Origin of the sequence: Jeotgalibacillus sp. JSM ZJ347 (assembly GCF_044383825.1) — a bacterium.
GTDB lineage: Bacteria > Bacillota > Bacilli > Bacillales > Jeotgalibacillaceae > Jeotgalibacillus.
In genome coordinates this window covers 1-57,671 of record NZ_JBISEN010000009.1, presented here as the reverse complement: position 1 = coordinate 57,671, position 57,671 = coordinate 1, and the positions used below count along the sequence as shown (strand labels likewise).

Below are 57,671 nucleotides of genomic sequence, written 5' to 3'. Positions count from 1 at the left end.
CGAAGTGTTGAAGATCAGCTCACGAACGTTGAACAGCACGAATTAAGTGTCAAACAGTCTTGCTCAAACGCCAAACCGGACCTCACAAAGCGCGAACACCGTCATACAAACGTCGAACCACCCCGCGCCACCAAATACCTCACCCTTTCTCCAAATATGCCAACCCCTCATTTACAAAACTGTTAATCAGCACCGCCATCTCCTGAACCGGCTGATCCAGGTCGTTGGCGATCCACTCCTTGATCACGTGGATCGCACCGCTCACAACGAATGTACTTAAATATTTGGATTCCGCCTGACGGATCCCGTTATCGTTCATCAAATTATTCATCATATAAAGGCGTGTGAGCTCCATCACTTTTTTCTCAAATGCTGAAGAGCCGTTTGGACTGAGCAGCGCCTGGATGATGTCTTTGTGGTCAATCATATATTCGAGGATTTTTTCAGTCAGCTGAAGCGCTTCTTCATCAATTTCTGTACTGTAGCCCTGAAGATAGCGATCCATATCCTCAACAATTTCTTCTTCAATTTTATGCAGCAGGTCAAAATGATCCTGATAATGTGTGTAAAAGGTGGAGCGGTTAATATCAGCAATTTCACAGATTTCTTTTACAGTCACTGAAGAAATCGGCTTTGAACCAAGCAGTTGAATTAAACTTTCTTTTAATACTTTGCGCGTATATTTTTTACGGTGATCGAGTTTTTCAGACATTCATGTGACACTCCTTATGTTAAAGGTTTGTGAAAATCCAACACTTATTAGACGTTGTGTTGGAAAACTGACATTCTGAAACAGACTGTCTGTTGAATACCCAACACTGTGTCAATATAATATTAGAGTGTATGAAAGTGCTGTGCAAGAGAGGATGACGCTTTATCGACTGGACGTCACAGGTAATAAAACATAAAAAAAGTATCGTAATCATCTTTTTTATCCTTACGATGATTAGTGCGGCAGCCCAGTTTGCTGTCTCAGTGAATTATAATATGGCAGATTATCTCCCGAATGATGCCCCGTCAATTGAGGCGGTTGACATCATGCAGGAAGAATTCGATGAACCGATGCCGAATGCAAATGTGTTGATTAAAGATGTCACCATTGCTGAGGCACTGGATGTAAAACAACAGCTGGCAGCGATTGATGGCGTTTCAGACGTCACCTGGCTTGATGATGTAATGGATTTGACGGTTCCGCTTGAAATGGCCGATGATGAGATGTTGTCATCCTACTACAAGGATGGGGCAGCCCTAATTTCCATTACCATTGAAGAAGAGCAGGAGGTAGCTGTTACCAATGAAATTTATGATCTGATCGGCGAAGAAAATGCGCTGACGGGTGAAGCGGTAACGACAGCTGTGTCCCAGCAGATGGCCGGAGATGAGTCCATGTATGCCGCACTGCTGCTTGTTCCAATTATCATTATCATTTTAATATTATCGACGAATTCATGGGTTGAACCGGTTTTCTTTTTAACCGCAATCGGTGTATCAATCCTGATTAATCTGGGAACAAATATTTTTCTCGGGGAAGTTTCATTTATCACACAATCAGTTGCCCCGATTCTCCAGCTTGCTGTATCGCTGGATTATGCGATCTTTTTACTCCACAGTTTTTCAGACTACCGGAAAAAAGTTGATGATCCGACCACTGCGATGAAGCTTGCAATGAAGCGGTCTTTCCCGGCGATTATCGCCAGTGCCTCAACGACATTCTTCGGGTTTATGGCGCTTACTTTTATGGAGTTTGGCATTGGATCGGATCTCGGGATTAACCTTGTAAAAGGGATCCTGCTCAGCTTTATCAGTGTCATTATTTTCTTACCGGCGCTGACTTTAATGTTTTATAAATGGATTGATAAAACGCAGCACCGCCAGTTTATCCCTGACTTTAAGGGTGTCGGTAAACGCGTGATCAAGCTGCGTGTACCAAGCTTGATTTTAGTGCTGCTGTTAATTGTGCCGGCATTTCTCGCGCAAAGCAATACGACGTTCATTTACGGAGCGGGTGAACATCCTGAGAATACGCGTGCAGGACAGGATGCGATTGCGACAGAAGAAATTTTTGGGCAGGAAACACCAATGGTTCTGCTGGTACCTGCTGAAGACCGCGGGACTGAAGAGGAGCTTGTCCGTGAGATTGAAGCGCTGGACAATATTTCAGGCGTGATGTCTTACGTAAATGTAGCGGGTGCAGCGGTTCCGCCTGAATATCTGGATGAATCAGTTACAGATCAGTTCTACTCAGAGAACTATGCGAGAATTACGATCTTTGCAGAGACGGAAACTGAAGGTGATCCAGCCTTTACGCTCATTGAAGACGTGAAGGAAACAGCAGACAGCTACTATGATGATGTGCACCTTCTTGGTGAAAGTGTCACGCTGTATGATATGAGGGAGATCGTTCAAAAGGATAATACGTTCGTTAATATCATGACGGTCGTGACAGTGGGACTTGTCCTGCTGCTGACATTCCGTTCGATTTCCATTCCGGTTGTCCTGTTAATCACGATTCAGGCTTCTGTCTGGATCAACTTGGCGATTCCGTACTTTACTGATGCGCCGCTCGTTTATATCGGCTATTTGCTGATCAGTACAATTCAGCTTGCGGCAACGGTTGATTACGGCATTCTTTTCACCGAAAACTACTACAAGCTCAGACAGGAAATGACTGCGCTTGAAGCGATTAAAAAGACGATTGATGATAAGCTGTTTGCCATTTTTGTATCAGCTTCCATTCTCTCAAGTGTCGGCTTTATTCTGTGGATCACCTCAACAAACCCGGTTGTCTCATCAATCGGATTACTGCTTGGACGCGGGGCATTATTAGCCTTTATCATGGTCGTCTTTGTACTGCCGGCACTGCTAGTGATTTTCGATAAAGTCATTGAGAAAACAACGTGGAAAGCAAACTTTTTTAAGGGGAAATGACAATGAAATTTAAACGCACAAGCGCAGGATTTGCAGCATTTCTACTTGCCATGCCAACCCTCCTCGTCTCAGCGGAAACACAGAATACAGCTGAAGACAACACTGTGACGGGAGAAGGCACTTTTGATAAAAAGACAGAAGTGGTCTATGCGACGTTGGATGCAGCAGGGGATCAAAAAGATCTTTATGTCGTTAATAACTTCACCGTAAGTGAATTCGGTGAAATTACGGACTACGGTGATTATACGAACGTTCAGAATCTGACTGATCTAACACCAATTGAGCAGCAGGAGCGCGAGATTACACTGAATGCACAGGAAGAAGAATTTTATTATCAGGGTAATCTTGAAAATAGAGCGCTCCCGTGGAATTTTGATATCAGTTACTCGTTAAACGGTGAAGCAGCTGATGCCAAATCGCTGATTGGTCAGGACGGAGCGCTTACGATTCAAATCGATTCTTCTAAAAATACTGAGGGTGAAGAACTTTTTTTCAACAACTATATGATCCAGATCACAATGACATTTGATGCTGAGCGCTTTAAAAATATTGAAGCACCGGACGGAACAATTGCCACTGCCGGTAAAAACAGACAGGTAACATTTACCGTGCTGCCTGAAAAAGAAGAGAGCTATCAGGTGAATGCAGATGTCACGGACCTTGAGATGGAGGCGATTCAAATCGCTGCCGTACCATCATCCATGTCTATTGAGGCACCTGATACAGCTGAAGTGAAACAGGAAATGACGTCACTGTCAGATGCCACTGCTGAAGTGAATAACGGGGTTGGCGAATTGCAGGCCGGAATCGCTGAACTGAATAACGGAACAGCAAATCTGTATGACGGTTCAGCACAATTCCGCGACGGCATCAGTCAGCTCTCACAAAATGCAGGTGGACTGATTGAAGGATCTTCTTCGATTCAGGATGCATTGAATCAGATGAGTGAATCAGTTGGAGCAGGTGTCGGTGAAGTAAATACGGGTGAATTCAGTGAACTCCCGGCAGCATTCAGACAAATTGCCGGCGGACTTGATGAAGTCGGAAGCGGACTGACAAGCTTAAGTGGAAGCTATGAGCAGGCTTACCATGCGCTTGATCAGGCAATCGCGGCTGTTCCGGAACATCAGATCAGTGAAGCTGACATCGCAGCGCTTTATGAGAGTGGAGCGGATGAAGCAACAGTCAATAAGCTTGTTGAAAGCTACAAGTCATCACTTGCTGTAAAAGAAACTTACAGACAAACAGAGGAAGCTTTTGCAGCCGTTCCGGGTGCACTTTCAGAAAGCAAGGGTGCACTGGCTGAAATGAGCAGCAGCCTGCATACCATTGCTGACCAGCTTGAAAACGGTCTTGCAGCAACCAATATGGATGAATCTTTAGGTCAGCTGCAGCAGGGGTTAGCTACGCTTGCTGCAAACTTCGCAGAGTTCCATTCAGGTCTTGCTTCATATACTGGCGGTGTCAGTGAGCTTGCAGGTTCGTATGGAGAACTTCATAGCGGACTTGGCGGTCTGACAGGTGGCACAGATGAGCTTGAGGACGGTGCAGGCGCTTTATATAGTGGCACTTCAGAGCTGGCTTCAGCAACAAGTGAGCTGCCTGACCAGCTCCAGGAAGAAATTGATGCCATGCTGAGCGAATTCGATAAATCCGATTTTGAGCCGGTTTCATTTGTATCTGACCAGAATGAGGGCGTTGAATCAGTTCAATTTGTGATTAAGACAGACAGCCTGAAAAAGGAAGATGCAGAAGAAGCAGAAGAGGAAGCTGCAGAAGAGAAGAGCTTCTGGGATCGTTTGATGGATTTGTTCAGGTAAGTGGTGTGTGCGATGAGGTTCGCGGGTTAACGGGTGATGTTCGGCGTTCAGCCAGGGATGTTCGAAGGTTATCCCCGGATGTTCGAATGTAAACACACCATGTTCAGCATTCAATCACCAACCTTCGACGTTTCATGTCTAAATACCTATAAGGAAAAAATCTCATTCAACCACTTAAATCAAACTGACAGGCGGATATCCGTCTGTCAGTTTTTTAAATTTATATCCTTCTGCAGCAGCTTTTCAGTTTACTTTCAGAACGTTTGTTCGTATAATAAAGGTACGAGGAGGAATGATCATGAAAGAGAAATTATTCCGCTACTGGCAGCAGGGTCTCACAGTCAAAATGATCTATATGAAACATGATGGTGTCTGTTCTGAGAGAAGAGTGCTGATCAGAAAGCTCGGGGAAAATTCTTTCACAGCCTACTGTCTGAAAAGAAGAGCTGTCCGTACTTTTCAATATGACCGAATCCTGTCAATCAAACCAATGATCAAAAAAGAAAAGCTGATTATCTGACCAGATAAAAGAGTCCTCCAGGAAGCAGCTGCTTCAAAAAGGACTCTGCACTTACATACCATTTTATTATTCTTCCTCTTCCATCATTTCTCTGATCTCGTCATATCTTTGCCGCTGCCTGTAGCCATATGTGGAAGATAAGACGACTTCCTCATCTTCGAGTGCTGAACCAAGTGCACCAATAATAGTGGCGATACTTGTTGCGGTCCAGGCAATATAAAAATAGTTCACATATCCAACATCCGGTGATACCTCAGACTGCAGCAGACCCATCGGTATAAATAAAACGACTGCAAATGAAAACAGGATAAACAGTAACATATAATATAATAATACTGAGGTCAAAAGGGTCAGGAATGTTGTTGCATTATAAAGCTTTCTAAGATGTGGTGCTGTTTGGGTTACCTGCTTCTTTTCCCATAACTGATGGGCTGAAATGATCCAGAAAACCATTGCAAGTATTGAAATATTGGATAGCAAAAACATTCTCCAAATACTATATTCATGACTCAGCATCCAAAGTGTGGGAAACACCAGTGCATAAGCACCGGTTGTAAAAGCAAGCATGATGACTTTTTTAAAGGACGAAAACATAACCCACGGTTTATTCGCACGCACCATACCGGTTAACAGGCGCAATGCGCTGCCTGCATAGGAATTGACTTTGAATCTTACATCAATATTTTCCGTATCCTCAGGGGTTTCTCTTTGGATTGGTGAAATTTTATCAAATCCTTTTTTACCAACCAGCCTTTTGGGATTTCTGGTTTTTAAATCTTTATTCTCTGTTTTATCTTTTTGCTCAAGTCTTTTTTCTGCTTTTTCCCGTCCCTCTTCAGAAGTCGTGTAGAACATTTCATTCACCAGCTGGAGAATTGAGTCCCTGACTCTGCGTGAGAGGGAAACCGCTCCAAGCCCCGGCAGGCTGATCAATGCAATGTTTTCTTCTTCATAGGCTTCAGCAATGATTGCTTTTTTTCCAAAAAGTAAAGGAAGGTCTGTAAGGGCAACTGTAAAATCCCACTCATTTTCTTTTCTTTTGGACAGAATCGCTTTCATCACTTCATCTGATTGGTCAGTGCCACCGGTTAGAGAATCAATTGAACAATCAATTTTCCAATCCCGGTTATCATCCACATAATAATCCAGCAGTTCAGGAAGTTCAGCCTTCAGCGAATCAATTAATTCTTTCGGATATCCCGGCGCTGCGATTAAACCCAGTGTATAATTCGATCCGCTCATATTTTCACCCCATCATTTCTTTATCGTTCTTACTCTTTTAACCTAAATTAATCATGTTAAAAACTTTCATTTTGAAAAAATCGACTATATATTAAAAAAAGATGATTAAAACATATTGACCTTCACGTAACGTAAAGCCTTATGCTGTATTTGTCAGGAGGGGTGTAAATGGAATATACAGTTCAGCAGCTGGCAAAGCTGTCCGGTGTAAGCGGCCGCACACTGAGGTATTATGATGAGATTGATCTGTTGAAGCCCGCGAGAATCAGTTCATCAGGATACCGTATCTACAGTCAGAAGGAAGTGGACCTGCTGCAGCAGATTCTCTTTTACCGGGAACTTGACGTAAGTCTGGAGGAAATCACCAGGATCATTCATCACCCGGACTTTGATCTGGTCCAAGCTTTGGAGCAGCATATTCAGAAACTGCGGGAAAAACATGCCCGTCTTGAACAAATTATTTCAAACGTTCAGAAAACGATTGAAAGCAAAGAAGGAGGCACTCCAATGTCAGATCAGGAGAAGTTTGAAGGCTTTAAGAAAAAACTGATTGATGAAAACGAAGAGAAGTATGGGAAAGAAGTACGTGAACAATATGGGGATCAGATCGTTAATGACAGCAATGCAAAAATGATGGGACTGTCAGAAGATGATTTCAAGCAGATGAATGATGTGGAAAAAGCTCTTCTTGCAGCACTTGAAAACGCCTATAAAACAGGCGACCCGGCTTCAGCTGAGGCACAAAAAGCAGCTGAATTGCATAAAGAATGGTTGAGCTTTACTTGGCCAAAGTACTCCAAAGAGGCACATGCAGGACTTGGTGACATGTATGTGAGTGATGAGAGTTTTACTGCCTATTATGACAAGCATTTTGAAGGTGCAACTGTATTTTTGCGGGATGCGATTCATGTGTTCACAGCAAAATAAAGTTAGTCAAAAGTCATTTGCGGATCTGAAAAAGTTCCTGCAAATGACTTTTTCTTTTTTGTTGACCATGTTGTGCGCCCCATCATTTAAAATGAGTATAAGGGGCTGATGCATATGTACAAAGTCAGTGAATTTGCTGAGGTTACAGGTTTAAGTAAAGAAACGCTCCGCTATTATGCAGAGGTGGGCCTGCTTGAGCCTGCTTATATTGATCCTGAAAATCGTTACCGCTACTATGATGACGGAAGCTATTTTTTAGCCATTCTTTTAATAAAGCTGAGACATTTCGGTTTCACGATCCAGGAGATGTCTGAAGTGATGAGAGATGAATCATTCGAAAATCTGGAAGCATTACTTCAGCAAAAGCGGAGAAAAATAGTAAATGAAATAGAAAACATGAGAAGCAAAATCGAAGAAATTGACCAGTTTATCGAATCAGGAAAGGGTGAGTGAGTGTGATCACATGGAAAGAAGATGTACTGATTGACGCAAATATTGAAGAGGTATGGGAATTATTCAGGGATAAGAATATCAAAAGAATTATGCCAAAAGTGATTTCACATGAGTTGCTGGAAGGGGAGGAAACTGTTTCAGGAGCGAAGCATCAACAAACCTATAGTGAGGGAAAACGTGTTGAAACTTATGTAGTTCATACATTGGTCTATAAAGATGAACCAAATGAGAAATATAAACAACTTAACTTTATCCTGGCAAAGGCTTTTAATACAACCTTCTCCTTCAATCTAATTAAAGAAAATGATCAGCAGACCCGACTCATTTATGAAGGGGAGAATAAAGGAGCAAACTTTGTCGGGAAAGCCATGCTGAAGCTTGCTGGCGGGAAACAGGATAATAAAGTGGTCCTCGAATTTCTTGAAAGAGTGAAAAAAGAAGCTGAAGACACCTGAACAATGATTGAATATTCTCAATTTAAATGATTGTATTGACTTATCCGAGTGAATCACTTATATTTCAACAATCAATAAAAACTTCATAACCATCTTCTTATGATGAGAGGCGGAGGGACTGGCCCTTTGAAGCCTCGGCAGCGGACTCGGAGTTTGAGTACTGTGCCAATTCCAGCAGGCATTTGCCTGAGAAATAAGAAAAGTTGTTTGCTTATATAAGCCTCTTCTTTTTCTTATTGGAGAGGTTTTTTTTGTGTCCTGAAAAAACTTCTTCAAGCGTTTAGTTCCACCCGAAATGGGTACATTTTTGAAGGTCAGGGCAAGATTAAATTTCAGGAGGCTATGACAGATGAATCAGGAGAATATTCAAAGTAATCCGCTGGCACTTGTTCCATTCGGCGTATTCATTTTACTTTTTATCGGGTCAGGTATTTTAACAGGCGACTTTTATTTCATGCCTGTATTAGTGGCATTGTTCACAGCGATTTTAGTGGCAATGCTGATGAATAGAAAAACAGATTTTCAGACGAAGACCATGCAGCTCGCGAAAGGTGGCGGGCATCCGAACATTATCTTAATGGTTGTCATTTTCCTTTTAGCCGGCGCATTTGCTTCTGTTGCTGAAGGAGCCGGTGCTGTAGATTCAACCGTTAATCTTGGATTGTCACTGCTGCCCCAGAATCTGCTCATCGTTGGTCTTTTCGTGATCGCATGCTTTATATCGATCTCAATGGGAACGTCAGTCGGAACAATCGTAGCGCTGGCACCAATTGGTCTTGGGCTGTCAGAGCAGACAGATATCGGTGTGGCACTCGCGATGGGTGCAATCGTCAGTGGTGCAATGTTTGGTGATAACTTGTCAATCATCTCTGATACAACGATTGCAGCGGTTCGTACTCAAGGGACAAAAATGAAGGATAAATTCAAGGCGAATATCTTTATTGTATTACCGGCAGCGATTATTACAGCCATTATTTTTGGCGTGCTGACGACGGGTAACAGTGCTTCTATTGATGGGGATAACCCATATCATTTAGTGCAGGTACTGCCTTATCTTGGCGTGTTGATTTTTGCAGTAGCTGGTGCAAATGTGATTTTGGTATTGCTTGGCGGAATCATTTTTGCAGGCATTGTTGGACTGGTACTTGGACAATACAGCTTTATGGACTTAATCGGGCTGATTGGTGATGGATTTACAAATATGCAGGAGCTTGCGATGATCGCGATTCTGCTCGGCGGACTTGTAGAGCTGATCCGGTTAAATGGCGGAATTGAATTCCTGCTTCAGGCAGTGACGAACCGTGTGAAAACGAAAAAAGGTGGAGAAGCCGGTATTGCCGGGCTTGTTGGTACAGTGAACCTTGCGACGGCTAACAACACGATTTCGATTATCACTGCAGGACCACTTGCGAAGCAGATCGCTGATGAATACGGTATTGATAAGCGGAGATCAGCGAGTTTGCTTGATATCTTCTCAAGTTCAGTACAGGGCGTGATCCCTTACGGCGCACAGCTTCTTGCAGTTGCGGGAGTCGCGGGAATCTCACCGGCTGAAATTGTACCGTATTGTATTTACCCGATTCTGATTGCATTATCAGGTGCCATTGCGATCGCGATACAGTATCCGAGGTTTAAAGAGAAGCGTGTATAAATTTTGAAGATAGAAAAGCCGCAGCAGTTCATCCTGCTGCGGCTTTTGGTATTATAAAGCTTCTTTAATCTTTGTTTCCATATCCAGCGGTTCTGATGTTGATTCAAAGCGTTCAATGACCTGTCCATCCCGGTCAATTAAAAATTTCGTGAAGTTCCATTTAATAGAGTTTCCGTCCATATAGTGGGGAAATCGTTCATTAATAATAGAAACCAGCAGCTTAGAAGTAGGATGAGTCATATCAAAGCCCTGAAAAGACTTCTGTTCTGAAAGGTAGTTGAAAAGCGGAGACGCGTCCTGGTCTCTTACATTGATCTTTTGGAAAATAGGAAAATTCACACCATAGTTCATTGCGCAAAACTCTGTAATTTCTCCATCCCCTAGAGGCTCCTGTTCAGCAAACTGATTAGAAGGAAAACCTAATATCTGCAGCCCCTGATCTTCATAGCGTTCCTGCAGTTTTTGCAGATCTTCTAATTGAGGTGTGAAGCCGCATTTCGTTGCGGTATTAACAATTAACAATAGCTTTCCTTTATAAGTATCAAGACTTTTAGTGAATCCACTGGATGTTTTTACTTTGAAATCATAGACGGTCATAAGTTGATATCTCCTTAGTGAAGAATTCATATTTTTATATGAACTTCGTTAGTTATTTAATCTTTTATACCTATAACCTTTGTTTGGTATCGATAAACCAAAGTGCCTATATTTTTTATCCGGAGTACATCTCCAGTTTGATTGCAAAGGCATATATCTCTCAGAGCATCATAAAATAAGAAATAAATTTCATATTGAAAGGGGTCATATGCTTTTAAAAAAGAGCATGGCAATCATTTTAGGAAGTCTCATGCTGGCTTTAGGGATTAATGGCTTCTTAGTCCCGCACCATTTGCTTGACGGAGGAATGATTGGTCTTGCGCTGATTGCTCATTATTATTTCGGCATACAGGCGGGGCTGGCAATGATTTTTTTCAGTGTTCCACTTTTTGTTTATTCATGGTTCACGAAAAGAGCTTACTTTTATAGTAGTCTCCATGGTTTATTCGTTTCGTCACTGTTCATTGACTGGCTGTCGCCGCTAAGACAGGTGTTTCAAATGCCGGTTGTTCCAAGTGTCATAGCAGGCGGCTTGTTCATTGGTCTTGGGATTGGTCTAATGCTGCGTTTTGAGACGAGTACTGGGGGCACAGATCTTCTGGCTCATATCATCTCAAAAGCTGTCTCCATCAACGCAGGAATCGTCATTTTTATCATTGATGGCATCGTGATCCTGCTTGGATATCAGGTGCTTGGTCTATATACATTTATCTATTCCTGTTGCGTGATCACCATCGTCGGAGCTGTCACAGCGCTTATCGTACACAGGAAAGCTGAAGGGTAACTTGCGTAAATGAATTACAATATAATAAAATGAACTCTTCCTTGCCAAAAGTAAATCTTTCAGGTAAGATGTCATTATTCAATATATAGTGTTTTTGTTTTTGATGATAACTACATATAGTGTTGCCGAAAAATAAGATGCGAAACATCGCTTAAAAGGGAATCCGGTGAGAATCCGGTACTGCCCCCGCAACTGTATGTGCTGACGAAATGAACAATCCACTGTGTAAGAGAGCTCTAAATCAGGGTGCTTATATGGGAAGGGTTCAGAGTAGAATGACGCACAAGTCAGGAGACCTGTCTTATTTTTTGTTTTCATTTCTTCGGGGTGTGAGGAAAGAAACGATGGCTTTATAAGACAGGTCCCGTGTGTGAACTCTGCTCTTATAATGCAAATCGTTTATCTGACCGCCTATTCCGATAGGCGGTTTTTGTTTTGTCTTTTACTATTTTTTATGCAATAAGGCCATTTTATTAAAACAAAGCTGATCCTTGGAGTGGAGGACGGAGACTCCCGCCCCGGGAAAGGCCCGGTGAGATCCCGCAAGGCGAAGCCTGAGGAAGCTCACCGGCCGGGGGCAGGAAAGCGTAGTCCTCCACGGAAAGGATCAGCGGTTACGGGAAGTACACTACATTATTTCAGACGGAGGTACACAAGCATGACCACACAAAAAACAACCAATCTCCAGCAGACGTTGCAAACCATTAAAGAAACAGCAGTCAAACACAGGCTCGATGCAACTGAACTGATGGAGCAGCTTGCAAAAAGAGAAGATACCGCACGTGACTTTGCCATGCACTATGCACTGAACCGTGTAGCAATGGACGCACCGGACTGGACTTTCCTTGCAGCAGGACTATACCTGAACGAACTGTATGAGCAGGCAGCATCAAATCGGAATTATGACCCTTCACAAAAGTACGGCAGCTTCCATGAGCTGATCCAGACGCTGATACATAAAGATATTTACACTGAAGAACTCAATGCTTATTCAAAAGCTGATTTGGAAGAACTCGGCCGGGAGATTGAACCGGAGCGGGATCATCTTTTTAACTATATCGGTCTGTTTTTGCTTGCTGATCGCTATCTTGCGCGTGATCATGACCGCAACCTTTACGAGCTGCCGCAGGAGCGCTTTATGATCATTGCGATGCTGCTGATGAAAAATGAAGCACCTGAAAAGAGACTGTCACTTGTCAAAGAAGCATACTGGGCAATGAGTAACTTATTTATGACTGTTGCCACGCCAACTTTATCAAATGCCGGGAAAAAGACCGGACAGCTTGCATCGTGCTTTATTGATACGGTGGAGGATTCGCTGGATGGCATTTACACAAACAACTGGGATATTGCGCGGCTCAGTAAAGACGGCGGGGGAATCGGCGTATATTACGGAAAAGTAAGGGCGCTTGGGTCTGATATTAAAAAGTTTAAAGGGAATTCTTCTGGTGTGATTCCGTGGATTCGATTATTGAACAACACAGCGGTCAGTGTGGATCAGCTTGGTCAGAGACAAGGCGCTGTTGCAGTCTATCTGGATGTATTTCATAAAGATATGATGAACGGCTTTCTAGATTTGAAAACAAACAATGGGGATGAGAGAAGAAAAGCGCATGATATTTTTACAGGCGTATCGATTCCGGATTTATTTATGCAAAAGCTACAGGAAACAGATGAGTCGGGCCGCAGCATTGGAGAGTGGCATACGTTTTGTCCTCATGAAGTGAAAACAGTAATGGGGTGGAAGGATGAACATGGAAATCCACTCGGTCTGGAGGACTTTTATGATGAGGCTGACCACAAATATTTTACTGAGAAATACGAAGAGGCTATGAATCATCCGCTTTTACCGAGAAAGACGTATCGCGCGATGGATATGATGGCGCGCATGATGGTGTCACAGCTTGAGACCGGGACGCCGTATATGTTTTACCGTGATGAGGTGAACCGTCAGAATCCGAATAAGATTGCTGAAGGGCGGACGTCAATTTACTGCAGCAATCTGTGTACTGAAATTGCACAGAATATGTCTGCAACAACAATTACAAAAGAATATGAGGATGAGGATGGAAACATTGTGATTGTCCGCAAGCCGGGTGATTTTGTTGTCTGCAATCTCTCGTCTATTAATCTTGCACGCGCTGTAAAAGGTGAGGTGTTGAAGCGGCTCATTCCAATTCAGGTCAGAATGCTTGATAACGTTATTGATCTGAACAATATTACGGTTGGTCAGGCGCAGCGGACAAATAAGAAATACCGTGCGATTGGACTTGGTACATTTGGGTGGCATCACCTGCTCGCACTTGAAAACATTCAGTGGGAGTCTGAAGAAGCAGTAGATTATGCAGACAAACTTTATGAAACCATTGCACTTGAAACCATCAAAGCTTCAAATGCACTTGCTGAGGAAAAAGGTGTGTACAGTCAGTTTGAAGGATCAGAATGGCAGACTGGCCGTTATTTTAAGAGAAAAGGATACCATTCAGAAGAATGGCAGGCACTTCAAAAGAGTGTACAGGACAAAGGCATCCGCAACGGCTGGCTGATGGCAGTTGCACCGAATTCATCCACGGCAAAAATCGGGGGCTCGACAGATGGTATTGATCCAATCTATGCAGTGGAATATGCGGAAGAGAAGAAGAACTTTAAGTTCAAAGTAACCGTGCCTGACCTTAATCACAGGACTTACAGCTACTACAGAAAAAGCCGTCATGAGCTTGATCAGCTGTGGAGTATCAGGCAGAATGCTGCGCGTCAGAAGCATGTGGATCAGGGGATCAGCTTTAACTTTTACGTGAAGCATACGATTAAGGCGAAGGAATTACTCAATATGCATATGGAAGCCTGGAAAAACGGGCTGAAGACGACTTATTACGTCAGAAGTACATCACAGGCTGAAATTGAAGAATGCGAAGCGTGCCACAGCTAAGGAGGAAGAATGATGACACAGACACTGAAGAAAATGAAGCTATTAAATCCGGATCATCCGAATAAATCGACAGGCATTATCAATGGGAAGAACTCAGGCCTATTAAACTGGAACGATATTGCGCACCCGCAGATGTATGATCTGTATCAGACGCTGCTCTCAAACTTCTGGAAAGCACAGGAGATCAATATGCAGGATGATATTAAGCAGTGGGATCAGCTGAGTGAAAAAGAAAAGGATATTTTTCTGCGGATCAACACGCAGCTTGCTTCACTCGACAGTCTGCAGACGCCGACGATGAATCAGGTCATGGATTATGTAACGGACTCAAGCTTTAAAGCAATTTTTGCAGTGGTTTCACAGCAGGAAGCTGTTCATAATGAGTCATACTCTTATATTCTGAGTTCGCTTGTTCCTCTCAGCGAGCAGAATGCACGCTTTAATCAGGCAAAGTCAGATCCGATTGTGAGAAAGCGCAATGAGTATATTTTAGAAGCGTATGAGCAGTTCAGAGAAGATCCGACGCCGCAAAACCTATTTAAACTCGCAGTCAACTCTATTAATCTTGAAGGCATTTATTTCTATGCGGGGTTCGCATTCTTCTATCACCTCGCACGTAATCAGAAGATGCTGAAGACGAGTACGATGATCAGCTATATTCAGCGGGATGAGATGCAGCATGCTTATTTCATGTCGCAGTTTATCAGGATTCTTTTAGCGGAGAATCCTGAGCTGAATACCGCTGAAAACATTGACTATATCTATCAGTCGATTGGCAGGGCTGTTGAGCTTGAGAAGGAATGGTCACGTGATATTTTAGCTGAAATTGAGGGAATTGACCTTGAGGAATTTGAACAATACGTTGAGTATCTGGCGAATAAACGCCTCAGACAGCTCGGGCTTGAAAATTCATTTGAGGAAATCAAAAATCCAATGCCTTGGATTCAGGTGTTTAGTGATGAAATGATGAATGAAACGAAGTCGGATTTCTTTGAGCAGAAGTCGAGAGCGTATACAAAGGTGTCGTCTTCAAACGGATTTGATGAGCTGTGAAGGCGCTGGTGGTATATGCGAGCAGGACAGGGAATACGAAGCAGCTGGCGTATCTATTAAAAGGTGAGCTTGAGAAAGTGACATCAAAAACGGATGTTGTGAGAGTGGAAGATTTTCATACAGACCGGTTATGTGACTATCAGCTATGTGTGATTGTCACTTATTCCTGGGGAAATGGAGAGCTGCCAAGGGAAATGAACGGGTTGTTTGAAGCAATTGAGCGACAGCCGCTGTCATCACTCGTGACGGGGATCGCAGGCACTGGTGATCAGTGCTATCCATATTTCTGCGGAGCAGTGGACCGGTTCCGGGATATGCTATATGTGCATACCAAGCTTGCGGTTACGCTAAAAGTAGAGCTTGCACCGCAACAGTCAGATGCAGAGAAATGTAAAAAGTTCGCTGATAAATTGATGGGAAAAGTATATGAAATGACAGCAGTATGCTGATCATAAATGGCCGGACGATCGTTAGTCGTTCGGCCACTTGCTTGCATTCTCCTTAACCAATCCGAATAATTGTTTTCTGCGCTCCGTTTCCTCTTTAAATGCTTGCTCATATTTATCTTTGTTCAGGATTGGAATCCCTTTCTTACCGAGTATTTCAGGGTCGGGAACAGGTGGTTCATCTGCTGTAGGGATATGTGTACCTTGTAAGGTTTTCAGATAATCATCAATAGCAGATCTGTTTTCTTTCAACAGAAGGGTGTTCGGCCAGTATTTTACCGGAATACTTGCATAGATCAGCGTAATCGCTTCATCCAGTGCTGCTACCGCAACAACTCCTTCAGTCTGAGGACTAATACTGTGATAGTGGTGAAGAATAGGGTAGGCCTTATGCTGCGCAGTCAACTTGCTTAATTCCGTCGAAAAAGAATTCAACAGAAGGTCCAGGTTATGCAGATTCTGTCCATTCCACGCTGACTTGACGATATCTGTTCCGCTTTTACCAATTCCACTCACACTCTGGGCAAAAGCTCTTTTCTGTGTAACGGCACTTAAAACAGATAAGAGATAGGTGACTGCAAATGTAATAGAAAACATGCCAGTACCAGTTGCAATGATCGTCATGACCTTCCAATTATCTCCGTTTGGAATGATTTCACCATTACCGAGTGTAAAAAAGATATATCCGGTGAAATAAATGTGATCCATAAAGTCAGCCGGCAGTCCATTATCGGTATTAAACAGTGCACCATAATGGCTGGCAAAAACGAACGTCCATCCTGTCCAGAATAGACTAACCCAGACAATGATGGTTAACACTAAAATGAGTGGTCCTGCAAGACTCAGCATCTTGGAGTTTCCTCTGCTAATTTTCTTCATTAACCGCCAGATACCGTTGGATAATTGATTAGTTATCGGACCGGCACCACCTTCAATCCACAAGGTTGTCCAGATGAAATCTATCAGGGTAACCACTAATAGAATGATGCCAATCCACATCGTCCATTCATTCAAGGGAAGACCCTCCTTCATAAAATCTTATAGTGTGCTATTACCTTAATCGTTCATTTTAAACGGAAAATAGTAACACTGTACTCTATATGTTAAAGCGCTTTGAAACCGGGAAGGATATTCATACGTAAAGAATCTAAAGGATGGTGCATAACCAATGGAATCAAGAGCTTATCTGGAAAGTGAATTAGCGCGAATCGGAAAATGGGAGAAGGATCAGGGTGGCGGATGGTTTTGGGATAAACTAATGCGACTGCCTTTTAAAGTATTGGACAGACTGACGCCAAAGTTTATTCAAAAAAAAATCGGCGTGCTGCTGGATGAGATCGGAAGCTTTATTCAGACAGGCGGGCGCTACCTGGCCAGTGAAAAGAGAGTGTACCGGTTTTTTGAGAAAACCACGGGACATCGTATTCAATCGAAAGATGACTTTCAGACTGTTCCGGTCGAGGATATGAAAAAGGCATCACAAAAGGTTGCCGCCCGAATGAAAAATACGGCCACCGCACAGGGTGCAAGCACTGGCGTCGGCGGCATCTTCACACTGGCGATTGATATTCCGGCAATTCTGACGCTGTCACTGACCACTTTGCAGGAAATTGCCCTGATGCACGGATACGATCCTGATGACAAAATGGAGCGTGTCTTCATCATTAAATGCCTTCAATTTTCTACAGCAGACGTTGTTGGGAAGGAGTCTATTCTGAAGGAACTGTCAAATTATCATTCTGGTGAAAAATCAAATGATGTCATTTCACAAATTCAGGGCTGGCGTGAGGTAACACTTACATTTACGGAACAGTTCGGTTTGAAAAAACTGCTTCAGATTGTGCCGATTGCTGGAATTTTAATCGGGGCATTAATTAATAGAACGATGATTGACGAATTGGCAGAAACGGGTACGATGCTCTATCAGAAACGGAAGATTATGGAGCGGTTGGAGAAAGCGGCGTAGTGCGCCCGATTCGGTGAACAGTGCACTCGGCTGGTTGTGTGAGGACACTCGATTGATGAAATACGACGTTCGATCCGGAGTATACAGCACTCAACCCGGGTGTATCGCACCGTCAGCAACCACAATGCAGCACCCGCTGACACTCATGCAACTTTCAGCGCATCCCGGTACAAAACTCCAACCATCTACCTTTTGCATTCCGCTGAAATCTCTTTTACACTGAATGCATAACCAGATACTGGAGGCAAAACGATGAAATCTGTGCACAGTGATATTCTGCAGTTTAGAGGGACTCATTACGATTTTGGTATGTTTCAGGGGGAGAAGCTGAAAGACTCGCTCACCGTTAAAAATAGAGAAAAGCAGTGGAAGGTAAGGATTCCGCGCTTTACAGTGAAGGAAGCGGAAGTGAAAGATGCAATTACAAAAGTGGCGCCGGGAATATGGGATGAGTTGATCGGACTTCGTGATGCGCTGGAATGGCCGATGGAACGCGTTATGATGGAGTTCGGTGGATACCGGACGGATTATAAGCGCTCTGGCTGCTCCATTTTAACCGGTGATAATTATTTGATCAGAAACTATGATTATATGCCAAAAACCTATGAAGGACGCTACAGCTTTTATCAGCCAACTGATACAGGCTACGCGATTGCAGGACCAACTCAGAGGATTACCGGGCGCATGGACGGCATGAATGAACACGGACTGACGATGGGTTATAACTTTATGCACCGTAAAAAGCCTGGAGACGGGTTCATCTGCTGTATGATCGGAAGGCTGATTTTAGAGGCGTGTGCGAATGTAGATGAGGCGGTTGCGATGCTAAAAGAGATCCCGCACCGCCACTCATTCAGTTATACAGTTCATGACCGGAGCAACCGGACTTATGTAATCGAAACATCCCCGCGTGGAGTAGCAGTGCGGGAGTCAAATGTATGTACGAATCATTTTGAAATTATGAAGGAAGAAAACAGAAACCATCTGGTAGATTCAATGAAGCGGCTTGATGCCATGAACAATCACCGCGGAGAACTGAAAACGGCGTATGATGCGTTCCGGCTAATGAATGATTCTGATAAAGGGGTGTTTTCAGATCTGTACAGTCAATGGGCGGGCACGATTCACACGGCCGGCTATCTGCCTACAGAAATGAAAACCTGGTTCGCACTCGGCGGTGACCGGGAACCTGTTGAATTCGATTTTGCGAATTGGCTGGAGGGCGAAGATGTCCTGTTTGAAAAGATTACTGGTGAAGTAGAAACAGATATTCCTTTTGTGCATATGGATGAAGGAGCGTATTGGAGTGCCGGGAAAAAGAAAGCTATGAAATAAATGGAAGGAGAAGCCTGCTGGAGAGGTTTCTCCTTTTTTGATGTGACGCGGCTTGGGTGATACGACGTTCAATCTTGTCAACATGACAGTCAGCAGGTGCAATACAACAGTCAATCCGGGTGTATCGCGACTTCACCAGCCATTATAACGACGTCGATAGTAGAAATATGACAGTGGCCGGCACCAGCCCCTGCAGACCAGCTGCCCTTAACGAAGTGACTTCTTAAGTCCAGCGAGTCCCCATCTCAGCACGTCCTCATCCTGAGTATTCTTCGCATACCGCACCAAAACTGTCATGATAAAAACAGCTTTAAACCGCGCCAACTCTTTTGTACGTTCATCAATTTCACCGTAGTTCTCAAAAAACACTGACCTTACTGCAGGTGTCATGCAAGCATAACCAATCGAAAGATCGACTGCAGGGTGACCAATATGCGCGTCTCCCCAGTCGATGATGCCAGTCAGGCGACCACCCTGTACAATCATATTTTTCGGATGAAGATCTCCGTGAAGTGGAACGTTACCGGTCGGATTCTCCCATTCTTCCAGCTGTTCAATATAGTGAAGCAGCTTTTCAAATAATGGTTCCGGGATGGCTGCGGATGATTCCTGTGCAATATCGTAAAAATGCTTCTTCCTGCGTTTTGATGATAAGCGGTGCAGATGATCGGTGTCTGCGTCTATCTGATCAGCAGGCAGTGCGTGAAGTTGCTTGAGAAAAACACCAAGCTCTCCGGCATGCTGATGCAGCAGGTCAGTATCAGTTTCTTCCGTTAACACGTTTCCTTTAATCGTTGTAAAACCTACATAAGGGTAATCATCGCCTTCTGCCTCTTTGTAAAAAACGGGCTTTGGATACTGAAAACCTCCATCAAAATTAAGTTTAACCAGACTCCCGAGCATCCGGTTCTCATATTGCATGGCTTCATAGCCGAGCTGTCTGCGCGGGAATCTGAAGACATATGCGCTATTTACTTCATAGACCGTATGATCAAAGCCGGTCCCGCACGCCTGAATCCGGATCGGTTTCAAATGTGGAAACGCGCGTTCAATTTTATCCTTCGCTTTCTCCAGTGAGACTGGATGTGTTGCTTCCCATGGATTCACATCAATCACTCATTTCTGTTAACAGAATATATGTTTTTCATCATACATGGATCAGCTACAAATCAGAAGAGCTTAACAATTATTTCTAAAATCAAGTGTACGCCAATCTGCTGAAGGGAATAACAATCTTTAACCATACATAGAAGGGAAGAAGATCATGAGCGCAACAAAAACTAAAAACATTCAGCAGATGTTTCAGGACATTCGTGTCTATAGTGAAAAGCTTACGTCAGGAATGGAAATTGAGGATTTTATTTTACAGGCAGACACATTTGTGAGTCCGACGAAATGGCACCTGGCCCATACGACCTGGTTTTTTGAAAAGTTTATTCTGACTGAGTTCGTGGATGGATACAAACCTTTTAATGAACAATTCTTTTATCTTTTTAACTCGTATTACGAGACAGTGGGAGAGTTTCATCCACAGTCAAAACGTGGTCTCATTTCACGCCCAACGGTAAAAGAGACGGTCAGCTACCGGAACCACGTAAATGAGCAGATTAACAAGCTGCTTGATACGGCAGAAATAACGGATCATCTCTATGAGTTAATCGAGATGGGGCTTCAGCATGAACAGCAGCATCAGGAGCTGATTCTGATGGACATCAAATATAATCTTTCATTTAACCCGCTCTATCCGGCGCTATTTGAGCACAAAGCAACTAAGGGAGACAAGGCGCCTGAGCTGACATTCACTTCTTTTGATAAAGGAATGACCAAAATTGGTACTGATGCGCAGGAATTTGCTTTTGATAATGAAACGCCATGTCATGATGCCTATCTGAATGGCTGTCAGATTGCCAATCGGCCGGTTACAAATCGTGAGTACCTGAAGTTTATTGAGGACGGAGGGTATGACAGAGCGGAATTATGGCTGTCAGATGGCTGGCAGATTGTGAAAAGAGAGAAGTGGAACGCACCGCTTTACTGGGTTAAAAAAGATGATAAATGGTCAAACTTCACATTGAGTGGATTACAGCCCATTGACTGGGAAGCGCCTGTTACACACGTCAGTTTTTATGAAGCAGATGCTTACGCAAGATGGTCCGGCAAGCGCCTGCCGACTGAACAGGAATGGGAGCATGCGATGAAGGGTGAAGAAGTAAAAGGGAACTTTATGGATGATGACCGTTATCAGCCTGATGATACTTACAGCGGATCCGGATTTGAAAAAGCATTTGGTGACGTATGGGAATGGACGCAGAGTCCCTATACGCCATACCCGCGCAGTAAACCCCTTGATGGTGCGCTGGGTGAGTATAATGCCAAGTTTATGTCGAATCAGATTGTGCTGAAAGGCGGTTCGTGCGTGACGCCACTTTCTCATATCAGGCTGACTTACCGTAATTTCTTTTACCCTCATATGAGGTGGCAATTCAGCGGAATCAGATTGGCAGATGATCCTGTAGAAAACTAACATAACAGTGCCCTGAGGATTTCTCCGTCAGGGTACTTAGTCTTTTGTCCCAAATCCCACATCTTTTGATGCAATTGATACCCTGTTATTGTGTTAGTACAGAATTTTTATAGTACAGATGAAAATTTATTTTTCGCTATTAAAATAGCATTGAACACGATTACATAGGAAACATAAAGTTGCTGTACCAGTTTGAAACAGTTACTGTAACACAAATTTCTTTTTGCGTTATGGAAATGACTGTGATACTCTTTAACTGATAATTTCATTAATTTATTTGCTGGGGGAGCCAAGTGGCTGAGACAGTTTTTAGCTGAACCCTTTGTACCTGATCTGGATGATGCCAGCGGAGGGAAGTATGCTTACATAGTTACGTGTATAAGCCGCTTCCTTTAATAGGAAGCGGTGTTTTTTTATGTAATTGAAGGAGGGAGGCAGACGATGAAAGAAACATGGTATTTTCTTGATTCCGGTCACGGCACACCGTCATTTAATATGGCAATGGATGAAGTGCTGATGAACTGGCATAGCGAAGGCAAAATTCCGCCGGTACTGAGATTTTACGGCTGGAAGCCTGCAGGGATCTCGGTCGGCTTTTTTCAAAAGGTTGGTGGCAGTATAGATCTTGAAAATGCTGAGAAGTACGGTGTTGAACTTGTGCGCAGACAAACAGGCGGGAGAGCTGTCCTGCATGAAGATGAGCTCACCTATAGTGTGCTTGTATCTGAAAATCATCCAGATATGCCAAAGTCGATTAAAGAAGCCTATCTGGTTCTGTCGAAAGGCATTTTAGAAGGCTACCGTGCGCTTGGTATTCCGGCAGAGTTTTCGATTCCTGAGGAAAAGCAGAAGCAGAACGGATCAGCCGTCTGCTTTGAAGAGCCGTCATGGTATGAGTTGATAGTTGACGGTAAAAAGGCAGCCGGAAGTGCGCAGACACGTAAAAAAGGTGTTATTTTACAGCATGGTTCTATCCCGATTTCAATGGATCTTGAAAAGCTATTTGATTTATTTATTTATCCAAGTGAAAAAGTAAAGGAGCGTGCACGACGCGCATTTACAAAAAGAGCCGTCGCAATTAATGACGTGCTTGAACGTCCTGTCACATTTGAAGAAGTGAATCATGCATTTAGAGAAGGGTTCATGAAAGGGCTCGATATTCATCTGGAACCTTTTACACCGCCAGAAGAGATGTTAAGAGCAGCAGCAGAGCTAGAAGAGAAGTATAAGAGTGAAGAATGGAGCTATAAGCGGGAAGGGAGACAGAGAGTATGACAAATGCAAAAGAACATGTACGTAAACCCGAATGGTTGAAGGTAAAGTTAAATACGAATGATTCCTATAAAAAGCTGAAGAAAATGATGCGTGAGAAGAAGCTGAATACAGTATGTGAAGAGGCGAAGTGTCCGAATATTCACGAATGCTGGAGTGAGCGTAAAACGGCGACATTTATGATTCTTGGGGATACGTGTACGAGAGCATGTCGCTTTTGTGCAGTGAAAACAGGTCTGCCGAATGAGCTTGACTGGGGCGAGCCTGAACGTGTGGCAGAGTCTACTGAAATGATGGGCTTAAAACACGTCGTTGTCACAGCGGTTGCGCGTGATGACTTGAATGACGGGGGCGCTGCAGTATTTGCTGAGACAGTCCGTGCGATTCACCGCCGTCTGCCAAGCTGTACAGTCGAAGTATTACCTTCAGATATGAAAGGTGATTATGAAAGCCTTCATACACTAATGGATGCAGAGCCGGATATTTTCAACCACAATATCGAAACGGTTCGCCGTCTGACGAAAAGAGTACGTGCGCGTGCGATGTATGACCGTTCACTTGAACTGCTTGCACGTGTAAAAGAAATTGCGCCGAATATCCCGACAAAATCAAGTATCATGGTTGGTCTTGGTGAAACGAAGGAAGAGCTGATTGAAGCGATGGATGATCTGCGTGCACACAATGTAGATATCCTGACACTTGGTCAGTACCTGCAGCCAACGAAAAAGCATCTTGATGTTGTGCGTTATTATCACCCGGATGAATTCGCAGAGCTGAAGGAAATTGCCCTTTCTAAAGGATTCAAGCATTGTGAAGCAGGTCCAATGGTTCGTTCTTCATACCATGCGGACGAGCAGGTAAGTGAAACGTCTGCACAGCGCCGGATCAAGTATTTAAAGGGCGTTGAAGCAGATGGCAGAACAGTAGACAATCTGCAGTAATAATTGAATAGAATAACACCCACTGGGGGAGCCGGTTAAACCGGCTGAGACGGACTGTTGTCCGGACCCTTTGAACCTGATCTGGATCATACCAGCGTAGGGAAGTGGCCGTATATGCGAACCTTTTAATATACGCCGCTTTCCAGAGAAATTGGAAGGCGGCGTTTTTTGTTGGTATTTGTAAAGTGGGCTGATAATTTCCGCTTCAGGGGGACGCTTTCTATGGCCGGGCGGTGAGCCAGCAGGCTGCGCCGTGCTCTGTCTCACCTGTCCCTTCCTGCCATAGGAGTCACCCCCTTACGCTACAATTATCAGCTGTTCAAATACAATAAATAGCTTAAATAATGTTTATTTAGTAAGCGTTTTGTCAGATTTATTATACGAAGGAGGAGAAATTATGACTTTTTGTTCAGATGTAAGAAAAGAGTGTAACGATCTTTGGGAAGCAAGCTTTGAGCACCCTTTTGTAAAAGGGATTGCTGAAGGGAGTTTGCCGCTTGATGTATTTAAGTTTTATGTGATGCAGGATGCATATTATTTAACGCATTTTGCAAAGGTACAGGCGATTGGTGCTGTGAAAGCAAAGGATCTGAAGACGACAAAAAGCTTTGCACATCACTCAGAGCAGACGTGTGCAGCTGAGCTTGCGCTGCATGAATCCTTTATGGAACTGCTTGGAGTGACAGATGAGGACTGGAGGCGTTTTGAGCCGTCTCCTACTGCTTATGCATATGTGTCCCATATGTACCGCTCAGCTAAAGGGGACCTGGCTGATGTGCTTGCTGCGATCCTGCCGTGCTACTGGCTCTACTATGAAATTGGTGAGCGTTTGAAGAATGAAAAGCCGGAGCACCCAATTTATCAAAAGTGGATTGAAACATATGGTTCTGAATGGTTCGGAGAGCTCGTAGAAGAACAAATTAACAGAATGAATGAACTGGCAGAGGATCTTTCAGACGAGAGAATCAAAGAATTAAAGGCTCACTTCAGCAGAAGCAGCTATTACGAGTTGAACTTCTGGGAGCAGGCATGGACGAAAGAAAGCTGGGCAATTCAATTAAAGGAGCGTGTCAAAAATGATTAAACAGCTAAGAGAAAAGAAGCCGCTGGTTCACTGTATAACGAACTACGTTGTCGCCAATTTTCAGGCGAATGGAATGTTAGCACTCGGTGCTTCACCGGTTATGGGGGATGAGCTTGAAGAAGTAGAGGAACTTACGTCTATTGCAGACGCACTATCGTTGAATATAGGAACACTTAATAAGCGATCAGTTGAGAGTATGATACATGCAGGCAGAGCAGCAAATAAAACAGGCATACCAGTTGTGCTTGATCCTGTAGGGGCCGGTGCAACCTCTTATCGACTCTCAGCTATTGATGAAATATTAAAGGGAGTTAAGATCACAGCTCTAAGGTGTAATGCAGGAGAACTTGCTGCCATTATGCGAAGAGATTGGTCTGCAAAAGGTGTTGATGCCGGGGAGGGTGATGCTGATCTTACTTCAATCGCTTTAGAAGCTGCTAGGACATATAACCTGATTATCGCTGTGACAGGTGCAGTTGATATCGTGACAGACGGTGAGGTTGTGCATGAGATCCAGGCAGGGCGTCAGATAATGTCTTCTGTTACCGGAATGGGTTGTTTACTTTCAAGTGTGACTGCAGCGTTTTTAACTGTTGAACAATCAGTTGATGCTGTAGCAGAGGCTGTTCAATTTTATGGTGAAGCAGGTGAAAAAGCAGCTGCTGTGTCATATCGTCCGGGGAGCTTTAAAACTGCGTTCCTTGACGCAGTGTATGAAATGAATGAGAGCAGATTTCAAAAAGGAGGCACACGATGAAGCAGGTACTAACAATTGCAGGTTCAGATTCAGGAGGCGGAGCAGGGATTCAGGCTGATATTAAAACATTTCAGGAACTGGGTGTATTTGGGACATCAGTTATAACTGCCGTCACAGCTCAAAATACGCTGGGGGTAAAAGACGTTGCTCCAGTACCGGTCGGCAATCTGGAAAAGCAGCTGCAGGCAGTGGGTGAAGACTTTGAGATTGCAGCGCTTAAAACCGGTATGCTGTTTGATGTTAAGACGATTCAGACGGTAGCAAAATATATTAAGTATTATGAATGGAAGCATTTGATTGTTGACCCGGTCATGATCGCTAAAGGAGGAGCCAGCCTGCTGCGGGAGGAGGCGAAGGATTCATTGATTGAAAATCTTTTGCCCCTTGCTGCTGTAGTCACTCCGAATATACCTGAAGCAGAAGCGTTAAGCGGTATCAGTATATCGGATGAAACGACAAGACGAATGGCTGCTGAGAAGATACTTGAAAGCGGCGCGCAGGGGGTGCTGGTGAAGGGAGGACACGGTGAAGATCCTGACTTTACCGAAGATTATTATCTCGACCAGTATGGTGGTTCATTAGTGCTAAGATCCTCACGTATTCCTACAAAGCATACACATGGTACAGGGTGCACATTTTCAGCTGCCCTTGCAGCAGAGTTCGCAAAAGGACAATCTATTGAAGATGCTTTCCTGACAGCGAAGAAATTTATTCAAAGTGCGATTGAGCATTCGTTAAATATAGGTGCGGGTCACGGACCGACGAACCACAGCGCGTACCGTCATTATGCACAAAAGGAGATGATCGGATATGTTCACTAAGCCTGCTGTTTATTTGATTTTTGGTACCCCGAATACCGGTCAGATGGATCCTCTCCTGCTTCTTGAGGAAGCATTGAAAGGAGGAATCAGCTATTTCCAGTTAAGAGAAAAGGGACCTGGCGCACTGACCGGTCAGCCTTTAAAGGAATTTGCACTGAAATGTCAGGCGCTGTGCCGTTTATATCATGTTCCTTTTATCATCAATGATCATGTTGACCTGGCCTGTGAAATTAGTGCTGATGGTATTCATGTTGGTCAGGAGGATACTTGTGCGCAAACTGTAAGAGCAAAAATCGGTCATAAGATGTTCCTTGGTGTTTCAGTACATTCACTTGAAGAAGCTGAACATGCAGTAGAAGATGGTGCTGATTATCTGGGCATGGGACCGATATACGGTACAAAAAGTAAGCCGGATGCAAAAGAACCTTCAGGTGTGGCTAAAATCATTCGTGTAAAGAACGAGTTTCCATATATTCCTGTTGTTGGCATTGGTGGAATCACTGCATCAAATGCAGGATCTGTATGGGAAGCTGGTGCTGAAGGTATTGCAGTCATATCAGCTGTTACAGAAGCAGAAAATGTTCAGCAGGAAGTTAAACGGCTGACTGCTTCTTATCGGAGGGAGAATGTATGAGTACCAAAAAGCTTGTTCTGATGGCCATGCTTGTTGCTATTGCAGTAGCAGGTTCGGCATTTGTCTCATTTCCGGCAGGTGTCGCAAGAGCTTATCCAGTACAGCATGCAATCAACGTCATGGCAGGCGTATTATTTGGCCCGGGTCCGGCCGTTGCAATCGCTTTTGTGACGGGACTGATTCGCATATTAACCGGAACAGGATCACTTCTTGCATTTCCAGGAGGCATGATCGGTGCAGCTCTTGCAGGTCTGTTTTACTTATGGAGTGGGCGCGTCTGGTTGGCAGCGGCCGGTGAAATAATAGGAACAGGGGTCATTGCGTCACTTGTCGCAGTTCCTTATGCAGCCATTTTAATGGGTACTGAAGCCGGGTTCTTTTATTTTATGCCGGCATTTCTCGCTTCAAGTATCAGTGGTGCAGTAATTGGGGTAGTTACATCTAAAAAAATGAAAAATGCTGCTTTCTCACTTCATAATTAAAAGATAGATTTTTAATCCATCTTTCCTTGATATCACTGGGATGAAGGGGCTTTTGACAATTTTTTTATAAAGAATTTGTCAATTTCCCCTTTTCAAATATACCCAATGCGCGTATTATGATTAGTAAAAAAAGGAACAGAATTATGCCCTATTCAGACTCCTTAGCAATTGAAAATATTATCGCTGCTGTCGACCATCACCTCGCCGTTGCTTTTATTGATCTTCACGGTCGCTTTGAGTTTGTAAATGAAAATTTTTGTGAAACTACACAGTATTCAGAAGAAGAGCTGATGAATGCTCATTTTTCAATGCTACTTCATCCCGATTATAGTGTTAACCAACTGAACGATGCATTAAAGCAGATCAGACAGGGGCGTCTCTGGCAGGGTGAGATGTTGAACCAAAAGAAAGATGGATCACCGCTGTGGGTAAACTCTACAATTGTACCAATGTTTGACGACGAAGGAAGACCTTTTCGTTATTTCATTTATAAAGTAGACGTTACTGATAAAATAGAAATGAAAGAAAAGCTGGATGAAACCGAAGAAAAACTTAGGCTAACGGTTAGTGAAATGAATTACCTGAAACATGTGCTGGACCAATCTTCTATGGTCACGATTATAGATCGTAATCGTACGATTCTATACCTAAATGAACGTGCTGCAGAATTAATGAAACGATCCCCTCTCGAGATTATTGGGAAACCGGTGGACAATTTAAATGCGAGGTGTCATCCGGATTCGTTTTATGATGAGATGTGGGAAACACTTTATCGTGGAGAGATCTGGAGCGGAGATATTCAGACGAAAGATAAAGAAGGTGAAACGAAATGGACCAGCACGCGTGTTTTTCCGATGATAGGTCCATCAGGTGAAGCAACCCGTTTTATTTTTGTCAGCCAGGATATTACCCAGGCAAAAGAAGCAGAGCAGCTTGTGCTGCGGTCTGAAAAGTTATCCGTATTAGGTGAACTCGCTGCCGGTATCGCACATGAGATCAGAAATCCGCTCACTTCTTTAAAAGGTTTTACTGCCTTACTTGAAGAAGGTGAAACGTCAACTGAGAAAAAAGCATATTTATCCGTATTGAAATCAGAAATTGACCGTATAGAATATACGGTCAATGAATTAATGATGCTTGCAAAGCCGCAGAAGTCTGAAATGAGACTTGTAAAGATTGAAGAGCTCGTCCGCAGCGTGTGTGCTTTCCTTCAACCGGAGCTTACGATGAAAAATATTGAGTTAAGCTGTGATGGAAAAAAATCGACTGCCGAAGTGTTATGTGAATCCAATCAGATTAAGCAGGTTGTCATGAATGTATTGAAAAATGCAATCGAAGCCATGAAACAGGGTGGACGCATTCATGTCTCTTATCTTTATCATGAAAAGACAATGTCCATTGTGGTGGAGGATGATGGCGAGGGGATGAGTGAAGAGGTGCTAAAAAAGATTGATACACCTTTTTTTACGACCAAACAGACAGGGAATGGTCTCGGGATCCCGATGTGTCAGAATATCATGAAGCTCCATCGTGGAGAAATGAAAATATCGAGCACGCCTGGTGCGGGGACGACCGTTGAACTTATATTACCGTATTAAAAAAACGTTCAGCTTATACTAAAAGCTGAACGTTTTTTAGATTATTTTATCAGTGAAGCTGATTGTCTGTTTGAAAAGCTGTTCCAGGTCTGACAGGTCCGTCACCGACCTGATCATGGCGTTAATATACTCAGTCCGGTCAAGCTGATCATACTGCCACTCAATGCCTCTTGAACGGGCATATTCGTGAAGAAAAGAGCGGATTGTCCGTCCGTTTCCTTCACGGAAAGGGTGGAGCATGTTCAGTTCGGATTTAAAATAAGCAAGCCTGTTAGCCGCCTGGTTGAGCGTTGACCACTCTGCTTCAGCGGCAAGTTCATTAAAAGTCTGTTCTGCATAACTATCCAGAAACTGTGCCTGACAAAAGCGTGTGTTTCCTTTCATCAGCTGAACGGTGCGAAACTGACCGGCAAACGGGTAAATGTCCTGAAAGAAATGCCGGTGCAGGTCTTTAAAGCTTTGGATATCAAATGATGAGACCTTATATTGCTTTCTCACAAACTCCGCAGCACGAAGGGAAAAAGTGAGTGCTTCAGCTTCCATTAAGGCTTTTTCATTTTTAACCCCAAGCAGGTTATACTTCAGCAGGAAATCATCATTTTCACAGCTGATATACTTATCCACGGGACAGCAGGTCCTTAATCACTGAAGGTGTGATCGGCTTATCTGCATTTATCGTTTCCAGCACTTTCTCCTGTAATCCCTGATTCAAAGACAGGTTTTCTAAATGCAGATTCTTCATGATTCTTTTAAACTCCGGTGATTCAATTTTGACATCTTTCATTCAGCGATTCCCCCACCTTTTCATGAGTTCCTATACTTTCATTATACCACGAAAAGGCTGTCAGATAAGCAATTTCATCAGCTTAATCGACTTAACATCCGGTTGAAGATGATCAGTGTAATAAAGATCACGACGATTCCGATCATCAAGCCTGCAATCTGGGCTGTCTCTGCTGCAAATCTACCTGATAATAATGCATCTTCACTCAGGTGATAGACAAAAAAGCCAAGTATAGTGGATACAATAAGGTTGGCGACACTCCACGCAACCTTAAATGACAGCGGTCTTGCATCAAATGCACCCATGTTCTCTTTCAGGTAATTCTGTGCCTCATCAAGTGAGGTGTATTCCCCAACGAGTTCTTCATCGCTGTAAAAATGACTGTTTTGTGATTTAGAGCTGAAAAATACAAAATATTGACCGTCTTCTTTACGGATATCATATTTGTGTATGCCAACTACACCTTTTTTAGCTACTCTTTTTGTTCTTGTACGTATGTGTTCCATTGTAGACCTCAAATCCTTAGATTAATCTTTTATTTATTTATCGTACCATAAACCGAAAAAGCCTTGATACCTGGCTATCGAAACCTCACAAAAATATGATTGTTATATTGTAATTTTAAAGATGATCGGCTAATATTTAGAAATGCCTTACAATATCATACATATACAGGGGGAAGACCTTTGAATCATCAGGGAATCAAATCAGAAAGAGAAACGGTTTACTTTATACTTTCAGCTATATTTAGCGTGCTGATCTATATTGTCGCTGCTGTTTCGATTATTGGAATTGGGATTGCGCTTGCTGTTCTTGCAGTCGTTCTTTTTACAAATGCACTTATGCTCGGCTCGATCCGTGGCAATGGGGTAAGAGTGAGTGAGAGACAGTTTTCAGATGTCTATGAGCGGACTGTTGTTTTATCTAATGAAATGGGATTAAAGAAAGTACCCGACTTCTTTGTTATTCAGTCTGAAGGTGCATTGAATGCCTTTGCGACAAGATTTTTCGGTCGTAATATGATTGTCGTTTATTCAGAGGTATTTGAATTAGCAAGACAGAATGGACAGGAAGAGCTGGACTTTATCATTGCGCATGAACTCGCGCATATCAAACGTAACCACATCTGGAAAAACATTTTGGTGTTGCCTGCCCAGTTAGTACCTTTTTTATCTCAGGCCTACAGCCGGTCATGTGAGTATACATGCGATAGGCACGCTGCATATCAGGTTGGGAACGCTACTGCTGCTAAGCGTGCACTTACGCTGCTTGGTGTCGGTAAAGTAATGTACCATGAAGTAAATGAAGATGCGTATCTTGAGCAGATCCATTCAGAATCTAACGGGGCGGTATGGCTGAGCGAAGTGCTTTCGACACACCCTCTGCTTCCAAAAAGAATTCTTTCAGTGGAACGTTTCATGAATCCGTCAACACCTCATAATTACAGTCAGCAGCCGGGTAAAATTGTGCTGGGAGCAGGATTGTTGTTTGGGGGACTGGCAGGTGCTTATATAGCAGTTATTATTTCCATGACTCTCGCTGGCGTTGTTTTCGCTTCATTCCTGCCAGATGATTTGAGCGCTGCAGATGATGCATTTTATGAGGACATGGGTTTTGGGGCTACGCCATTAATGGATGCTGTCAGTATGGGAGATATTGATGAGGCGTCTGCGCTAATTGATGCTGGAGCTGATCTTGAAGAAACAGATAACGAGGGTTCAACTGCTTTAATATACGCTGCGTACAGCAGTAATCTGGAAATGCTTGAGTTATTGCTTGAAGCAGGAGCAGATCCCAATACACAGGATGACTATTCAACCCCACTCATGGTCACTGTAGGCTATGACGAACGTGAAGCAGCTGCATTGATTGTCGAGTATGGTGCAGATCCATTCATGACAGACCCTAGCGGTCAAACCCCTGCTGATTATATCAGTACAACAACGGGTGAAGATTTTTATACTTGGATTCAAGAATAGGAGAGGGGATGGGACAAATATGTCTCATCCTTTTTTCACTGGAATTTAATGATAAATTCACACACCTGAAAAAGATCATTATGGTAAAATGAATGAGTATTCATTACATTCAGACAAAGGGGATATGAGCATGTCAGAAGTGTGGTCAAGAATAACAACAGCAATGAACGCCAATCCGGAGCCGATCCGGAATGAAAATGTGCGCTATGAATTTCAGCTGAAAGATGGGGAAACGAAACAGCTGGTATTAAAGCATGGGGAAGCATCTATTGAAGAAGCGGGAGCAGCTGAGCCGAATTGTACATTAAAGCTGAGTGAAAAAGACTTAGTGAAAATGATTGAAGGGAACCTGAGCGCATCAGGTGCATTCATGTTCGGGAAGTTAAAGGTTGATGGGAAGATGGGTTACGCGTTGAAGCTTGAATCATTGTTGAGTGAGTATTCGTTTTAAGCGTCCCGGGCTTGTGGTGCGGCGCAGCGCACGCAAATGGGCTGAGCCGCACGTAATTCTTTTGAAACGCACGTAATTTGGCTGAAGTGCAACACAAAGTGGCTGAAACGAACGCAGCCTTGCATTCAGGCAGCGACCCTGTCTCACACAACCTCAAGACCAATCACCTGATCGAAGGGGATGGTCTTTTTCATATGGTCTGAAGTTGTCATCAGTAAATAGCGCTGCTGGTAGTTAATTAATGTAATGATTCCTTTTACGCTGTCACGCCTGTTGTGTTCGAAGATTTTCAGGTCAACCTTCTGCCGGAATTCGAGCGCTTCCTGAATACCGAGAAAAATCATGTCAAACATCTGTTCATCAAGTTCAGGTTTTGTTTCCTGTTCCATCTCCTCGTAAAAGTCCTTGAGCATTTTCACGTGTTCAGGCAGCATCATTGAGGTCCACTTAATTGTGCCACGGTCCTTGTTCATTTTATTCACGCCCCTTTTTACTCATTATAGGAACGTTTGTTCTGTTTTGTAAATAGGTAAGTGATGGATTTTAACATTTTATTGGGCTGTGTGGGGGGGATATTTAAAAACGTTTCGCTGCGCTTCGGGCGGAGGCTTTCCGGACGGAGGTTGCTGAGCCTCCTCAACGCTCCGCGTTTGCGGGGTCTTAGCTTCCCTCTAATCGTCCCGGAGTCCCCGCCCTACGCTTCGCTGCACTTAGATGGCTTTAATAATTGTTCACTACTTTATAGGGCAGTTAAAAAACCACAACCTTAAAAAAGTCTTTGTAGTCCTCCAAATGAAAATCAGCTGGTTGATCGTTTTGAAAGAGGCAGGTGTGCATGCCGAGCTGTTTTGCCGGGATGATATCGAGTTCACGGTCGCCGATAGCAAGGTCAATGTGATGCTTGTCATGCAGGTATTTGTATGACGCAGGATCAGGTTTGCGCGGAAAGCCGTCATCAGCTGTGACAATGTCGGAAAAGTATTTTGTGAAACCATAGTAATCAAGTACTTTATAGGCACCAGCCTGGTCTTTGTGTGTCATGATCAAGTTGCAGTCAGCTTGCTTCAGTATTTCTTCAACGTGCTCAAACGGCGGCATTTCGTCAGGGTGGATGCTGCCGATTAATTGGTTGTATTCATCAATTTGCGACCTAGTCAAACTGAAATGACTGATCGCATGTGATGCAGATATTTTCAGTTCTTTATAGCAGTCTGCTTCAGATACTTTTCCGTCTAGCACCTGGCTCATGCGCTTTGCATAAGCGGGATAAGTATTAAAAAGTGTGCCGTCGTAATCCCAAAGTATATTCATATCTAGCTCCTTTTACTTAAAATTCTTTGCTCCAGACATCATCTTCAAGCGGAACACCCTGGTCTGTATAAGAGATTTCAATTGTTCCCTGTTCAAAGCCTGTCAATGCTTTAATCTCATTATACAGTTTTTCAAATAACTCCCCGTCACTTTTCTGTGCGTTCCGGGGGATTGCAACCATAAGAAAAGGAGAAGTATTATATGCTTTGTAGCTAAATGGCTGGTCAGGATCTTGACCTTTACCGGTATCCTCATCTAGAAATACCCAGATATATTCAATGCGATCAAATGATTGTTCAAAAAGCGGCTGTATATCTTCAACAATCTGATCTTCCATACGTTCCTTTACATAATTGTCTGTTACTTCACCGGTTGTCTGCCGTTCATAGACAAGAAATTCTGTCCCATCTCCGAGATGCCTTACATTTGCCGCGTATTCAAATTCAGGGAAGTTTCCCATATTATCATAAAGCACATCATAAATTTCTGTGTCCGCTTCAATACGCTCCCTTAGATACTCATCTGCAACTTCTTCTATATATCTTTCTTCTCCCGGGTCTGCTTTCATGCTCTGGACAAAAGTAAAAAATAATATACCAGCTCCCGCAATGAACACGCCAGCCGCAATCCCTAATGAAATGAATATTTTCTTCATCATGATGGTTTACTCCACTTCTTTTTTGTATTTTATCTGTTGTAATTGGTAACGATTAACATAAAGGAAAGTTTCAGAAAATATATCATTTATCATATAAATTTTATTAATTTGAAGGACTTAAGTCTCTATTTGTCGAATCGATTATGATATGGAGGTGCATATCAATTTATGAAGGAACAAATTTATCTGTTGTCTATCGCCACACTATTTTTCCTGTCTGGATGTGCCCCGGAAGAAAATGCAGTAGCTGATATTGAAATGAAAAGTAATGAAGAGCTGTCTGTGATGACTGATTCGTTTACACGTGAAGACTTTTACAATACACTGAGCCACGTTATGGAGGAAGCGGATCGACTTGATGCTGAGGGTGATCTTGAAAAGTGGGTCATCAGAACGATCTCTGAGGAGGCGCTTTATTATGCTGAGGACCTGACAGAAGCTGAAATTATGGAGATTTCCAAAGCGCGCTTAACAGAAGACCAGGTCTGGAAAGAAATCGCTGAGACGAAATACGGTGTGACAGTAAGTGAAGAAGAGTTGAATGAGTACATTGATAATGTTACGCAGTCATTTGAATCACCGCTTCAGCAGGCCTATGCCGATATTCTCGGATTAACGGTTGAACAGCTGAATCATGGATTTGATATGGATGTATATGAAAAAAATCTGTTATGGGAAAAGCTCAGGCCGAAGCTCGAAAAAGCATATGGCACGACTGACAATAATAAGCTTGTTGAAAAGTATAATGAGGAAGTAAGTGAAGGGGGCAGATAGTCATTGCTACTTGTCGCAGGCGGTTATATAGCAATGTTTGGATTTATTCTGACCTATTACGTATTTGCCCCTTAAAACTGTCTTTGCACACATGCAAAGACAGTTTTTTTAAAAGTCCGTTAATTGAAGTGTATCCTGCTATGAAAAACACAAAGACGGGTACAGCAATTGCGAAGGTACCGTAAAAAGTTTTGTTGTCTTTCAATCTTTCAATCCCGGTGAGCAGTAATAGCAGTGCCAGCGGGAACATATAGATCGGAACGACTGACCGGTCACCAGTGAAAAACTGTAACCTCCAACAATAATGACGATCAAGCTTAGTGCGCTGGATATGATTGTGCGCATCTTAGAACCTTCCTAAAAATCTGTTAACTGATATACGTCAGATAAGCTAATCAGGTTTCACTCAATTTTTGAAACGCTTCAGCATCTGATCCGTATAGATTAAAAACGAATGGGAAAAAGAGGTGCTTGTGATGAAAAAATGGCGGGAGAGAAGAGAAGCTAAATCAAGAAAGCGCAAAGAAGAAGGGAAGTATGGCTTTTGGGATGTAATGATGGATATTCTGATCTGGGTTCCGGAGTTGATCATTCTGCCGTTTCGCCTGGTATACTTATTGTTCAGATTGTTTGGAAGAATGTTCAGTGATGGATTTGATTCGATTTAAATGTCAGGTGTGATAGATATTGAAATGGCTTGAAAAACTTTATACGTTTTTTATTTTGGGTGCTGTTGGTATTGGAATGATCTTCAGTCAGCTTAATGGAGCCGGATCAGTTGCAAAAGGGCTGGTCCTGCCACTGCTTGCTTTGATGATTTATCTGACGTTTTTGCAGATTCCTTTAAAGGATGTAAAAGCATCCTTCCGGAATAAAGCATTCAGCATAAGCGCTATCCTGATCAATTTTGTATGGACACCTGTTTTTGCCTGGGTGCTGACGTTCGTGTTTTTCCCTGACCAGCCGGCTCTTGCTATTGGGCTGATCATGCTGCTTGTTACACCGTGTACGGACTGGTACTTAATTTTTACCGGCGTTGCGAAAGGCAATACAGCTTTGTCAGTAGCGATTTTGCCGCTTAACCTGATCCTGCAGATCGTCCTGCTACCGGTTTATTTGTTCATCTTTTTTGGCACAGGCGAAACGGTGGAAGCCGCTTATCTGATTGAAGGGGTTATATGGGTGTTATTCGTCCCGCTGATGTTAGCGGTTCTGATGAAAAAATTGCTAAAAGGAAAACGTCTGCTGGAAGCTAATCTACTGGAAAGCCTTCCTACAATCTTCTTAGTATTGGCAATCGTTGCAATGTTTGCAGCACAGGGGAATATGCTGCTTGAAAACACAGGGATATTTCTGCAGATTCTGCCTCCGCTCATCATCTTCTTCGCCGTTAACTTTTTTATCAGCCGCAGGACAGGAAAACTGTGCAGGCTGTCTGCAGGAGACCGGGTGAGCCTGACGATGACGACGCTTGCCAGGAACTCACCGCTCGCACTTGCGATTGCAGCAGCTGCATTTCCAAATGAGCCGCTGATCGCACTGATTCTGGTGATTGGTCCATTGATTGAATTGCCAGTACTCGCACTGGTGTCCAGGGTGATGTTGAAACTAGATAGTGGAAATTAATATGTAAAAAGCTCCCGGATGGTCAAAAATGCCCCCCGGAAGCTTTCTGATTAACACAACGTATCTTTTGGTTTTGGATTCTTTAAGCCGAAAATTGGTCGGATGAACAGTGCAAGTCCTGTTCCAAGCATTGCCATCACAGCCCATACCCAGCCGTGCAGACTGAACGATGCAATACCTCCGAAGTACGCGCCAATGTTACAGCCAAAAGCAAGTCTCGCACCGTAGCCCATCAGCAGTCCGCCAATGATTGAGCCGGCAGCAATTCCAGGCTTGATTTTTTTCGGTTTGAACGCACCTGTTGCAGCGGCAGCAATAAATGCGCCAATGATAATCCCAAAATTCATTACGCTTGTTGAATCAGCAAGAATTGAATTCTGTAATTGCTCAGCATTTCCCTGCCAGTAGCCCCATGAAGCAACATCCACACCAAACATTTCAAGGAACTTAGATCCCCATAGTGCAAATGCAGAAGTGATTCCCCATGGATTTCCTCTGAGTGTCAGTGTTAAAGCATTTAAGAGTGCAAGGATGATTGCTGCTGCAAACAGCGGCCATGCACCGCGGAATACCTTCTTAAAACCTGTTGTGGTTGGTAAAGGCTTCATTGCAGGAGCGTTTTTCTTCGCTGAGATAAACTTCAAACCATAATAAATGGCTGCAAAGAGTGCCATCTGGACAACCCATGCACCAAAGAATCCGAGATTAGTAGATTCTGCTAAAGAAAATGGTTCAAGCGTCCATGTTTCTTCCATCCAGAATGTGAAATGATAGGCGCCAAGCACTGATCCGCCGATAAATCCGAGCAATGTCAAAATCATAGACGATGATCCGCCGCCTACTGAATAAAGTGTTCCGGAGGCGCAGCCGCTTCCGAGCTGCATGCCGATTCCGAAAATAAATGCACCAAATAATACGCTTACGCCCACCGGAGATACATAGCCTGCAGGTGTTGCACCGGTAAAGCTGAAACCGGTACTTAAAATAATTGCAAACAGCGTTGAAGCAACTGCCAGCATAACCATGTGCGCCTGTATGCCCTGTGCATTTCCGACAGCCATCAATCTTCTGAAGGCTGAAGTGAAACCGAAGCGTGCATATAGTAATGTCAGACCGAGTGCCAGTCCGACAATGAATAAGATCCCCTGAACAGCATCAGTTGAATAAACAATAATTGAAAATAATAGAAGAGCAGCGACAATCCCAAGTAGAACAAAAGGCTTTTGCATCGGCGCAAGGTCAGTTACAACTGTTGTGCGTCCTCGCTTCCACCCTTTAGGGGTTTCCTGAACCTGTTGTGTCACATTAAAAACCTCCAATTCCTATTTGTATGATCGGAATTAATTTAGCACAGGTGCTATAAGGCTGTAAATTTATAAGTTTTGACATTAAAAAAGTTCTCATTCAATTTCAAAAAGGATGAGAACTTTTTCGCTTTTTCTCCAACTGAAATCCAAGCTTAGTCAATGCACGTTCGAGGTTCGTCTCTACATCAAATTTTGTAATATCAATCTGAGACTGATTTGCCTGCAGCGCAGTTTCCGGGCGGATGCCGGTCAGAATCGCATGTACACCGATCAGGCTCAGGAGGTTTACGATTTTAAGAAGAGACCCGATTACAAGGTCATCCACTTCAATAATGCCTGAAAGATCAATAATAAGATGCTCCAGTTCAAGCTCCTGACTTCTGTTCAGCGTCAATTCAATAATTCTGCCAACCCTGATTTCATTAATACTGCCGATGACGGGAAGGACGGCTACACCATCTGTAATCGGTACAATAGGTACTGACAGGTTATCAATCTGTTTTTGTGCGCCATCAAGTTCGAGGACATAAGAAAGAAGTGAGCTCATGGTCTCAAGAAGTTCCATCTGTTGTTCAGTTAAATCAAAAGGTTTTGTATCCAGTCCGCAGATCGTACCGTAATTTTTACCGTCTGCAAAATAAATTGGAATCCCGACAAAACTGCCGCTGCCAAGATTTTGCGTTACAGCAAGCCCCTTCGTATGTTCATCCTGTGTAATATCAGGAATCAGAAGCAATTCGTTTCCATGATCCACACTGACTTTACAATATGTATCTTTAAATGGCAGCTGTTCGCCTGGCTGCAGCAACGTTTCCTCTTTATTGACCACCTTAACAATCTCATTGACATGCTGATCATTCTTCGCAATAAATAACGTATTAATATCAAGCGTGCCAGCCATCATTTGCAAAATAGAATCCGCTGCTTCATCGAAATTTTTAAATTTCACTGTGTTTATTTGATTCATATATGTAAATCCTTTCTGTGTAAAAAGTCTGGGACCTAAAGTATTCATTTCCCTTTGATTGCGTTAGATAAACTGATTAAGTAAAAAGACTTTTAGGAAAAATAAACAGCCTCAATTCACAAAAATGATCTGTGAATTGGGACTGTGGTTCTGACTGGTTATGCCTGGCGTGCCATCTCTTTGATCTGATAAAGAGGTGGCGGAATCAGCTAAGGAGTAGTATGTACTTTTATGGTTTAACTATTCAGTTACGGGTAGTTAGAATAAGACAGTAAATTTTTGGAGGGATTCGATGGAGACGATCAAAGCAGTTATTTTAAATGCATCGCTTAAATCATCTGATGAAGAATCAAATACCGGTTATATGGCAAAGCAGGTGGCAGACATACTGGAACAGGAAGACGCTGAAGTGGAAATTGTTCGATTAGCTGATTACCGTATTGCTTTTGGTATTGATACAGACATGGGTGGAGATGATCAGTGGCCTGAGATATACGAAAAAGTAAAGGCGGCGGATATTGTAATGATCGGCACACCACTGTGGATAGGTGAAAAAAGCAGTCTCGCTACAATCGCAATGGAAAGGCTCTATGGAGGCAGCGGTGATACAAATGAAAAAGGGCAGGCGATTTATTACAATAAAGTCGGAGGTGTACTGATTACCGGAAATGAGGATGGAGCAAAACAGGCAGCTGCTTCGGTGCTGTATGGACTGTCTCATATCGGCTTTACAGTTCCGCCAAATGTAGATGCTTACTGGGTAGGAGAAGCAGGTCCCGGACCATCTTATATTGAAGCAGAAGGGTACAAGAGTGAATTTACACAGTCTCATATTCAGATGCTTGCTTATAATACACTGCACATGGCAAAGATCTTGAAGGAAAATCCAATACCGGCTAAAGGAAATACAATGTAGGAGAAGCGGCTCTGAAGAGGGCCGCTTTTTGTCGAAAAGAGAAACTGCTTCTGACATCAGGGGTCTTGCTGTAAAATAGATAGTCAAAGTAACAGCTAACTGATAAATGAGAGGGCTGATCTTGTGGAGAACTACAGCGGATTGGCTGAGAGCGTCAGGTTCAACGGTAATGACTCAGTGTTAAGTGCTGCATCTGAGTGTTCGCTGATTGGCGTTGGCAGAAGTGCAGCAGTATTCAAAATAAAAGATCAAAATAAAGTATTGAAAGTGTTTTTTCCGGGACATGAACATACAGCAAAAGAAGAAGCAGAGATTTATCATTTACTTGCAGGAAGTGAATTTTATCCGTCAGTGTATGATTCAGGTGTAAATTATCTGGTGATTGATTATGTAGAAGGAAAAACGTTTTTTCAATGCCTGTCAGAAGGCATTGTGATTCAGAAAAAGCATGTAGACGAAGTAGATGAAGCGCTTGGTGTTGCAAGGAATAGAGGACTGAAACCGTCTGATGTGCACCTACGAAACATCATTTTAAGGCCTGATGGACATATCATGATGATCGATCTCGCCCGATTCAGACAGGATAAGACATATGACCGGCAGTGGGAAGATCTCAAAAGGGGCTGGCAGTACTATCAGAAACCGTATTTTCCGAAAAAATTGCCGGTATTTTTATTGAACGGATCAGCACGATTATATAAAAAAACATGGGAACCGATGATCAGAAGGAGGTACTTAAATAGTGAATAAGTTTGAGCTGTCAGCTTACCTCTGTCTTGCAGGTGGCATGCTGATCTGGTTATTACTGATTGTCACCGGGCAGCATTCGCCGATTACCTTTTTACTTCCTTTATTTGGAGCCACAGGAGCAATCTGCGCAGCTGCTGACAGAAGAATCTGGCTGGCATTAATAAATGGTCTGATGATGATCAGTCCGCTTTTGCTGCAGCTGATAGGAGAACTTCTGCGATCGTAACAGTAAAAGCTGATTGATTGTTTTCTTATCATGTTAGTGAAAACCCGGGAGTTTTGTTAGTATGAAGGTAATTGTAATAAATACATAAAACAAAGGTGGTCACATGAAAAATAATCATCATAGTATCAATGTAGATGGTCTTCAATTTGACTGGAACTTATCCAAGGGAGAATTTCTTTTTGAAAATGAAGATGCTGTTTTATTCTGGATTACCAGTGCGATGAAAGAATTCTTTGACACGATTGAAGAAGTGTCAGGTGAAGAAGCTTCTACGCTTGTATTTGAGGCTGCCGGTTTTCGTCAGGGCACAGTTGTCGGAAAATACTTTGAGGATTTAAAGCATCTCAAGATCGAAGAAGCAGCTGAAATACTTACTTCTACTTACGCATCAGCAGGCTGGGGATATGCTCACATTGAGGATCTTAATACCAATGACAAGACGGTAAAAGTCAGATTAAAAGACAGCTGGGAGTATAAAATCAATAAAGCACAGGGAAAAAAGAAGAGAGGGAACTTTCTCCCGGCTCATTACGCGGGTATTTTCAGTGTGTTCTTCGGTCAAAATATATGGTTTGAAATTAAAGAAGATCAGATTGCAGGAGCAGAAACCACGGTGATTAATTATTTTCCATCAGATATCACAATCAGCAAGAACATTCATGCGTTATCAAGAAAAAAAGAGTCTCAGCAGATCATGCAGCTTGAAGCGATGGTTGAAGATAAGACGCGGGATTTAAAAGAGTTAATCAAACAGATTTCATCTCCGATTATTCCGGTGCTTGAGGGGGTTGTCGTTGTTCCGCTGCTTGGTAAATATGATGAGGAGCGAGCGGAAGAGCTGGTTTTTAACACGCTGAGTAAACTGCCGTCTTATCAAGCAAGCTATCTTGTACTCGACCTGACGGCACTTGATGATGAGATTGATCAACTGACGACGAGTCTGCTTGAAAAAATCAGCGGGGCAGCGGCACTCATTGGAACGGAAACTGTACTTGTTGGGCTGTCAGCGAAATTAAGTATCACCGTTGCCGAATCAGGCATTGATATAACTAATTTCCACTGCTTCCAGACGTTGCAGCACGGAATTTACTATGCGCTCAGTCAGCAGGGAAAACAAATTATCTGATGAAAAGCTTCAGCATTTGCTGGAGCTTTTTGTATAAACCGACATACCATTCGTTTACTTGTGTCTTTACACAAGTAAAGTTAAAATGAAATTATCTGTTTTTAAAGGAGCGTACATTCATGACAAAACGTGCATTTATTAATATTGATTATACAAATGACTTTGTTGCAACTGACGGGTCATTGACCTGCGGGGAACCGGGGCAGGTGATTGAAAAGGAAGTGGTACGCCTGACAAATGAGTTTCATAAAAATGGTGACCTTGTCGTTTTTGCCATAGACCTACATGAAGAAGGTGATCTTTATCATCCTGAAACAAAGCTTTTTCCGCCGCATAATATACGCGGAACTGACGGGAGAAACCTATATGGTTCGCTGCAGAAATTATATGATATGATTCAAGATGATGAAAATGTGATATATATAGATAAAACGCGTTACAGTGCTTTCGCCGGGACAAATCTTGAGCAGCTGCTGCGGGAACGGGGCATTACGGAAGTGCACCTCGTTGGTGTGTGTACAGATATCTGCGTATTGCATACAGCAGTAGATGCTTATAATAAAGGGTTTCACATTGTTGTACACAAGAATGCGGCAGCAAGCTTTAATCAGGCAGGCCATGAGTGGGCGCTTGATCACTTTGCCTCGTCGCTTGGAGCGGAAGTAAGGTAGCGGTAAGGAGCTAATCGTTTATGGATACACTGGGCAACTATACTGATGATAGTCTGATGCTTCATACTGACCTTTATCAGATCAACATGGCAAAAACATATTGGGAAGACGGCATGCATGAACGCACTGCCGTTTTTGATCTTTATTTCAGATCACTGCCATTTGGCAACGGCTATGCCGTTTTTGCAGGGCTTGAAAGAGCACTCGATTACTTAACGAACTTTCAATTTACTGAGTCTGACCTGACGTATTTACAAAATGAAGCCGGCTATGAAGAAGGCTTTATTGAATACCTCCGTAATCTCCGTTTTACAGGAACGGTCAGATCTATGATTGAAGGAGAGCTTGTGTTTGGAAATGAGCCGATTATGCGCGTTGAAGCGCCACTTGTTGAAGCTCAGTTAATTGAAACTGCGCTGCTTAACATTGTGAACTATCAAACACTCATTGCAACAAAAGCTTCGAGAATCAAACAGGTTGTTGGTGATGAAGTGCTGATGGAGTTCGGAACACGCCGTGCGCATGAGCTTGATGCTGCGATCTGGGGAACACGTGCTGCTTATTTAGGCGGATTTTCTGCTACAAGTAATGTGCGTGCGGGTAAAATGTTCGGGCTGCCGATTGCCGGTACGCATTCCCATGCAATGATACAGGCTTACCGCGATGAGTATACTGCTTTTATGAAATACGCCCAGACACATACAGACTGCGTATTTCTTGTAGATACGTATAACACGCTTAAGTCCGGCGTACCTGCCGCAATCGCTGTAGCAAAAGAAATGGGCGACCGGATCAACTTTAGAGGGATACGCCTCGATAGCGGTGACATTGCCTACTTATCAAAAGAAGCACGTAAAATGCTTGATGAAGCAGGTTTTAAGGATGCGAAAATAATTGCGTCTAATGATCTGGATGAGTACACAATTCTTAACTTGAAAGCCCAGGGCGCAGTCGTGGATATCTGGGGAATCGGCACGAAGCTGATTACAGCCTATGACCAGCCTGCACTTGGAGGCGTTTATAAGCTCGTTTCAATTGAAAACGAGCAGGGAGAAATGACTGATACCATTAAGATTTCAAGTAATGCCGAAAAAGTTACAACACCAGGGATGAAACGGGTGTACCGTATTATAAACAGGGTAAATAATAAATCAGAAGGTGACTATATCACACTCGAAGGAGAAGATCCGCAGGCAGAGGACCACTTGAAAATGTTCCATCCTGTGCATACGTTCGTAACAAAGTTTGTGACGAACTTTGAAGCAAGGGATCTTCACCGGACTGTGATTGAAAATGGGCAGCTCCAATACGAACTGCCATCACCGGAACATATTAAGCAGTATCTTTCAGAAAACCTGGAGCTGCTATGGGATGAGTACAAGCGCTCAATGAACCCTGAAGAATATCCGGTCGATCTCAGTCAGAAGTGCTGGGATAACAAGATGAAAAATATTCAGGAAGTAAAGCAGGCAGTGAAAAATTCACAGGCAAATAATATGATGAGGTGATTTTTGTGGCAACATTGCAGGACCAGATTGTAAAGGAAATGGGTGTTAAACCCGAGATTGACCCTGGCGAAGAAATTCGCCGCAGTATTGATTTTATAAAAGACTATGCTAAAAAACATACATTCCTGACATCATTTGTACTTGGGATCTCAGGCGGGCAGGATTCTACACTCGCAGGAACACTTGCACAAATGGCTGTAAATGAATTGAATGAAGAAGCAGGAGAAAAGAAATATACTTTTATTGCACTCAGACTTCCTTATGGAGAGCAGGCAGATGAGCAGGATGCCAAAGATGCGATCGCATTCATGAAAGCCGATGAAACAGTGATCATTAATATTAAACACGCTGTTGACGCAAGTGTGAAAACACTTGAAGAAGCCGGTGTGAAACTGAGTGATTTTGTAAAAGGTAATGAAAAAGCAAGAGAGCGCATGAAAGCCCAGTATGCAATAGCAGCAATGCGTAAGGGTGTGGTGATCGGGACTGATCATCCTGCTGAGGCCGTCACAGGGTTTTATACAAAACACGGAGATGGCGGTGCTGACATTCTGCCACTTTTCAGACTCAATAAAAGACAGGGCAAGCAGCTGTTAAAGGAACTCGGTGCACCTGAACACCTTTATAAAAAAGCCCCGACCGCAGATCTTGAAGATGACCGTCCGCAGGTATCGGATGAAGAAGCGCTCGGTGTAACCTATGATGAAATTGATGATTATCTTGAGGGTAAAAAAGTAAGTGAACAGGCACAAAAAACAATCGAAAATCATTATTTAAAAACGCAGCATAAGCGCAACTTACCAATTACGGTATTTGATGATTTTTGGAAATAACGGTTAGTTTCAGCAAGGCTGGTCCATAATGGTAATAGCCCCTTTTTAGCCCTGCTGATCCGCTCAACCGGGCTGAAGAAATTTCCTTCAGTCCGGTTTTTATATTGTCCAGCTGTCGTAGCAGGGCAAGCGCCTTACGCTTTTAGGTTGCGTGTAATATTCAGCGCCTGCAGACAGTTGTAAGAGGGAGTTATTTCTATTATTCTAAATAGAGTGTCTATTTTACATGAAATTCAGGTAAAAACGCCTGATATGTATAGAGAAATTATGAAGAAACGGGAGGGACTACCATGTATCACCAAAAGTTAGAACAGGTACTGACGAATATCGAACGGGTCATGATTGGGAAAAGAACGGTGGCTGAATTAAGTCTGGTATCACTGCTTGCCGAGGGGCATGTGTTACTTGAGGATGTGCCGGGCGTAGGGAAAACAATGATGGTGCGAGCGCTTGCAAAGTCTGTCGGAGCAAAGTTTACCCGCATACAATTTACTCCGGATTTACTTCCCTCAGATGTAATCGGTGTATCAATTTATAATCCAAAGGAAATGACATTTCAGTTCCGCCCTGGACCGATAATGGGTAATATTGTACTGGCTGATGAGATTAACCGTACATCTCCGAAAACACAATCTTCATTACTTGAAAGTATGGAAGAGGGCAGTGTGACAGTAGACGGTTTTACGCACAAGTTGTCAAAACCGTTTTTTGTCATGGCTACACAAAACCCGATTGAATACGAGGGGACGTATCCGCTGCCCGAGGCGCAGCTTGACCGCTTTCTGTTAAAAATGCAAATGGGATATCCGGATGCAAAAGAAGAGATGGAAGTACTGAACCGCATACAGTTTGCCCCTCCAATTGATGATCTGCAACCTGTGATTACACTTGAAGAGCTCCAGCAACTGCAGGATGAAGTAAAAAAAGTAATCGTGGATGAGAAGATCAAAGAATATATTGTTGAACTGGCTGGCAAAACGCGAGATCATGCAAATGTTTACCTTGGCGTGAGTCCCCGTGGATCAATCGCGCTGATGAAAGCGAGCCAGGCCTATGCCATGCTGCATGGCAGGGATTACGTGCTTCCGGACGATGTGCAATTCCTTGTCCCGTTTGTATTTGGACATAGAATGATCCTGAAATCTGAGGCAAGATATGAAGGGATTGAACCGGAAGAAGTAATCGAACGGATTCTTGCCCGCACAAGAGTACCGGTTCATCGGATGGCCAAGTGATGAAACTCCAGGTTCTGCTCGGGATTGCAAAGGTCTTACTCGTCACAGTGCTATTGGTCGGGACTTTTTCATATGCCATGTTTCAGGGTGGTTTTGTGAGCTGGTTTTTATTTTACAGCTTTCTGCCTTTTGGACTTTATTCGTTGATGATGATGGTCTATCCGCTGAATGATTTTAATGTGGTCAGAGTGATTAAAACGAAAGAACTGAAAGCAGGCGGGAATGTAGCGATCAGTATTCATCTGAAAAGAACGCTGCCTTTTCCACTCTTTTATCTGGTAGCTGAGGAGCATATAAAAGGAAATATTTTTCAGCAGGACAGCACAGCAAAAAAACTTGTTCACCCATGGTTTAAAAGAGAAATTGTCTTAGAGTATGAAATTAAGAATATCCCAAGGGGTGAACACACGTTTGAAAGTGTTGAATTGAAAACGGGAGATTTTCTCAGTCTGGTACAGAAATCCAGCCGGCTTGAACAGGAGCATACCATTTTAGTCTATCCATCGCATATTGTGCTTGATTACCAGCCTCTCCAGGCACGATTTGATCAGGGCGTGGCCTCCTCCAATATCAAGTTTCAGCAGGATACGACACTTGCTACAGGTGTGAGAGATTACGAGACAGGGGACCGTGTTTCCTGGATTCACTGGAAATCATTCGCCAGAACAAATGATTTAAAAACGAAAGAATTTGAAGAGCGTAAATCTCATGATGTGATGGTGGTACTTGACCGCACTCCAAGTAAGGCATTTGAAGATATGGTCGTTCTGACAGCTTCAGTGATCAGGGGCGTGATCAGAAAAGGAGCACAGGCCGGGTACTTTTCACAGGGTCTGGCTGTTCAATATGCGCCGCTTAAAAGTGGTGAAAGTCACCAGAAGCAGATCGATTATTACCTCGCGAAGGTACAGCCAGACCAGGAAAGCAGCTTTGAAACTGTGCTGAAACAAAATGCCTCAGATATTTTAAAAACGTCAGCATTGATCTTGATTACTTCAAATCTTACAAGAGAAGGGATCGATGAGATCAGTAAAGTATCAAAGAATAGTCAGGCGCCGATGATTCTGTTTGTTAAGCATCCTTCTGTCAGGTTAAATCAGGATCACAGACAGCTTGCAGGACTCGCTGCTTCAAAAGGAATTGTGCTAAGAGAATGTGATAAACGCCAATTTGCATCTGTATTCAAGGAGGTGAAGCAGGCGTGAAAAAAGAATTTGGCTGGAGTGATGTTGCGACGCTGATTTTATATGTACTGAGCTTTTTCCTTTTATGGGAATGGCTCAGACCGGTTGAACAGATTACCGAAACAGCGAATGTACATTTCTTTGTGATCTTTGCAGGCCTGTCACTCCTTTTGTATTATTTTGAAATAAACTGGATTATTTCCGGGGCAATAAAAATCGGCTTTATTGTGATCGTACTACAATATTTATATTTTGATGTGCCTTTGATTGGTGAAGGAGAATGGATTGGGGAATTTACCTCTTCAATCGGAGAAAGTGTGGTCCTGACGGTTCAGCAGAACTGGGGAGGCGTATCGGATTTATTCCGCAGTCTGTTATTTTTCATTTTGCTGTGGCTGACCGCATACCTGATGAATTACTGGCTTGCGATCAGAAAGCAAATGTTTTTATTTTATCTGTTTACCGTCATCTATATCACGATTCTGGATACATTCAGTCCGTATGACGGCAGTATGGCGATTGTCAGAGTCATCTTATTCGGGTTCCTGTTACTCGGTCTGCTCGGTCTTCAGAGAATGGCTGACCAGGAGCGGATATCGCTTTCAATGAATCAGGTTCAAAGGTGGCTGTTGCCACTTGCGATTCTGATTGCATTCAGTTCTGCAGCTGCTTATGCAGCTCCGAAAGCTGAACCTGTCTGGCCGGACCCTGTACCATTTCTGACATCGTTTGGTGAAGGTGCCGGTGTTGGTTCGGGCGGAGTAAATCGCCTTGGTTATGGAGTTGATGATTCCGAGCTTGGCGGTTCGTTTGTAGGAGATGAAACAAAAGTTTTTGAGGCAACAGTCGAGGGAGATCAATACTGGCGGATTGAAACAAAAGATACGTATACAGGAAAAGGCTGGGAGCAATCAAGGGAGGCAGATAGTCAGGCTTCTTTTGCTGTGAATGAGCCGGCTCCGTTGACGCTGGCTAAAATTGATGAGGAGTCTGAAACACAGACTGTTTCGATTGATGTTGACCTAACCTATAATCACCTTGTATACCCTTATGTGCCTGATCAGGTAGCGAATGCTGAAGCAGAGGAATTCCGCTTTAATCCGGTTACTGAGAAGATTACATCTTACCAGAATGGAAACACAGTGGAGCTTGGTGAATACGAATGGGAATTCCGTGAACCAAGATACAGCCTGCAGGCACTCAGGAATACAACAGGTCTGGGCGGGGATGCAGCTTCCATGGCACCTTTTCTTCAGCTGCCTGAAAATATGCCGGAGAGAATCCGTGAGCTTACCCTTGATATCACTGAGGGTGAAGATAACTGGTATGACAAAGCAAAGGCGGTAGAAGGATACTTCTCAAGAAGCGGCTTTGTGTATGAGCAGGAAGATGTTCCGGTACCGGAAGGCAATGAAGATTACGTTGATCAGTTTTTATTTGAAACACAGCGTGGCTACTGTGATAACTATTCCACTTCAATGGTTGTGATGCTGCGTTCTATTGATATACCTGCCCGTTGGGTAAAAGGGTATACAGGTGGAGAAGTAATTAATAACCTGGGAGACGGACGCTCAGTGTATGAAGTGACAAATAACAATGCGCACTCATGGGTTGAAGTATTCTTCCCTGAGGTCGGATGGGTTCCATTCGAGCCGACTGTTTCTTTTTCAAATAATATATCATTGAATTATGATCTTGATCTGGATTCTGAATCAGAAACACCTGAAACACCGGAGACTGAGGAGGAGCCTGAGCCTGAAGCACCGCAACCTCTTGAGGAAGATGTCAGTGTAACAGGAAGCGTGGATGATGATGGAACATCAGGACCGGGTGGCTTTGAATCATTTAGAAACTTTGTAGCTGAGAATCGTCTGATTTTATTTCTCGTTACAGTTCTGATGGTGGCTGCCGTGACGATCATTTACCGTCAGAGAAACCGCTGGATCCCATATGTGCTGATCAGGTATTACCGCGGCCAAAAAGGAAGCGAAGTGTATCCGAAAGCATACAGTTCTCTATTAAAACAGCTTCAGCGTTATGGGCTTCGCAGAAAAGAAACACAGACGCTTAGCGCTTACGCGAGAGAAGTGGACAAGTTTTTTGGCACGCACGAAATGAGTAAACTCACTGCTCAGTATGAGCGCATTGTATACCGTAGTGAAGATCCGAAAGATAAATGGTCAAATATGCGCGAATTGTGGGAAGATTTAATTAAAAAGACAACCGGTTGACCGGGCATGAGCAAGGCGTTAAAATGGTGAAAATTAATGACAGCTTCATAATACCCCTTCATATATGTCCGATAATATGGGTCGGATGTTTCTACCGGATCACCATAAATGGTCTGACTATGAAGGCGGTCTTTTTTGAGATATCTCTGTTACTTTGTCTGTTGACCTGCGCTACAGGCGGACGCTTTGCACGGGAACGGCGGTAGAGCCTCCTCAGCTCCGCTTGCGGGGTCTCACCTGTCCGTTTTCTCCCGTTGGAGTCGCCGCCTTACGCTACGGTCAACAGTGCATATACAACAGAATCTTATAATGAACAATTGTAAAAAGATGTTGGTGATCAGTGAACCCGCACCTAAATTACCTTTGTTAAAAAGACCGCCTTGTTAAAACGCTTGAAGGGAAGAAGAGGATGACTCTTTTTCGTACAGGCGTTTTTTCTATTTTTGCTTTGTTAAAGTGAAATAAAGTGTTTATACAGCTGATGACTGAAGCGTAAGGTGGCGACTCCGGGACGATTAGAGGGAAGCTAAGACCCCGTAGCGCTCAGCAAACTCCATCCGGAAAGCGTCCGCCTGAATCGTAAGTCAGCAACCAACTTTAACAGAGTAATATATTTTGAAGGTGTAAAAAGTATAGATTTAAAAATAATTGAATGAGGTGACCATCCATGCTAGGTAAAGAAGAAATGCAGGATCAGGAAATGATCATTGTACTCGATTTTGGAAGTCAATATAATCAGTTAATCACACGCCGTATCCGCGAGTTCGGTGTATACAGTGAATTACATCCGCACACCATTACTGCTGAGGAAATTAAGGAACTGAATCCTTCAGGTATTATTTTCTCAGGCGGTCCGAATTCTGTATATGACGAGAAATCGTTCCGTGCGGACGAGCGTATTTTTGACCTTGGTATCCCGGTGCTTGGGATCTGCTATGGTATGCAGCTGATGACGATGCACTTTGGCGGTAAGGTTGAAAAAGCGAAAAATCGTGAATACGGTAAGGCTGATATTCAGGTTCAGGAAGCGAAAGGTCTGTTTAAGGATCTTCCACTTACGCAGACAGTATGGATGAGTCACGGAGATCTTGTAGTTGAAGCGCCGCCATCATTTGACGTGGTTGCAACAAATCCTTCATGCCCGGTTGCATCAATCAGTAACGATGAGCAGAAGCTGTACGCAGTTCAGTTCCATCCGGAAGTGCGCCACTCTGAGTACGGTAACGACATGCTGAAAAACTTTGTATTTGATGCTTGTGGCTGCACAGGCGACTGGTCAATGGAAAACTTTATTGAAATTGAACTTGAGAAGATCCGTCAGGAAGTCGGCGATCGTCAGGTACTTTGTGCACTGAGCGGCGGTGTGGATTCTTCAGTTGTTGCTGTTCTGATCCATAAAGCAATCGGTGACCAGCTGACATGTATCTTTGTTGATCACGGGCTTCTTCGTAAAGGTGAAGCGGACAGCGTAATGAAGACATTTGCTGATGGGTTTAACATGAACGTGATTAAAGTTGATGCGCAGGAACGTTTCCTGAGTAAATTGAAAGGTGTATCTGACCCTGAACAGAAACGTAAAATTATCGGGAATGAATTTATTTACGTATTTGATGATGAAGCGACTAAGCTTGACGGCATTGATTTCCTTGCACAGGGAACGCTTTATACAGATATCATTGAAAGCGGGACAGCGACTGCACAGACAATTAAGTCTCACCACAATGTGGGGGGTCTTCCGGAAGATATGCAGTTCAAACTGATTGAGCCGTTAAATACATTATTCAAAGATGAAGTCCGCGCGCTAGGAAGTGAACTTGGTATTCCTGATGAAATCGTTTGGCGTCAGCCTTTCCCGGGACCAGGTCTTGGTATCCGTGTACTTGGTGAAATTACAGAAGAGAAGCTTGAGATTGTTCGCGAATCAGATTACATTCTGCGTGAAGAAATTAAAAAAGCTGGTCTTGACCGTGATATCTGGCAGTATTTCACTGTCTTACCTGATATCAGAAGTGTAGGTGTTATGGGTGATGCCAGAACATATGATTACGCAATTGGTATCCGTGCAGTGACCTCGATCGACGGTATGACATCAGATTGGGCAAGAATTCCGTGGGATGTACTTGAAAAGATATCAGTCCGCCTTGTAAATGAAGTAAATTCAATCAACCGCGTACTGTATGATGTAACGAGTAAGCCACCTAGCACAATTGAGTGGGAATAACGAATATTAACATTGATTATAATTAAAATGTTCGTATTTTATATTGACGCCTTTTGAAGGCATTGGTACAATGACAACATCAAATAATTTTTCGTCGTATAACGTCGGGGATATGGCCCGAAAGTCTCTACCAAGCTACCGTAAATAGCTTGACTACGCAGGTTTTTTGAAAAGTTCGATATGAGCTTTTTTAATCCTTTTAGTCATCCCCAAACGACGAGTGCGTTTGGGGATTTTTCGTTATACTTCGATTTTTTTCGGAGGGAACAGTAGTGAAGAAGTATTTTCAGTTTGAAGAATTAAACACGAACTATAAGCGTGAATTCATTGGGGGATTAACAACTTTCCTTGCAATGGCTTATATTCTGGTTGTTAACCCGTTAACGCTGACTTTAGCGGATATTGAAGGGTTACCGGATGCGATGCGCATGGATTACGGCGCTGTATTCGTAGCGACTGCACTTGCTGCAGCAATCGGTTCACTTGTAATGGGTCTGCTCGCGCGTTATCCAATTGCGCTGGCACCGGGTATGGGATTGAACGCATTCTTTGCTTATTCAGTTATCCTGACGCAGGAAATCCCTTGGCAAACAGCATTAACTGGTGTTTTATTTTCAGGACTTATTTTTATGGTATTAACGGTTACTGGTGTGCGTGAAAGGATTATTAATGCGATCCCTGCAGAGTTAAAATTTGCAGTTGGGGCAGGTATTGGACTTTTTATTACTTTTGTCGGTTTTCAAAACGCTGGTATCATCGTCGGGAATGACGCAACGCTTGTAGCGCTTGGTGATCTGACAAATGGAAATACACTTCTTGCGATCTTCGGAATCTTTATTACGGTTATTCTGATGACACGTAAGATTAAAGGCGGAATATTCTTCGGGATTGTCATTACAGCGATTGTTGGGATGCTCTTCGGTTTGATTGACCGGCCGGAAAAAGTAATTGAAACAACACCACCTAGTCTTGCGCCAACGTTTGGTGCAGCGCTCGAACCGATTTTCTCAAGCCCTGGTGACTTGTTTACCATTCAATTACTCGTGGTCGTTTTAACGTTCTTATTCGTTGATTTCTTTGATACAGCAGGAACGCTTGTAGCGGTAACAAACCAGGCGGGTCTGATGAAAGACGGCAAGCTGCCACGTGCGAACCGTGCACTTTTCGCAGATTCAACTGCAACAGTTTTTGGAGCCGTACTTGGTACATCAACAACGACATCTTACATTGAGTCTTCTTCAGGTGTTGCCGCAGGTGCCCGTACAGGTTTTGCTTCAGTTGTTACGGCAGTATTGTTCTTACTATCTATTTTCTTCTTCCCGCTGCTTGAGGTGATCACAAGTGCGGTAACAGCGCCGGCGCTCATTATCGTTGGTGTACTGATGGTATCTGCGCTAAGTAAGATTGACTGGACACGCTTTGAAATCGCGGTGCCGGCCTTCCTGACAATTATCTCTATGCCACTGACATACAGTATTGCATCAGGGATTGCAATCGGATTTATTTTCTACCCGATTACAATGATTGTGATGGGTAAAGGAAAGCAGATTCACCCTGTGATGTATGCTTTATTTGTAATCTTTGTGCTTTACTTCATCTTCCTTTCGTAATAAGCTAAAAGAGCTGCTTCCGATTCGTTCGGACAGCTCTTTTTTAAATCAAAATAAACAGGCGGATGTGATGGACGTGAGCTATGTAGTAAAAAAAATACTGAATAATAATGTGTTGATTGCTGAACTGAATAGCTCAGAAGTTGTCATGATCGGCAAGGGAATTGGCTTTAAGCGGCAGACGCAATCAACCATCAGTGAGCAGGATGTTGAAAAGCTATTTGTTCTGCGTGATGAAAAGGAGCAGGATCAATTTAAAAAGCTGCTTCCTTACGTTGAAGATGATCTGCTGAAAGTGATTATTTCTTCGATTGAACTGATTCGTGAACGTACTCAGACGTTTTTAAATGAGCATATTCATGTTGCTTTAACAGACCACCTTGTCTTTGCGGTCAACCGGCTGATGAGAGGGATGTCGATTTCAAATCCATTTCTTTTGGAAACGAAAGCGCTTTACCCTTATGAATATGAAATTGCAAAAGAGGTTGTTGAATTGATCAATGATCGGGCACATATTTATCTGCCGGAGGGTGAGATTGGTTTTATTGCACTGCATATACACAGCGCAATGCTGAACCGGAATGTACATGAAGTTAATTCGCATTCACAGCTGATCGGAAGACTTGTACAGCTGATTGAAACGCAATTTGATGTTCAGCTTGATAAAGAAAGCATTGATTATATGAGGCTTGTCAGGCATCTCCGTTACACAGTGGAGCGGGTTGTCAGAGGAGAAAAAGTAGATGAACCGGAAAAAATCGCTTTGCTATTGAAAGAAGAATATCCGATGTGCTATAATCTCTCATGGAAACTGATAAAAATTATGCAGCAAACATTAAAAAAAACTGTATATGATGCAGAAGCGGTCTATCTGACGATGCACCTGCAGCGTATTCAGACAAAAATGAAATAATACATTTACGTGTTACTGATACGATCAGGCATGAGTAAATGAAGAATGTTCCCTTTAACGGGATACGTGTACCTACACGTTCTTCTTTTACTCATGCCTTTTTTGTTTGCTGTATAACTTAAAAAGGAGGAAACAATATGTTTAAGAAGTTTTTTGGTCAGCTTCAGAAGATTGGTAAAGCACTTATGCTGCCAGTTGCGATTTTGCCTGCTGCCGGTTTGCTATTAGCATTCGGTAATGCACTGCAGAATGAAACGCTGACAAACCTTGCACCATTCCTGACAAGTGACTGGATTGTCATGGTAGCAAGTGTCATGGAGAACTCTGGTGGAATTGTCTTTGATAATCTCCCATTACTATTTGCAGTAGGGGTAGCGATTGGACTTGCAGGCGGCGATGGTGTTGCCGGACTTGCAGCGATTGTCGGTTACCTGATCATGAATGCTACGATGGGGACAGCGCTTGGTCTTGAGCTTGCAGATGTTACAGGTGAAGGCGTAGATCCTGCCTATACATTAATGCTTGGGATCCCGACGCTTTCATCCGGTGTATTCGGTGGTATCATTGTCGGTGCGCTAGCCGCTTACATGTATAACCGATTCTTTAATATTGAACTGCCAACTTACCTTGGATTCTTTGCAGGTAAGCGTTTTGTACCAATTGCGACTGCTGCTTCTGCAGTTGTGTTAGGTCTTGTAATGATCTTTGTTTGGCCGCCTGTACAGGGAGGGCTGAATGCATTTTCAAATGTCATGCTGAATTCGAATCTTGCAGTCTCGGCATTTGTCTTTGGTGTCATTGAACGTGCGTTAATTCCATTTGGTTTGCACCACATTTTCTACACGCCGTTCTGGTTTGAATTTGGTACTTATATCAATGCGGCTGGTGAAACTGTACGTGGAGATAATTCAATCTTCCAGGCGCAGATTCGTGACGGCGTACAGGATCTGACTGCAGGTACCTTCATGACTGGTAAATACCCGTTTATGATGTTTGGTCTTCCTGCAGCTGCACTTGCGATTTATCATGAAGCACGTCCTGAAAAGAAAAAGCTTGTAGCAGGTATCATGGGGTCAGCTGCTTTGACTTCATTCCTGACAGGTATTACTGAACCAATTGAATTTGCATTCCTATTCGTTGCACCAATTCTATTCGCAGTACACACAGTATTTGCAGGTCTTTCATTCCTGACTATGCATTTACTTGATGTAAAGATTGGTATGACATTCTCAGGTGGTCTCATTGACTTCCTACTATTTGGTGCGCTGAACCCTCAGACAAACTGGTGGCTTGTACTACCAGTTGGTGCAGTATTCGCTGTAATTTACTACTTCGGCTTCCGTTTTGCAATCCGTAAGTTTAACCTTGCAACACCAGGCCGTGAAAAAGAAGAAGATGGTGCTGACGATTCACGTGCAGCTTCTTCAAAATCTGACCTGCCTCATGACATTCTTGATGCGATGGGTGGATCTTCAAACATTGCAAACCTTGATGCATGTATTACGCGACTCCGTGTACAGGTTAAAGAACCATCAAAAGTTGATAAAAAAGAATTAAAGCACCTTGGTGCATCAGGTGTACTTGAAATCGGAAATAATATTCAGGCGATCTTTGGTCCCCGTTCTGACAGCTTGAGACATCAGATGAAAGATATTATGGAAGGAAAGACACCGAGACCGGTGAAAGTTGATGCTGAAAAGGAAGTTAAAAAAGAAATCGAAGAAACAGCAGCAACTGCCGTTCAAAACGAAGTAGCAGTACTTGGAGATTTTGTTTCACCATTAAATGGCGAAGCTGTATCTATTACTGAAGTGCCTGATCAGGTATTCTCAGGTAAGATGATGGGCGACGGATTTGCGATTAAACCTTCAGACGGAATCGTTCATTCTCCGGTGAATGGTAAAATCGTAAACGTATCTCCGACAAAACATGCAATTGGCATTGAATCTGATCAGGGTCAGGAAATTCTGATTCATTTTGGAATCGATACAGTTAAATTGAATGGTGAAGGATTCACTGTTCATGTGAATGAAGGAGATCAGGTGAAAGCTGGTGACCTTATTCTTGAAGCAGATCTTGAAGCGATTGAAAGTCAGGTTCCTTCAATTATGACGCCGATTGTCTTTACAAACTTAATGAATGGCGAAACAGTTGAAGTGAAGAAGACAAGTGTTAACAGAGGAGATGCTTCTATAATAGAAGTAAAATAACCAAAATGCCGTGCCGGCTTTGAAAACCGGCACGGCATTTTTTTGAGTATGTTAAAAGGTGAATGGTGATGAGGGTGAGAACGACTGATATTATAAAACAGATGCAAAACATATGATAAACTAATGTTAGCTGATATTTCTAAATAAATAGAATATTTGATTTTAGGGAGGAGTTAACCTTATTTGTTACAACTTCTTTTATAAACCATCTATAAGTTCAAATTAAGAAAACAAATATGAAGGGGGAATAAAATTGAATCATCTCTTTAACTCTGAGTGGAAGTTAAGTGTATTGGCTATAGTGACAATGTTCACGACTTATATTAGTGTCCTTGTTGTCCAGCGCGAATTAAACTTAACATATGCGATTGTACATCTATCTATTGTTTTATTAGTGATGGCTGGCAATGCGATTTACATTCTTTTTAAGAGAAAGAAAAACAGCAAGTTAGGCAATGAAAATTAATATAATACATTGGAGAACCATTAAAAGTACCCTGGGACTTACACTTAGTTGTATGTCCTTTTAATGTTAGTGACAACAACGCTGATATGTAACATAGCACCCTTTTTAAAAGGGTGAATAAAAAACCAATATTTTTTTCTGAAAAGTATTGTAATATTCTGAATAAAATTATATAATTGAAATGCTCTTAAAGCATTGACTCATTTCACGGAGGTGTGATAGATTAGTAAAGTTCTCTTTTGAAGAGGCGTACATTTCAAGATGATCGTTAAGGCTTTTTTCTTTTCCTTTTTTTTATGGCGCATGATGTTGCCTCAAAAAAAGAAATTAAAAAAGATTTCAAAAAGACTTTACAAAATATCAGATACCATGATATGATAATCAAGTCGCTCATGAGAGTGGCGCTTCGATAAGAAGTATTTGAACCTTGAAAACTAAACAACCAAACGTCAACGTTTAAGATTTTAAGTCTTTTTCGAATAAAAAAGACAATGA

General features: G+C 43.0%; 55 protein-coding genes and 6 riboswitches. Of the genes, 42 read left to right on the top strand and 13 right to left on the bottom strand.

Annotated elements, in window-relative coordinates; genetic code table 11:
* Window positions 1-139 precede the first annotated feature (139 nt).
* Complete coding sequence (locus ACH6CZ_RS15755; protein WP_374098400.1) at window positions 140-712, bottom strand: TetR/AcrR family transcriptional regulator; 573 nt, start codon at window positions 710-712, stop codon at window positions 140-142.
* Between the two features lie 275 nt (window positions 713-987).
* On the opposite strand from ACH6CZ_RS15755, the gene ACH6CZ_RS15750 reads away from it, so the two are divergent.
* The 3 genes from ACH6CZ_RS15750 to ACH6CZ_RS15740 all read left to right on the top strand — a co-directional run bounded on the left by ACH6CZ_RS15750 (window position 988) and on the right by ACH6CZ_RS15740 (window position 5,268).
* Window positions 988-2,928 (top strand): efflux RND transporter permease subunit, encoded by a 1,941-nt coding sequence (locus ACH6CZ_RS15750; protein WP_374098399.1) that lies wholly within the window; start codon window positions 988-990, stop codon window positions 2,926-2,928.
* A gap of 2 nt (window positions 2,929-2,930) precedes the next feature.
* Complete coding sequence (locus ACH6CZ_RS15745) at window positions 2,931-4,748, top strand: YhgE/Pip domain-containing protein (RefSeq protein WP_374098398.1); 1,818 nt, start codon at window positions 2,931-2,933, stop codon at window positions 4,746-4,748.
* 298 nt (window positions 4,749-5,046) lie between these two features.
* Complete coding sequence (locus ACH6CZ_RS15740; protein ID WP_374098397.1) at window positions 5,047-5,268, top strand: WYL domain-containing protein; 222 nt, start codon at window positions 5,047-5,049, stop codon at window positions 5,266-5,268.
* 66 nt (window positions 5,269-5,334) lie between these two features.
* Here the strand turns inward: ACH6CZ_RS15740 and ACH6CZ_RS15735 are convergent, their stop codons facing one another.
* Entirely contained in the window at window positions 5,335-6,510 is a 1,176-nt protein-coding gene (locus tag ACH6CZ_RS15735) for a hypothetical protein (RefSeq protein ID WP_374098396.1), read from the bottom strand.
* A gap of 168 nt (window positions 6,511-6,678) precedes the next feature.
* Between ACH6CZ_RS15735 and ACH6CZ_RS15730 the strand changes: the two genes are divergently transcribed.
* The 4 genes from ACH6CZ_RS15730 to ACH6CZ_RS15715 all read left to right on the top strand — a co-directional run bounded on the left by ACH6CZ_RS15730 (window position 6,679) and on the right by ACH6CZ_RS15715 (window position 9,996).
* Window positions 6,679-7,437 (top strand): MerR family transcriptional regulator, encoded by a 759-nt coding sequence (locus ACH6CZ_RS15730; RefSeq protein WP_374098395.1) that lies wholly within the window; start codon window positions 6,679-6,681, stop codon window positions 7,435-7,437.
* Between the two features lie 114 nt (window positions 7,438-7,551).
* Window positions 7,552-7,890 carry a MerR family transcriptional regulator gene (locus ACH6CZ_RS15725; RefSeq protein WP_374098394.1) on the top strand — a complete coding sequence of 113 codons (339 nt, stop codon included), beginning with the start codon at window positions 7,552-7,554 and terminating at the stop codon, window positions 7,888-7,890.
* 2 nt (window positions 7,891-7,892) lie between these two features.
* On the top strand, window positions 7,893-8,345 hold the full coding sequence (locus ACH6CZ_RS15720) for an SRPBCC family protein (RefSeq protein ID WP_374098393.1): 453 nt from the start codon (window positions 7,893-7,895) through the stop codon (window positions 8,343-8,345).
* Window positions 8,346-8,439: 94 nt separating this feature from the next.
* A riboswitch (SAM riboswitch) is annotated at window positions 8,440-8,545 on the top strand.
* Window positions 8,546-8,694: 149 nt separating this feature from the next.
* On the top strand, window positions 8,695-9,996 hold the full coding sequence (locus tag ACH6CZ_RS15715; protein ID WP_374098392.1) for a Na+/H+ antiporter NhaC family protein: 1,302 nt from the start codon (window positions 8,695-8,697) through the stop codon (window positions 9,994-9,996).
* Between the two features lie 51 nt (window positions 9,997-10,047).
* On the opposite strand, the gene ACH6CZ_RS15710 is transcribed toward ACH6CZ_RS15715, so the two are convergent.
* Window positions 10,048-10,593, bottom strand: a complete 546-nt coding sequence (locus ACH6CZ_RS15710) for a glutathione peroxidase (RefSeq protein WP_374098391.1) — start codon at window positions 10,591-10,593, stop codon at window positions 10,048-10,050.
* Window positions 10,594-10,801: 208 nt separating this feature from the next.
* Between ACH6CZ_RS15710 and ACH6CZ_RS15705 the strand changes: the two genes are divergently transcribed.
* From ACH6CZ_RS15705 to ACH6CZ_RS15690, 4 genes are all read left to right on the top strand, one after another.
* Window positions 10,802-11,377, top strand: coding sequence for a YitT family protein (locus tag ACH6CZ_RS15705; RefSeq protein ID WP_374098390.1), 576 nt, complete (start codon window positions 10,802-10,804; stop codon window positions 11,375-11,377).
* A 118-nt stretch (window positions 11,378-11,495) separates the two neighbouring features.
* A riboswitch (cobalamin riboswitch) is annotated at window positions 11,496-11,695 on the top strand.
* A 340-nt stretch (window positions 11,696-12,035) separates the two neighbouring features.
* Window positions 12,036-14,306, top strand: a complete 2,271-nt coding sequence (locus ACH6CZ_RS15700) for a ribonucleoside-diphosphate reductase subunit alpha (protein WP_374098389.1) — start codon at window positions 12,036-12,038, stop codon at window positions 14,304-14,306.
* A gap of 12 nt (window positions 14,307-14,318) precedes the next feature.
* Window positions 14,319-15,359 carry a ribonucleotide-diphosphate reductase subunit beta gene (locus ACH6CZ_RS15695; RefSeq protein WP_374098388.1) on the top strand — a complete coding sequence of 347 codons (1,041 nt, stop codon included), beginning with the start codon at window positions 14,319-14,321 and terminating at the stop codon, window positions 15,357-15,359.
* Window positions 15,356-15,808 (top strand): flavodoxin domain-containing protein, encoded by a 453-nt coding sequence (locus ACH6CZ_RS15690; RefSeq protein ID WP_374098387.1) that lies wholly within the window; start codon window positions 15,356-15,358, stop codon window positions 15,806-15,808. Before ACH6CZ_RS15695 ends, ACH6CZ_RS15690 begins: the two co-directional genes overlap by 4 nt.
* 21 nt (window positions 15,809-15,829) lie before the next feature.
* Here the strand turns inward: ACH6CZ_RS15690 and ACH6CZ_RS15685 are convergent, their stop codons facing one another.
* Window positions 15,830-16,819, bottom strand: coding sequence for an ion channel (locus ACH6CZ_RS15685; protein ID WP_374098386.1), 990 nt, complete (start codon window positions 16,817-16,819; stop codon window positions 15,830-15,832).
* Between the two features lie 154 nt (window positions 16,820-16,973).
* On the opposite strand from ACH6CZ_RS15685, the gene ACH6CZ_RS15680 reads away from it, so the two are divergent.
* On the top strand, window positions 16,974-17,771 hold the full coding sequence (locus ACH6CZ_RS15680; RefSeq protein ID WP_374098385.1) for an EcsC family protein: 798 nt from the start codon (window positions 16,974-16,976) through the stop codon (window positions 17,769-17,771).
* Between the two features lie 252 nt (window positions 17,772-18,023).
* Window positions 18,024-19,106, top strand: a complete 1,083-nt coding sequence (locus ACH6CZ_RS15675; protein ID WP_374098384.1) for a C45 family autoproteolytic acyltransferase/hydrolase — start codon at window positions 18,024-18,026, stop codon at window positions 19,104-19,106.
* 207 nt (window positions 19,107-19,313) lie between these two features.
* On the opposite strand, the gene ACH6CZ_RS15670 is transcribed toward ACH6CZ_RS15675, so the two are convergent.
* Window positions 19,314-20,213, bottom strand: a complete 900-nt coding sequence (locus ACH6CZ_RS15670; RefSeq protein WP_374098383.1) for a phosphotransferase — start codon at window positions 20,211-20,213, stop codon at window positions 19,314-19,316.
* 157 nt (window positions 20,214-20,370) lie between these two features.
* Between ACH6CZ_RS15670 and egtB the strand changes: the two genes are divergently transcribed.
* The 9 genes from egtB (at window position 20,371) to ACH6CZ_RS15625 (ending at window position 29,219) form a co-directional block, all read left to right on the top strand.
* Window positions 20,371-21,630: an ergothioneine biosynthesis protein EgtB gene (egtB, locus tag ACH6CZ_RS15665; protein WP_374098382.1), complete on the top strand. Its 1,260-nt coding sequence runs from the start codon at window positions 20,371-20,373 to the stop codon at window positions 21,628-21,630.
* Window positions 21,631-21,902: 272 nt separating this feature from the next.
* Window positions 21,903-22,002: riboswitch (TPP riboswitch) on the top strand.
* 69 nt (window positions 22,003-22,071) lie between these two features.
* A complete protein-coding gene (locus tag ACH6CZ_RS15660; RefSeq protein ID WP_374098381.1) occupies window positions 22,072-22,905 on the top strand; it encodes a lipoate--protein ligase family protein in 834 nt (277 codons plus the stop codon).
* Window positions 22,902-23,843 carry a lipoyl synthase gene (gene lipA, locus ACH6CZ_RS15655; RefSeq protein ID WP_039807743.1) on the top strand — a complete coding sequence of 314 codons (942 nt, stop codon included), beginning with the start codon at window positions 22,902-22,904 and terminating at the stop codon, window positions 23,841-23,843. The genes ACH6CZ_RS15660 and lipA overlap by 4 nt, the downstream gene beginning before the upstream one ends.
* Before the next feature lie 14 nt (window positions 23,844-23,857).
* Window positions 23,858-23,963: riboswitch (TPP riboswitch) on the top strand.
* Between the two features lie 277 nt (window positions 23,964-24,240).
* The gene (gene tenA / locus ACH6CZ_RS15650; RefSeq protein WP_374098380.1) at window positions 24,241-24,927 is read left to right on the top strand and encodes a thiaminase II; all 687 of its coding nucleotides are present in this window, start codon (window positions 24,241-24,243) and stop codon (window positions 24,925-24,927) included.
* Window positions 24,920-25,684: a hydroxyethylthiazole kinase gene (gene thiM / locus ACH6CZ_RS15645; RefSeq protein WP_374098379.1), complete on the top strand. Its 765-nt coding sequence runs from the start codon at window positions 24,920-24,922 to the stop codon at window positions 25,682-25,684. The genes tenA and thiM overlap by 8 nt, the downstream gene beginning before the upstream one ends.
* A complete protein-coding gene (gene thiD, locus ACH6CZ_RS15640) occupies window positions 25,681-26,505 on the top strand; it encodes a bifunctional hydroxymethylpyrimidine kinase/phosphomethylpyrimidine kinase (protein ID WP_374098378.1) in 825 nt (274 codons plus the stop codon). Before thiM ends, thiD begins: the two co-directional genes overlap by 4 nt.
* Window positions 26,495-27,139, top strand: a complete 645-nt coding sequence (thiE, locus tag ACH6CZ_RS15635) for a thiamine phosphate synthase (RefSeq protein WP_374098377.1) — start codon at window positions 26,495-26,497, stop codon at window positions 27,137-27,139. Before thiD ends, thiE begins: the two co-directional genes overlap by 11 nt.
* Window positions 27,136-27,621 (top strand): energy coupling factor transporter S component ThiW, encoded by a 486-nt coding sequence (thiW, locus tag ACH6CZ_RS15630; RefSeq protein ID WP_374098376.1) that lies wholly within the window; start codon window positions 27,136-27,138, stop codon window positions 27,619-27,621. Before thiE ends, thiW begins: the two co-directional genes overlap by 4 nt.
* 143 nt (window positions 27,622-27,764) lie before the next feature.
* Window positions 27,765-29,219 carry a PAS domain-containing protein gene (locus ACH6CZ_RS15625; protein WP_374098375.1) on the top strand — a complete coding sequence of 485 codons (1,455 nt, stop codon included), beginning with the start codon at window positions 27,765-27,767 and terminating at the stop codon, window positions 29,217-29,219.
* Between the two features lie 36 nt (window positions 29,220-29,255).
* Here the strand turns inward: ACH6CZ_RS15625 and ACH6CZ_RS15620 are convergent, their stop codons facing one another.
* The 3 genes from ACH6CZ_RS15620 to ACH6CZ_RS15610 form a co-directional block, all read right to left on the bottom strand.
* Window positions 29,256-29,843, bottom strand: coding sequence for a Fic/DOC family protein (locus tag ACH6CZ_RS15620; protein ID WP_374098374.1), 588 nt, complete (start codon window positions 29,841-29,843; stop codon window positions 29,256-29,258).
* Window positions 29,836-30,003 (bottom strand): Zn-dependent hydrolase, encoded by a 168-nt coding sequence (locus tag ACH6CZ_RS15615; RefSeq protein WP_374098373.1) that lies wholly within the window; start codon window positions 30,001-30,003, stop codon window positions 29,836-29,838. Before ACH6CZ_RS15615 ends, ACH6CZ_RS15620 begins: the two co-directional genes overlap by 8 nt.
* A gap of 77 nt (window positions 30,004-30,080) precedes the next feature.
* Entirely contained in the window at window positions 30,081-30,509 is a 429-nt protein-coding gene (locus ACH6CZ_RS15610) for a hypothetical protein (protein WP_374098372.1), read from the bottom strand.
* 180 nt (window positions 30,510-30,689) lie between these two features.
* Between ACH6CZ_RS15610 and ACH6CZ_RS15605 the strand changes: the two genes are divergently transcribed.
* Together ACH6CZ_RS15605 and ACH6CZ_RS15600 are read left to right on the top strand one after the other, a co-directional pair.
* Window positions 30,690-31,982, top strand: coding sequence for a M48 family metallopeptidase (locus ACH6CZ_RS15605; protein WP_374098371.1), 1,293 nt, complete (start codon window positions 30,690-30,692; stop codon window positions 31,980-31,982).
* A gap of 130 nt (window positions 31,983-32,112) precedes the next feature.
* Window positions 32,113-32,433 (top strand): SCP2 sterol-binding domain-containing protein, encoded by a 321-nt coding sequence (locus tag ACH6CZ_RS15600; RefSeq protein WP_374098370.1) that lies wholly within the window; start codon window positions 32,113-32,115, stop codon window positions 32,431-32,433.
* Between the two features lie 143 nt (window positions 32,434-32,576).
* Here the strand turns inward: ACH6CZ_RS15600 and ACH6CZ_RS15595 are convergent, their stop codons facing one another.
* The 3 genes from ACH6CZ_RS15595 to ACH6CZ_RS15585 all read right to left on the bottom strand — a co-directional run bounded on the left by ACH6CZ_RS15595 (window position 32,577) and on the right by ACH6CZ_RS15585 (window position 34,402).
* Window positions 32,577-32,906, bottom strand: coding sequence for a YolD-like family protein (locus ACH6CZ_RS15595; protein ID WP_374098369.1), 330 nt, complete (start codon window positions 32,904-32,906; stop codon window positions 32,577-32,579).
* Window positions 32,907-33,183: 277 nt separating this feature from the next.
* Entirely contained in the window at window positions 33,184-33,744 is a 561-nt protein-coding gene (locus ACH6CZ_RS15590; protein ID WP_374098368.1) for an HAD-IA family hydrolase, read from the bottom strand.
* Between the two features lie 16 nt (window positions 33,745-33,760).
* Window positions 33,761-34,402: a hypothetical protein gene (locus ACH6CZ_RS15585; RefSeq protein ID WP_374098367.1), complete on the bottom strand. Its 642-nt coding sequence runs from the start codon at window positions 34,400-34,402 to the stop codon at window positions 33,761-33,763.
* Between the two features lie 168 nt (window positions 34,403-34,570).
* Between ACH6CZ_RS15585 and ACH6CZ_RS15580 the strand changes: the two genes are divergently transcribed.
* The 3 genes from ACH6CZ_RS15580 (at window position 34,571) to ACH6CZ_RS15570 (ending at window position 36,802) form a co-directional block, all read left to right on the top strand.
* Complete coding sequence (locus ACH6CZ_RS15580; protein WP_374098366.1) at window positions 34,571-35,176, top strand: hypothetical protein; 606 nt, start codon at window positions 34,571-34,573, stop codon at window positions 35,174-35,176.
* Between the two features lie 476 nt (window positions 35,177-35,652).
* Window positions 35,653-35,844: a hypothetical protein gene (locus ACH6CZ_RS15575; protein ID WP_374098365.1), complete on the top strand. Its 192-nt coding sequence runs from the start codon at window positions 35,653-35,655 to the stop codon at window positions 35,842-35,844.
* Between the two features lie 19 nt (window positions 35,845-35,863).
* Window positions 35,864-36,802, top strand: coding sequence for an arsenic resistance protein (locus ACH6CZ_RS15570; RefSeq protein ID WP_374098364.1), 939 nt, complete (start codon window positions 35,864-35,866; stop codon window positions 36,800-36,802).
* 50 nt (window positions 36,803-36,852) lie between these two features.
* On the opposite strand, the gene ACH6CZ_RS15565 is transcribed toward ACH6CZ_RS15570, so the two are convergent.
* Together ACH6CZ_RS15565 and ACH6CZ_RS15560 are read right to left on the bottom strand one after the other, a co-directional pair.
* Complete coding sequence (locus ACH6CZ_RS15565) at window positions 36,853-38,106, bottom strand: YeeE/YedE family protein (protein WP_374098363.1); 1,254 nt, start codon at window positions 38,104-38,106, stop codon at window positions 36,853-36,855.
* A 106-nt stretch (window positions 38,107-38,212) separates the two neighbouring features.
* On the bottom strand, window positions 38,213-39,076 hold the full coding sequence (locus tag ACH6CZ_RS15560) for an STAS domain-containing protein (RefSeq protein WP_374098362.1): 864 nt from the start codon (window positions 39,074-39,076) through the stop codon (window positions 38,213-38,215).
* 292 nt (window positions 39,077-39,368) lie between these two features.
* Between ACH6CZ_RS15560 and ACH6CZ_RS15555 the strand changes: the two genes are divergently transcribed.
* The 15 genes from ACH6CZ_RS15555 to ACH6CZ_RS15485 all read left to right on the top strand — a co-directional run bounded on the left by ACH6CZ_RS15555 (window position 39,369) and on the right by ACH6CZ_RS15485 (window position 57,176).
* Complete coding sequence (locus ACH6CZ_RS15555) at window positions 39,369-39,992, top strand: flavodoxin family protein (RefSeq protein ID WP_374098361.1); 624 nt, start codon at window positions 39,369-39,371, stop codon at window positions 39,990-39,992.
* 123 nt (window positions 39,993-40,115) lie between these two features.
* Window positions 40,116-40,742, top strand: coding sequence for a protein kinase family protein (locus ACH6CZ_RS15550; protein WP_374098360.1), 627 nt, complete (start codon window positions 40,116-40,118; stop codon window positions 40,740-40,742).
* Window positions 40,735-40,968 (top strand): hypothetical protein, encoded by a 234-nt coding sequence (locus tag ACH6CZ_RS15545; protein WP_374098359.1) that lies wholly within the window; start codon window positions 40,735-40,737, stop codon window positions 40,966-40,968. The genes ACH6CZ_RS15550 and ACH6CZ_RS15545 overlap by 8 nt, the downstream gene beginning before the upstream one ends.
* 103 nt (window positions 40,969-41,071) lie before the next feature.
* A complete protein-coding gene (locus ACH6CZ_RS15540; RefSeq protein WP_374098358.1) occupies window positions 41,072-42,094 on the top strand; it encodes an STAS domain-containing protein in 1,023 nt (340 codons plus the stop codon).
* A gap of 119 nt (window positions 42,095-42,213) precedes the next feature.
* Entirely contained in the window at window positions 42,214-42,765 is a 552-nt protein-coding gene (locus ACH6CZ_RS15535) for a cysteine hydrolase family protein (protein WP_374098357.1), read from the top strand.
* 20 nt (window positions 42,766-42,785) lie between these two features.
* Entirely contained in the window at window positions 42,786-44,273 is a 1,488-nt protein-coding gene (locus ACH6CZ_RS15530; protein ID WP_374098356.1) for a nicotinate phosphoribosyltransferase, read from the top strand.
* A gap of 5 nt (window positions 44,274-44,278) precedes the next feature.
* Window positions 44,279-45,106 carry an ammonia-dependent NAD(+) synthetase gene (gene nadE / locus ACH6CZ_RS15525; protein WP_374098355.1) on the top strand — a complete coding sequence of 276 codons (828 nt, stop codon included), beginning with the start codon at window positions 44,279-44,281 and terminating at the stop codon, window positions 45,104-45,106.
* Window positions 45,107-45,396: 290 nt separating this feature from the next.
* Window positions 45,397-46,341 carry an AAA family ATPase gene (locus tag ACH6CZ_RS15520; RefSeq protein ID WP_374098354.1) on the top strand — a complete coding sequence of 315 codons (945 nt, stop codon included), beginning with the start codon at window positions 45,397-45,399 and terminating at the stop codon, window positions 46,339-46,341.
* Complete coding sequence (locus ACH6CZ_RS15515) at window positions 46,341-47,546, top strand: DUF58 domain-containing protein (protein ID WP_374098353.1); 1,206 nt, start codon at window positions 46,341-46,343, stop codon at window positions 47,544-47,546. Before ACH6CZ_RS15520 ends, ACH6CZ_RS15515 begins: the two co-directional genes overlap by 1 nt.
* Window positions 47,543-49,756 carry a DUF4129 domain-containing transglutaminase family protein gene (locus tag ACH6CZ_RS15510; RefSeq protein WP_374098352.1) on the top strand — a complete coding sequence of 738 codons (2,214 nt, stop codon included), beginning with the start codon at window positions 47,543-47,545 and terminating at the stop codon, window positions 49,754-49,756. The genes ACH6CZ_RS15515 and ACH6CZ_RS15510 overlap by 4 nt, the downstream gene beginning before the upstream one ends.
* A 38-nt stretch (window positions 49,757-49,794) precedes the next feature.
* A riboswitch (purine riboswitch) is annotated at window positions 49,795-49,896 on the top strand.
* Window positions 49,897-50,423: 527 nt separating this feature from the next.
* A complete protein-coding gene (gene guaA, locus ACH6CZ_RS15505; RefSeq protein WP_374098351.1) occupies window positions 50,424-51,977 on the top strand; it encodes a glutamine-hydrolyzing GMP synthase in 1,554 nt (517 codons plus the stop codon).
* Window positions 51,978-52,051: 74 nt separating this feature from the next.
* Window positions 52,052-52,153, top strand: a riboswitch (purine riboswitch).
* 96 nt (window positions 52,154-52,249) lie between these two features.
* The gene (locus ACH6CZ_RS15500) at window positions 52,250-53,587 is read left to right on the top strand and encodes an NCS2 family permease (RefSeq protein WP_374098350.1); all 1,338 of its coding nucleotides are present in this window, start codon (window positions 52,250-52,252) and stop codon (window positions 53,585-53,587) included.
* Window positions 53,588-53,663: 76 nt separating this feature from the next.
* The gene (gene glcT, locus ACH6CZ_RS15495) at window positions 53,664-54,500 is read left to right on the top strand and encodes a glucose PTS transporter transcription antiterminator GlcT (RefSeq protein ID WP_374098349.1); all 837 of its coding nucleotides are present in this window, start codon (window positions 53,664-53,666) and stop codon (window positions 54,498-54,500) included.
* 137 nt (window positions 54,501-54,637) lie between these two features.
* Window positions 54,638-56,710 carry a glucose-specific PTS transporter subunit IIBC gene (gene ptsG / locus ACH6CZ_RS15490; protein WP_374098348.1) on the top strand — a complete coding sequence of 691 codons (2,073 nt, stop codon included), beginning with the start codon at window positions 54,638-54,640 and terminating at the stop codon, window positions 56,708-56,710.
* A gap of 292 nt (window positions 56,711-57,002) precedes the next feature.
* Window positions 57,003-57,176, top strand: a complete 174-nt coding sequence (locus ACH6CZ_RS15485; RefSeq protein WP_374098347.1) for a hypothetical protein — start codon at window positions 57,003-57,005, stop codon at window positions 57,174-57,176.
* Window positions 57,177-57,671 lie beyond the last annotated feature (495 nt).

Coding starts and splice junctions, on each gene's coding strand:
- ACH6CZ_RS15755 (WP_374098400.1), bottom strand. CDS start 712: ATGTCTGAAAAACTCGATCACCGTAAAAAATATACGCGCAAAGTATTA.
- ACH6CZ_RS15750 (WP_374098399.1), top strand. CDS start 988: ATGGCAGATTATCTCCCGAATGATGCCCCGTCAATTGAGGCGGTTGAC.
- ACH6CZ_RS15745 (WP_374098398.1), top strand. CDS start 2,931: ATGAAATTTAAACGCACAAGCGCAGGATTTGCAGCATTTCTACTTGCC.
- ACH6CZ_RS15740 (WP_374098397.1), top strand. CDS start 5,047: ATGAAAGAGAAATTATTCCGCTACTGGCAGCAGGGTCTCACAGTCAAA.
- ACH6CZ_RS15735 (WP_374098396.1), bottom strand. CDS start 6,510: ATGAGCGGATCGAATTATACACTGGGTTTAATCGCAGCGCCGGGATAT.
- ACH6CZ_RS15730 (WP_374098395.1), top strand. CDS start 6,679: ATGGAATATACAGTTCAGCAGCTGGCAAAGCTGTCCGGTGTAAGCGGC.
- ACH6CZ_RS15725 (WP_374098394.1), top strand. CDS start 7,552: ATGTACAAAGTCAGTGAATTTGCTGAGGTTACAGGTTTAAGTAAAGAA.
- ACH6CZ_RS15715 (WP_374098392.1), top strand. CDS start 8,695: ATGAATCAGGAGAATATTCAAAGTAATCCGCTGGCACTTGTTCCATTC.
- ACH6CZ_RS15710 (WP_374098391.1), bottom strand. CDS start 10,593: ATGACCGTCTATGATTTCAAAGTAAAAACATCCAGTGGATTCACTAAA.
- ACH6CZ_RS15705 (WP_374098390.1), top strand. CDS start 10,802: ATGCTTTTAAAAAAGAGCATGGCAATCATTTTAGGAAGTCTCATGCTG.
- ACH6CZ_RS15700 (WP_374098389.1), top strand. CDS start 12,036: ATGACCACACAAAAAACAACCAATCTCCAGCAGACGTTGCAAACCATT.
- ACH6CZ_RS15695 (WP_374098388.1), top strand. CDS start 14,319: ATGACACAGACACTGAAGAAAATGAAGCTATTAAATCCGGATCATCCG.
- ACH6CZ_RS15680 (WP_374098385.1), top strand. CDS start 16,974: ATGGAATCAAGAGCTTATCTGGAAAGTGAATTAGCGCGAATCGGAAAA.
- ACH6CZ_RS15675 (WP_374098384.1), top strand. CDS start 18,024: ATGAAATCTGTGCACAGTGATATTCTGCAGTTTAGAGGGACTCATTAC.
- egtB (WP_374098382.1), top strand. CDS start 20,371: ATGAGCGCAACAAAAACTAAAAACATTCAGCAGATGTTTCAGGACATT.
- ACH6CZ_RS15660 (WP_374098381.1), top strand. CDS start 22,072: ATGAAAGAAACATGGTATTTTCTTGATTCCGGTCACGGCACACCGTCA.
- lipA (WP_039807743.1), top strand. CDS start 22,902: ATGACAAATGCAAAAGAACATGTACGTAAACCCGAATGGTTGAAGGTA.
- tenA (WP_374098380.1), top strand. CDS start 24,241: ATGACTTTTTGTTCAGATGTAAGAAAAGAGTGTAACGATCTTTGGGAA.
- thiM (WP_374098379.1), top strand. CDS start 24,920: ATGATTAAACAGCTAAGAGAAAAGAAGCCGCTGGTTCACTGTATAACG.
- thiD (WP_374098378.1), top strand. CDS start 25,681: ATGAAGCAGGTACTAACAATTGCAGGTTCAGATTCAGGAGGCGGAGCA.
- thiE (WP_374098377.1), top strand. CDS start 26,495: ATGTTCACTAAGCCTGCTGTTTATTTGATTTTTGGTACCCCGAATACC.
- thiW (WP_374098376.1), top strand. CDS start 27,136: ATGAGTACCAAAAAGCTTGTTCTGATGGCCATGCTTGTTGCTATTGCA.
- ACH6CZ_RS15625 (WP_374098375.1), top strand. CDS start 27,765: ATGCCCTATTCAGACTCCTTAGCAATTGAAAATATTATCGCTGCTGTC.
- ACH6CZ_RS15615 (WP_374098373.1), bottom strand. CDS start 30,003: ATGAAAGATGTCAAAATTGAATCACCGGAGTTTAAAAGAATCATGAAG.
- ACH6CZ_RS15610 (WP_374098372.1), bottom strand. CDS start 30,509: ATGGAACACATACGTACAAGAACAAAAAGAGTAGCTAAAAAAGGTGTA.
- ACH6CZ_RS15600 (WP_374098370.1), top strand. CDS start 32,113: ATGTCAGAAGTGTGGTCAAGAATAACAACAGCAATGAACGCCAATCCG.
- ACH6CZ_RS15595 (WP_374098369.1), bottom strand. CDS start 32,906: ATGAACAAGGACCGTGGCACAATTAAGTGGACCTCAATGATGCTGCCT.
- ACH6CZ_RS15590 (WP_374098368.1), bottom strand. CDS start 33,744: ATGAATATACTTTGGGATTACGACGGCACACTTTTTAATACTTATCCC.
- ACH6CZ_RS15585 (WP_374098367.1), bottom strand. CDS start 34,402: ATGATGAAGAAAATATTCATTTCATTAGGGATTGCGGCTGGCGTGTTC.
- ACH6CZ_RS15580 (WP_374098366.1), top strand. CDS start 34,571: ATGAAGGAACAAATTTATCTGTTGTCTATCGCCACACTATTTTTCCTG.
- ACH6CZ_RS15575 (WP_374098365.1), top strand. CDS start 35,653: ATGAAAAAATGGCGGGAGAGAAGAGAAGCTAAATCAAGAAAGCGCAAA.
- ACH6CZ_RS15560 (WP_374098362.1), bottom strand. CDS start 39,076: ATGAATCAAATAAACACAGTGAAATTTAAAAATTTCGATGAAGCAGCG.
- ACH6CZ_RS15555 (WP_374098361.1), top strand. CDS start 39,369: ATGGAGACGATCAAAGCAGTTATTTTAAATGCATCGCTTAAATCATCT.
- ACH6CZ_RS15540 (WP_374098358.1), top strand. CDS start 41,072: ATGAAAAATAATCATCATAGTATCAATGTAGATGGTCTTCAATTTGAC.
- ACH6CZ_RS15535 (WP_374098357.1), top strand. CDS start 42,214: ATGACAAAACGTGCATTTATTAATATTGATTATACAAATGACTTTGTT.
- ACH6CZ_RS15530 (WP_374098356.1), top strand. CDS start 42,786: ATGGATACACTGGGCAACTATACTGATGATAGTCTGATGCTTCATACT.
- ACH6CZ_RS15520 (WP_374098354.1), top strand. CDS start 45,397: ATGTATCACCAAAAGTTAGAACAGGTACTGACGAATATCGAACGGGTC.
- ACH6CZ_RS15515 (WP_374098353.1), top strand. CDS start 46,341: ATGAAACTCCAGGTTCTGCTCGGGATTGCAAAGGTCTTACTCGTCACA.
- guaA (WP_374098351.1), top strand. CDS start 50,424: ATGCTAGGTAAAGAAGAAATGCAGGATCAGGAAATGATCATTGTACTC.
- ptsG (WP_374098348.1), top strand. CDS start 54,638: ATGTTTAAGAAGTTTTTTGGTCAGCTTCAGAAGATTGGTAAAGCACTT.